The following is a 57,027-nucleotide window of genomic DNA, read 5'->3' as shown; positions in this document are numbered from 1 at the left end:
GCCCCCGGCCCCCGCCCCCGCCGCGTCCCCGGTCGGTCGGGCCGAGGGGCGGTGGCTGCGCGGTGGCCGGCGCTCCGGAGGTGGTGCCCGGTACGCCGGGGCGGCGGAACCCGCGCCGCCCGTCGACACCGCGCCGCCGGGCGGGCCGGACGGCGCGGCGGCCGTCGCCCCGCGCGGGGCCCGGTTCGGCCACCCGGAACCGAGGCGGCCCCGTCCCCCGGCCCCGGAGTCCGCGCCGCCCGGTCCGGAGCCGCGCGCGCCCGGCCCCGCCGGCCCCCGCCGCACCGCCGTGTTCGTCGCCGCACTGGCGGACCTCCGGGCACGGGGCCGCACCGGCGAGGCGCACGTCCTGCTGTGCGAGGCGGCGGCCTGGCCGGCCGAACTGCTGCCCGGGCTCGCCGCCGCGTTGACCCGCGCCGGGCTCACCGCCGACTGGGCCACCCTGCTCTGGGAGGCCGCCTCGCTTCCGCCCGAACGGCTCGCGGCCGCGGCGGCGGTCCTCGCGGTGGCCGGCCGGGACGCCGACTGCGACGCGCTGCTGCGCCAGGGCGTGGCCCGGCCCGCCGCCGAGATCGCGGAGGCCGCCCTCGCGCTCGGCGCGGCCGGTCGGGAACGGGAGGCGGACGCCCTACTCGGCGCCTTCGTGCGGCTGCGCACGGCCGAGGAGGCGGCCGCTCTGGCGCGACGGGATCCGTACTGGTTCGCCCCGAGGTTGCTCCGGGCCGCGGGAGCCCTCCCGGGGACCCGACACCGGGACCTGACACATGCCCTGCGCGTGGCCGGTATCGCTACTCCGTAACCACTTGAGTACCAATTCGCCCGCCCGATGACAGGAAATGACCGCCTATCGACGTAGTGCGATCGACTACTCCAACCGCGCAAGGCGCTCTTGCCCCACGCTGTGACGCGGCCTACGTTCTACTCCCTACGCACACCGTCTACGTGCGTAGAAGTCGGCGTTCCCGTCGCGAGGAGCAGCTCATGGCCCAAGTCGTCCGCGCCGCGCTCGTCCAGGCCACCTGGACCGGAGACACCGAGTCGATGATCGCCAAACACGAGGAGCACGCCCGCGCGGCGGCTGCTCAAGGCGCGCAGATCATCGGCTTCCAGGAGGTGTTCAACGCCCCGTACTTCTGCCAGGTGCAGGAGGCGGAGCACTACCGCTGGGCCGAGGCCGTCCCCGACGGCCCGACCATCCGCCGCATGCAGGACCTCGCCCGCGAGACCGGCATGGTGATCGTCGTACCGGTCTTCGAGTTGGAGTCCGAGGGGTTCTACTACAACACCGCCGCCGTCATCGACGCCGACGGAAGCTATCTCGGCAAATACCGCAAGCACCACATCCCGCAGGTCAAGGGCTTCTGGGAGAAGTTCTACTTCCGCCCCGGAAACCTCGGCTGGCCCGTCTTCGACACGGCCGTCGGCCGGGTCGGGGTGTACATCTGCTACGACCGCCACTTCCCCGAGGGATGGCGTGCGCTGGGCCTGGCCGGCGCCCAGCTCGTCTACAACCCGTCCGCCACCTCCCGAGGGCTGTCCGCCTACCTGTGGCAGCTGGAACAACCGGCCTCGGCCGTCGCCAACGAGTACTTCGTCGCCGCCATCAACCGGGTCGGCCAGGAGGAGTACGGGGACAACGAGTTCTACGGCACCAGCTACTTCGTGGACCCGCGCGGTCAGTTCGTCGGGGAGGTCGCCGGCGACAAGGAGGAGGAACTCCTCGTCCGCGACCTCGACTTCGGCCTCATCGAGGAGGTCCGCAACCAGTGGGCCTTCTACCGCGACCGCCGCCCCGACGCCTACGGAGGGCTCGTACAGCCGTGACCAACCCGATCCCCCTGCACAGTCGCCACCGCACCGTCATGCCCGACTGGCTCGCGCTCTACTACGACCGCCCCATCGAGCTTACGCACGGCGAGGGCCGCCACGTCTGGGACGCGGACGGCAACCGCTACCTCGACTTCTTCGGCGGCATCCTCACCACGATGACCGCCCACGCCCTGCCAGAGGTCACCAAGGCCGTCTCCGAACAGGCCGGGCGGATCATCCACTCCTCCACCCTGTACCTGAACCGGCCCATGGTCGAACTGGCCGAACGCGTCGCCGCCCTGTCCGGCATCCCGGACGCACGGGTCTTCTTCACGACCTCCGGAACCGAGGCCAACGACACCGCCCTACTGCTCGCCACGTCGTACCGCCGCTCCAACCAGATCCTGGCGATGCGCAACAGCTACCACGGCCGGTCCTTCTCCACCGTCTCGATCACCGGCAACCGGGGCTGGTCCCCGACCAGCCTCTCGCCGCTCCAGACGTACTACGTCCACGGCGCGGTGCGTACCCGGGGCCCCTTCGCGGCGCTGTCCGACGCCGAGTTCACCGCCGCCGCCGTCGCGGACCTCGAAGACGTGCTCGGCCAGGCGCGCGGCGGAGTCGCCGCGCTCATCGCGGAACCCATCCAGGGCGTCGGCGGCTTCACCTCCCCGCCCGACGGCCTGTACGGGGCCTTCCGGGAGGTCCTCGACCGACACGGCATCCTCTGGATCAGCGACGAGGTACAGACCGGCTGGGGCCGCACCGGCGAACACTTCTGGGGCTGGCAGGCGCACGCCCAGAACGGCCCGCCGGACATCCTCACCTTCGCCAAGGGCATCGGCAACGGCATGTCCATCGGCGGCGTCGTGGCCCGCGCCGAGGTCATGAACTGCGTCGACTCCAACTCCATCTCCACCTTCGGCGGCTCCCCGGTCACCATGGCGGCCGGCGTCGCCAACCTCTCGTACCTCCTGGAACACGACCTCCAGGGCAACGCCCGCCGCGTCGGCGGCCTCCTCCTGGAGCGACTGCGCGCCGTCACCGCCGGCGTGCCCGCCGTACGCGAGGTACGCGGCCGGGGCCTGATGGCCGGCCTGGAGCTGACGAAACCCGGCACCGACCGCGCCGACCCCGAAGCGGCCGCCGCCGTACTGGAAGCCGCCCGCGAACGCGGCCTGCTGCTCGGCAAGGGCGGCGGGCACGACACCAGCGTGCTGCGCATCGCGCCGCCGCTGTCCCTCACCGTCGCCGAGGCGGAAGAGGGCGCCGACATCCTCGAACAGGCCCTGCGCACCGCCCTCTAGCCCTCCGGGGGAGACGTACATGACCACCCGCACCCTGATCCGCGACGGCCTCGTCATCACGGCCGCCGACGAGCTCCACGCGGACGTCCTCATCGAGGACGGCCGGGTGGCGGCGCTCGCGGCCCACGGCTCGGCCACCGCCGAGGCCTGGGCCTCACCCGACCGCACGACGGTGGACCGCACCATCGACGCGAGCGGGAAGTACGTCATCCCCGGCGGGGTCGACGCGCACACCCACATGGAACTGCCCTTCGGCGGGACCGCCGCGTCCGACACCTTCGAGACGGGCACCCGGGCCGCCGCGTGGGGCGGCACCACCACCATCGTCGACTTCGCGGTGCAGACGATGGGCCAGTCCCTGCGCCAGGGCCTCGACACCTGGTACGACAAGGCCGACGGCAACTGCGCCGTCGACTACGGCTTCCACATGATCCTGTCGGACGTCAACGAGGGCACCCTCAAGGAGATGGACCTCCTGGTGGGGGAGGGGGTCACCTCCTTCAAGCTCTTCATGGCCTACCCCGGGGTGTTCTACAGCGACGACGGCCAGATCCTGCGCGCCATGCAGCGGGCCTCCGGCAACGGCGGACTGATCATGATGCACGCCGAGAACGGCATCGCCATCGACGTCCTCGTCGAACAGGCCCTCGCCCGCGGGGAGACCGACCCCCGCCACCACGGCGAGGTCCGCAAGGTCCTCCTCGAAGCCGAGGCGACCCACCGCGCCATCCAGCTCGCCCGGGTGGCCGGCTCCCCCCTGTACGTGGTCCACGTCTCGGCCGAGGAGGCGGTGGCGGAACTCGCCGTCGCCCGCGACAAGGGCCTGCCCGTCTTCGGCGAGACCTGCCCGCAGTACCTGTTCCTGTCCACCGACAACCTCGCGGAGCCCGACTTCCAGGGCGCCAAGTACGTCTGCTCCACGCCGCTGCGCCCCCGCGAACACCAGGCGGCCCTGTGGCGGGGCCTGCGGACCGACGACCTCCAGGTGGTCTCCACCGACCACTGTCCGTTCTGCTTCCGCGGCCAGAAGGAGCTCGGCCGCGGGGACTTCTCGAAGATCCCCAACGGGCTGCCCGGCGTGGAGAACCGCATGGACCTCCTCCACCAGGCCGTCCTCGACGGACACATCAGCCGCCGCCGCTGGATCGAGATCGCCTGCGCGAACCCGGCCCGGATGTTCGGCCTCTACCCCCGCAAGGGCACCATCGCGCCCGGCGCCGACGCCGACATCGTCCTCTACGATCCGCACGCCGAGCAGGTCATCTCCGCCGAGACGCACCACATGAACGTGGACTACTCGGCGTACGAGGGCAAGCGGATCACCGGACGCGTCGACACCGTGCTCTCGCGCGGCGAACTCGTCATCGACCGGCGCGAATACACGGGACGAGCCGGCCACGGGGCCTTCGTCCCCCGCTCCACCTGCCAGTACCTGTAAGGAGCCGACCCATGGACTTCGGCCTCGTCCTCCAGACCGACCCGCCCGCCTCCGGCGTCGTCAGCCTCATGCGCCGCGGCGAACGCAACGGCTTCCGTTACGGCTGGACCTTCGACTCCGCCGTGCTGTGGCAGGAGCCGTTCGTCATCTACAGCCAGATCCTGGAACACACCCGGCTGATGCACGTCGGACCGATGGTCACCAACCCCGGGACCCGCACGTGGGAGGTCACCGCCTCCACCTTCGCCACCCTCAACGACATGTACGGCAACCGCACCGTGTGCGGCATCGGCCGCGGGGACTCCGCCATGCGGGTCGCCGGGCGCAAACCCAACACCCTGGCCCGGCTCGGCGAGGCCATCGACGTCATCCGCGACCTAGCCGAGGGCCGCGAGGCCGAGGTCGACGGGCAGCGCCTGCGCATCCCGTGGATCCGGGACGGCGAACTGCCCGTGTGGATGGCCGCCTACGGACCCAAGGCGCTGGCCCTCGCCGGCCAGAAGGCCGACGGGTTCATCCTCCAGCTCGCCGACCCCTACCTCACCGAGTGGATGGTCAGGTCGGTCCGCGAGGCCGCCACGGCGGCTGGCCGCGACCCGAACGCGATCACCATCTGCGTGGCGGCCCCGGCCTACGTCGGGGACGACCTGGACCACGCGCGCGACCAGTGCCGCTGGTTCGGCGGCATGGTCGGCAACCACGTCGCCGACCTCGTCTCCCGCTACGGCGAGCACTCCGCGATGGTCCCGGACGCCCTCACCGAGTACGTCAAGGCCCGCCAGGGTTACGACTACAGCCACCACGGCCGCGCCGGGAACCCCTCCGCCGACTTCGTCCCCGACGAGATCGTGGACCGGTTCTGTCTCCTGGGCCCGCCCGAGGCCCACATCGAGAAGCTGCGCACCCTGCGCGACCTGGGCGTCGACCAGTTCGCCGTGTACGCCATGCACGACGCCCGCGAGGCGGTGATCGACGCCTACGGCGAGCACGTCATCCCGGTACTCGCCGGCTGAGCCGTACCGACCGACGGGCGGGGGCACCGCGTACGGGCCCGGGCAGACGGCGAGGTGCCCGGGTCGGACGGGGCGGTGCCCTACACGGCCGTCTTCCGTTCCTGCCGGAAGATGACGGCGAGCAGGCCCATCGAGAGGAGCATGAACCCGCAGAACAGGGGAGCGGCGACCTCCGGGGAGGGGTGCCACAGGCTGACCTTGTGCAGGAAGAGATAGGTCGTCACCATGCCGAGGGCCCAGAACTTGAAGAAGAAGACGCGGCTGATGACGGCGAGCAGGGTCTGGTGGGCCACCAGGAAGACCAGGAGGTATCCCCAGAGCGGATCGGACGTGAGGGTGAGCCAGAGGACTCCGCCGAAGAGGGGCACGGTGACGAGGACGAGCAACGCGGTGCGCCAGAACAGCTCCCCCCGCAACCGCCTGTGGAAGCGGGCCTTCGACTTCCCGGTACCCGGCTTCCATCTCAGGAGCGTGGGCCACGAGAAACGGACGAAGGACAGGGTGACGTCCTCGTCGACGGTCGGGTCGTAACGGGTGACCGTCACCTCCCCGGACCGACAGTGGAAGACGCTGCCCGCGGGGACATGTGCCAGCGAGCGACGCACGCGCAGGAGCAGGTGGAGCGTCTTGATGTGGCCGAAGCTCATCAGGTACAGCAGCAGCGTCGATCCGATCCATCCGGCACTGGTGATCAATAGGGCGATCAGGGCCTGCTTGAGGAACTCCATCAGGCTCACCGGGGCCACCTGCTCTCAGGAGAAGAGATCGTCGATGAAGTCGCCGACGGCGTCGTGACCGGGGCCGTGAGAGGGACCCGCGCCGTGAGCTGGGCCCGCGCCGTGCGTGACGCGTCCACCTCCGCGATGCTGGTCGAGATCCTCGTCGTCGCCCATGTCGGGGCCGCCTGAACCGTGATGAGTGCTCCCGCGCCCCGTGTCGTGGAGCCACTGCCACGCCCGATCCGCGAAATCCACGGCGGAGGCGGCGCCGGCGCCGCCGACCGCGCCCACCGCGCCCGCACCCAGCAGCCATCCCAGCAGCGCCTTGGCACCGGCCTTCTGCGGCGGTTGGGCGTACCGGCCGGCCAGGGAGAGGGCCGTGAGACTGGCACCGCCACCGCGCGGGTCGTCCAGATCGTCCAACAGGGCCAGGATTCCCGGGGCGAACGGCTTGCCGGCGAGTGCGCGGCCGAACGCCTCCGGGGAGATCGGTCGCCCGCGCCCGGCGGCGTCCCGGGCTCCGGCGACGAAGGCGGCCAGTCGCGGGGTGGTGAGTTCCGCCAAGTGGTCCTGCCAGCCGCCGGGAAGCCGCGGGGTCTGGACCACCGGCCACAGGGCGAAGACCACGAGGTCGACCATGACCGCTTCCGGAAGTGCGCCGTCCGGTACCGGTGTGGCCCGGTCGAGGTACTGGACGGCGCCTGCCGCCAGTAGACGGCGCAGTTGTTCCTTGCCGTCCCGGTTGCCGGCGGTTCCGGCCAACTCGCCGTACAAGTCGTCGAGTTGTCGGTGGTGGGCCGCCGCCTGGCGACGCCCCGGTTTCACGCTCCCGTCGGCGATGAGCGTGCGGTAGTCGGATGCGAGCCGTTTGATCCAGAGCCGCAGCTCCGGGAGGCCGAGCGGCGGGGCGGGATTGCTGCCGGAGTAGTGGTGGTGGTGGACGATCTTCTGGGTGCCCTGGACGACCTGGTACGCCTGCCCCTGCCCCTGCACCCGGGCTTCGACGTGGATCCCCTCGGAGGGTTCGGTGCCGTCTGCCGGGAAGCGTGCGCTCATGCCCGCCAGTCTGTGTGGTGAACATGATCGAGTGCAGCCGGATCCGTACAAGAGGCCGTTGCCTGTGCCATGTTGGTCGGATTACCGGTGTCGGTCGACCGCTCGCGGGAGGCTGTCGGAGAGGGTGGTGGGCGATGTCGGATCCCCTGCGGCGGACGGTGGCGGCGGTTTCGTCCGTGGCCGCTTTCGCCTGCGTGGTGTGGCTCGTCCGGGCATCCTCCTGGGGGTGGCTGCCCGGCGACAGCGGAGATCGCTGGGCCCTGGCCGCCGCGACCGGCACCGTTGTCGCCGCGGCGTTGCTGTTCGGCCTGACGCGGTGGGGTTCCCCGGCGACCTCGCCCGCGCCGACGCCGGGCGGGGGCCGGTCGGTGGAGCAGATCGCCGAGGCCGGCGACCAGGCGGTCGTCGAGCAGGTCGTCGGCAACCGTGCGCCTCGACGCCGCGGGGCCGGGTCGGTCGCGCCCGCGGATCGGTTCAGGCAACGGGCGAAGGGCACCGGCAGCTCCCGGATCCGGCAGACGGGAGGCGACGACACCCCCTGACCGGAGCCGGACTCCCGGAGGAAAGCCGGCCGGACCGGAGCGGGGTTCACCCGGGTGTCACCTCGTGTCCGGGCCGCCGTCGGGGACCGTCGGTGGGGATTGTCCGACGGGCGTGCTTTGCTGGACGCATGATCGATGAATTCCTGGCCCGTGACCTGTCCGCCGTCGAGGAGGCCGTCCGCGAGGCGGCCGCGGTCGAGATCATGCCGAGGTTCCGGCAGCTCGCGGACCACGAGGTGGACCAGAAGAGCGGCCCGCACGACCTCGTGACCGTCGCCGACCGCAGGGCCGAGGAGCACCTGACGGTCGCCCTGACGAAGCTGCTGCCCGGCTCGGCGGTGGTCGGCGAGGAAGCGGTGCACGCCGACCCCACCGTGTACGAGGCGCTGCGCGCCGACGCGCCCGTCTGGATCGTCGACCCCGTCGACGGCACCCGGCAGTTCGTCGCCGGCGACCCCAACTTCTGCACCCTGGTGGCGTTGGCCGTGCGCGGGGAGATCCTCGCCTCCTGGACCTTCGCCCCGGCCCTGGACGAGCTGGCCACCGCCGTGCGCGGACAGGGCGCGCACGTCAACGGCGCGCGCATCCACAGCGGTTCGCCGGAACCGGGCGCCGATCTGCGGATCGCCATCGCGCACCCGTTGTACACCTCGGAGGAGGACAAGCGGCGGCTCGCCCGGCTCGACGTCCCCGGGGTCGCGGCCCGGCCGTGCGGTTCGGCGGGCCTGGAGTACCTGAAGGTGGCCCGCGGCGAGATCGACGGTCTGGCCTTCACCTGGCCCTCGGCATGGGACCACGCGGCGGGCCTGCTGCTCGTCGCGGAGGCCGGTGGCGCCCAGACCACGGTCGACGGGGTCCCCTTCCGAGTGGACCGGGACAACGCGCTGCCGTTCGCCGTGGGCCGCGACGAGGCCACCGCCGCCCGGGTCCGCGACCTCCTGCGCGGAGCGTGACCGCGCCGCCGCACCCCGGATCCGTGCGGACGCGACCCATATCCTGGACGTGATACCGCATCCTGTGGGCGGAGCCGCCGCCGGACGAAGGAGCTGTCAGTGTCGTCGATTCTCGACGCAGTCGTGGTGGGGGCGGGGCCCAACGGCCTGACGGCCGCCGTCGAACTGGCCCGACGTGGTTTCTCGGTGGCCGTGTTCGAGGCGAAGGGGACCGTCGGCGGGGGAGCCCGGACGGAGGAACTCACCCTCCCCGGCTTCCGACACGACCCCTGCTCGGCCGTGCACCCGCTCGGCGCCGGCTCCCCGGTGTTCGCGACGATGCCGCTCAAGCGCCACGGCCTGGAGTGGCTGCACGCCCCGCTGCCGATGGCACACCCCTTCGACGACGGCACGGCCGCGGTGCTGTCCCGCTCCGTCGCGGAGACGGCCGCCTCCTTCGGGCCCCGCGACGCGGGCACCTACCGCCGGCTCGTCCAGCCGTACCTCGGCAAATGGGACACCCTGGCACGGGACTTCATGTCGCTGCCCTCCACCGCGCTGCCCCGCGACCCGCTCACCCTGGCCCGGTTCGGGCTGGACGGACTACCGCCCTCCACCTGGCTGCTGCGCCGCTTCCGGGACGACCGGGCCCGCGCCCTGTTCGCCGGGCTCGTGGCCCACGCCATCGCCCCGCTCGGCGGCATCGGAACCGGTGCGGTCGGCCTGGTCTTCGCCCTCGCCGCGCACGCGGGCGGCTGGCCGATGCCGCGCGGCGGTTCGCAGGCCATCTCGGACGCCCTCGCCGCGTACCTGCGCGACCTCGGGGGAAGCGTCCACACGGACTTCGAGGTCAAACGGCTCGACGACCTGCCGCCGGCCCGCGCGTACGTCTTCGACACCTCGCCGACCGCGCTGGCCCGCATCGCCCGCCTGGGGCGCGTCTACGACGGCTACCGGTACGGGGCCTCCGTGTTCAAGATCGACTACGCCCTGGACGGTCCGGTGCCCTGGACCGCCGAGGAGCCCCGCCGGGCCGGCACCGTGCAGATCGGCCCGCGCACCCGCGACATCGACGCCGCCCTGCAACTGGCCTCGGGCGGCCGGGCCCCCCGTACCCCGTTCCTGATCACGGCCCAGCCCAGCCTGGTCGATCCCGGCCGGGCCCCCGAGGGCAAGCACACCTTCTGGGCGTACGGGCACGTACCGGCGGGCTGGGAGGGCGACCTCACCGACGCCGTCGAGCGCCAACTGGAGCGCTTCGCTCCGGGGTTCCGCGACCTGGTGCTGGCCCGCGCCACCGCCGGCCCGCCCCGGATCGCCGCCCGCAACGCCAACTACGTCGGCGGGGACATCGCCTGCGGCGCCGCCTCGGGCCTGCAACTGCTCATCCGCCCCAAGATCAGCCTCTTCCCGTACACCACCGCCCACCCGGCGGTGTTCCTGTGCTCAGCCGCCACGCCGCCGGGGCCCGGGGTCCACGGAATGTCGGGGCACAACGCCGCCAAGGCCGTCTGGCGCCACCTGCGGAAGGAGCGCTGATGTCCACGCGCATCACCCTGGTCCGGGGGGACATCACCACCGAGGAGGTGGACGCGGTGGTCAACGCGGCCAATTCCTCGCTGCTCGGCGGCGGGGGAGTGGACGGCGCGATCCACCGGCGGGGCGGCCCGGAGATCCTCGCCGCCTGCGAGGACCTGCGGCGCTCCCACTACGGCAAGGGCCTCCCGACGGGCCGGGCCGTCGCCACGACGGCGGGTCGGCTCCCGGCCCGACACGTGATCCACACCGTCGGACCGGTCTGGTCCCCGAGCGACGACCGGTCGGAGCTGCTGGCGTCCTGCTACCGGGAGTCGCTGCGCGTAGCGGACGAGCTGGGCGCCCGTACGGTCGCCTTCCCGGCCATCTCCACCGGGATCTACGGCTGGCCGATGGACGACGGGGCGCGGATCGCGATCGAGACGGTGCGGGCGTCCGGGACCTCGGTGGAGGAGGTCCGCTTCGTGCTCTTCGGGACCGACGCGTACGAGACCTTCGCCGCGACCCTGTGATCCTCGTCCCGGCCCGTTCCGTCCCCTGCTGACGGACCGGGTCCGTCAGCAGGGGACGGAACGGGCCGGCCGATCATGGACCCCGGTGTCGGAGACGGTCGCTAGGCTTCCGGTATGACCCTTTCGGACGCGCCCACTGAGATCCCCGACGCCTTGCAGGTGCTCCACCGGGTCTTCGGTTACGACTCCTTCCGCGGCGAGCAGCAGCAGATCATCCAGCACGTCGTCGACGGTGGCGACGCCCTCGTGCTGATGCCCACCGGCGGCGGCAAATCGCTCTGCTACCAGATCCCGGCGCTGGTCAGAGAGGGCACGGGCGTGGTGATCTCGCCCCTGATCGCGCTCATGCAGGACCAGGTGGACGCCCTCACCGCCCTCGGCGTGCGGGCCGGGTTCCTCAACTCCACCCAGGACGCGGACGAGCGCCGCGGGGTCGAGCAGGCCTTCCTCGCCGACGAGCTGGACCTGCTGTACCTGGCACCCGAGCGGCTGCGCACCGAGGGGACGCAGCGGCTACTCGACCGGGGCAAGGTGTCGCTCTTCGCGATCGACGAGGCGCACTGCGTGGCCCAGTGGGGGCACGACTTCCGCCCCGACTACCTCGCCCTGTCGATGCTGCACGAGCGCTGGCCCAAGGTGCCGCGGATCGCGCTGACCGCGACGGCCACCGAGGCGACGCACGGCGAGATCGCGGGGCGGCTGGGGCTGGAGGAGGGCCGGCACTTCGTCGCGAGCTTCGACCGGCCGAACATCCAGTACCGGATCGTCCCCAAGAACAACCCGCTCCGGCAGCTGCTGGACCTGATCCGCACCGAGCACCCCGGGGACGCGGGGGTCGTCTACTGCCTGTCGCGTGCCTCCGTGGAGAAGACGGCGGCGGCCCTGGCGGAGAACGGCATCGACGCCGTGGCCTACCACGCGGGCATGGACGCCCGCACCCGTGCGGCGAACCAGTCCCGGTTCCTGCGGGAGGACGGGGTCGTGGTCGTCGCCACCATCGCCTTCGGCATGGGCATCGACAAGCCGGACGTACGGTTCGTGGCGCACCTGGACCTGCCGAAGTCCGTCGAGGGCTACTACCAGGAGACCGGCCGCGCCGGTCGCGACGGCGAGCCGGCCACGGCCTGGCTGGCGTACGGCCTCCAGGACGTGGTCCAGCAGCGGAAGCTGATCGAGGGCTCCGAGGGCGACGACACGCGGCGCCGTTCGCTGGCCGCCCATCTGGACGCGATGCTGGCGTTGTGCGAGACCGTCGACTGCCGGCGCATGCGGCTCCTGGCGTACTTCGGTCAGTCCGGCGAGCCCTGCGGCAACTGCGACACCTGTCTGACACCGGCCGAGTCCTGGGACGGGACCGTCGCCTCGCAGAAGCTGCTGTCCACGGTGTGGCGGCTGGCCAACGAGCGACGGCAGAAGTTCGGCGCCGGCCAGATCATCGACATCCTCCAGGGCAAGAAGACCGCGAAGGTCATCCAGTTCGACCACGACGGCCTCTCGGTGTTCGGGGTCGGCGCGGATCTCGGCACCGCCGAGTGGCGCGGGGTCGTACGGCAACTGCTCGCGCTGGGACTGCTGGCCGTGGAGGGCGAGTACGGCACGCTGGTCCTCACCGAGGCCAGCGGCGAGGTGCTGGGGGGCCGGCGCACCGTCCCGCTGCGCAAGGAGAAGGCCGCGCCGGCCGGCGCGGGCCGCAAGGAGTCCGGGTCCCGTTCCGGGAAGGGCGCGCGCGTGCCCGTCGACCTGCCCGCGGCCGCCGTACCGGTCTTCGAGGCGCTCCGCGCGTGGCGGGCCGAGACCGCGCGGGAGCAGGGCGTGCCGGCGTACGTCGTCTTCCACGACGCGACGCTGCGGGAGATCGCGACCCGGCTGCCCGGCACCGCCGGCGAGCTGGGGGAGATCAACGGCATCGGCGAGGCGAAGCTCACCAAGTACGCCGAGGGCATCCTGGCCACCCTGGCCGAATCGGGCGGTCATCCGTCGGCGGTGCGGGACGCCCCGACCCCCGGAGCCCCCGCCCCCGTGCCCGCCCCCGCGCCGGCTCGGGACGGGTCGGAGCCGCCGCGCGACGAGGACGAGCCGCCCTTCGACATGGACGAGGTCGACGCCCCCCGGGACGACTGGCAGTAGGACGCGGGGGAGCGGACGGGCTCCCCGCAACGGCCGCCCGGCCCGCCGTCGCCCCTCGACGGCGGGCCGCGCTCGCGCGTGGCCGGATGGAACCCACGCCACGCGGCGGTCAGTTGTGCGTGTGGCATCATGACCGCGTTGTCTGCCCGGGGATCACGAACCTCGGGCCGCGAGGGCGGCCGCCGAGTTTCGCCGGAGGACTGAGGATGAAGGTGCCTGGCTCTGCGTTACCGGCCTCGGAGGACAGGCGACTCAGGCGGCGACTCAAGAAGGTCCGCCGCGCCTGCGAGGAGATGCTCGCGGAGTGGGGCATGGAGCACGGCTGCGGAATCGAGGAACTCCACGGGTACCTCAGCGAACGGCGCGGGCGGCCCATCCACCTGGTTCCGACGACCTTCCCCGAACGCCATCTCCTCGGCATCTGGCTGAAGTTGGACGACTTCGACGTCGTCGCCTTCGAGAAGTCGGCCTCGCCCGCCCACAAGGAACACATCATCGCCCACGAGCTGGCCCACATCGCCTTCGCGCACCGGGGGTCCGTGCGGCTGGACGGTGTCGAATCCGGTCCGCTGTTCGCGGACGTCGACCCCGCGGCCGTACAGGGCGCGCTCATGCGCTCCCGCTACAGCGACGGCGAGGAGCAGGAGGCCGAGACCATGGCCTCCCTCATCCTGGCGCGGGCCACGAAACGGTGGGTCGAACAGGCCTGGGCCGTCCCGGAGGAGGCCGCCGACGTCCTCGCGCGCATCGAACGCGGCCTGGGGAAGCCGGACCAGCAGTGACCACCCTCTACACCGTCCTCGCCTGGGTCTGCGCCTTCGTCGGGCTCGCCGCGTTCGCCTACCGGCTCCCGGACCTGCTGCGCCGACGGCACGACGTCGCGCTGTGGGCGCTGTGCGTGTACTTCCTGTGCTCCGGCATCAGTTTCCTCGTCGACCTGGACCAACTCCGCCTGCACATCTCCGGCTTCTTCGGCCTGCCCAACATCACCTCGCTCATCACGCAGGTCGCGGTGGTCGTCCTCACCGCCGCGCAACAGGTGGTGCTCGTCCACTGGTCGGCGCCCCCCGACCAGGCCCGACGGATGGCCCGACAGCGGGTCCTGTTCTTCGGCGCGGCGCTCGCCGTGCTCGTCGTCGCCTCCTTCGCCGTCGGCCCCGTGGCACAGTCCGAGACGGCGACGTCGACGATCCTGCTGAGCATCCAGGACGGCCGATACGCCCTGTACATGTTCTTCTACCTGCTGATCTGCGCCGTGGGGCAGGCGGAGACCGTGCGGCTCTCGCTGCGGTTCACCAAGGTCGCCAACCGGCAGTGGCTCGCGGCCGGCATGCGCACCGTCACCCTCGGCGCGAGCCTCATCCTGGTCTACTGCGTCACCCGGAGCATCCAGATCGCCGGCACCCGACTGGACTTCGACGGAGCGGCGCTCGACCCCGTCCAGTGGACGTGCGGCAGCGTCGGGGCCCTGCTCCAGGTCACCGGATGGACCATCCCCTCCTGGGGGATCCACCTCACCCGCGTACGGGCCTGGGTCCGCAGCTATCGCGCGTACCTGTGCCTGCGCCCCCTGTGGGGCGCGCTCCACCAGGCCCTGCCCGACATCGCGTTGGCCCCGCCCAGGTCCTGGGCGCGCGACCTCCTCCCGCCCAGGGACCTGCACTACAGCCTCTACCGGCGCGTCATCGAGATACGCGACGGACAACTGATGCTGCGCACCTCGCTGTCCTACGACGAGTTCTCCCGGGTCGCCCGCTCCCTGGACCTCCCGGACGACCCGACCTCGCCCCTGGGCGAAGCCCTCCAGGTCCGGGCCGCCCTGAGCCGTTCCCCCGAGGAGAGGGCGGAACAGGACGACGCGTCCGGGATCCCCGCGCGCCCGCCGCACGAGGACTTCCGCGACGAGGTGCAGTGGCTGACCGAGGTCGCCTCGTCGTTCACCGCCCTGGGCCAGGACGGCCGGTGGCCCGCCGTCCGGACCGGCACGCCGTGACCCCGACCGCCGCCCGCACCGTGGAGCGCCTCGTGGCCCTGGACGCCGCGCACGGCGCGACGGCCGCGCTGCCCGCCGTACGCCGGGCCCTGCGGGACTTCCCCGAACTCTCGGGCGACCCCGCGCCCGACCGCCGCCCGGACGTCGACCGGGTCGCCGCCCTGGCCGAACTGAGCGAGGTCGTCGGCTGGATCCTCTTCGACGCGGGGCTCCACCGCCAGGCCCACCGCGCCAACACGCGGGCCCTCACCCTCGCGGGGCGCTGCGGCGACCGCTGGACCGAGCGGCTCACCCTGCTGAACCACAGCATGCTCCAGACGGCCGCCGGAGACCCCCGGGGCGCCCTGGAGACGGCGGCCCGGGTGACCGGTCCGCGCCCCCTGCCCGCCCGGGTGGACAGCCTCGTCCTGATCCGGCGCGCCCACGCGACCGCCCTGCTGGGCGGCCGGCGCGAGTCCCGCCGGCTGATCTCGCGGGCCCGCAGCCGGTTCCTCGACGGCCTGTCCCGGCACGACCCGCACTGGGCCTGGTGGATCGACGAGAACGAACTGCGCGGCCACGAGGGCTGGGTCCTGGCCCGGCTGGGTGACTGGGACCGCGCCCTGCCCCTGCTGCACCGGGCGGCCACCGCCCCCGGGCCGTCCTACCGGCACCTCTTCGGCGCGGAGCTCCTCGCGGCCCTGGCCCGCGCCGGGGCCTGGACCGAGGCGCGGGACCTCATCGCGGACCTGGCCCCGCGCGCCGCCGCCATCGGTTCCGTACGCACCACCCGGACCCTCGCCGACGCCGCGACCGGGCTGCGCCGAGGCCCGCGCGTCCCCGCGTCGCTCAAGGACGCGGCGGCCCACCTCCTGGAGTGCCTGCCCGCACCGGTGGCGCGGAGCGACCGCCCGGCCTGAGACCCCTCCTCCACCAGTACACCGGGACTCCCGGGCATCATCGCGACCCACACACAGACAGGGATCACATGCGCCACATCCGAATATCCATGCCCGCGGCGGCGGCCGTGCTCACGGCGGCCGTGCTCTTCTTCGCCGCCGGCAGCCCCGCGCTCGACACGGCCCCGCAGTCGCCGGTCGCCGCCTCGGTGGCGAACCAGGAACTCGCGCCGGGCAGCCGGGGCAGCGCCTACGTGTCCACCCACCTCTACTTCGGCACCGGGCGGCACAACGGCAACCCGCCGATCACCGAGGCGCAGTTCGACAAGTTCGTCACCGACGTGATCACCCCCCGCTTCCCGTCCGGCCTCACCCTCCAGGAGGCCCGCGGCCAGTGGAGGGACAAGGAGGGCGACATCAACCGGGAGAAGTCCTACGAGCTGACGGTCCTCTACCCGGTGGGCGAGGCCCGGGCGCGGGACGCCGACATCGAGTACATCCGCCGCCTCTACTGCAAGACCTGGGAGCTGGAGTCCGTCGGCCGCGCCGACGCCCTGGTCCGCGCCGACTTCTGACGGGGCCCGGCCGGCCGGCGACTCCCGACCATCGCCGCCGGGCCGGGGCGCCCGGTCGGGGCGCCCCGCCCCGGTGCGACCGCAGCGCCCCGGGGCGAGCCCTCGGCTAGGGTGATTCGGAAGGAAACAGGCCCACCAGCGACGAGGTCGGTGCGTTGGACACTTACCGGTCGGCGAGCGAGGTGCCGGACCCGCCGGTGGCGGCGGTCGGCTATGCGGGAGTGCTCCGCGAGCTGCTGCCGATCGCCCTGTGGCGGGAGGACGCCGACGGCCGCGTCGTGGAGTGGTCGCTGGCCGCGCAGGACCTGCTCGGCCACCGCCCCGAGGACATCCTGGGCCGGCCCGGCACCGCGGTCCTGGTCCCCGACGCCAACCGGGAGCTGGCCGACGACCTGACCCGGCGGGTGCAGGCGGGCGAGACCGTCGTCGGAACCCTTCCCGTGCGCCACCGGGACGGGCACCGCGTGACGATGGAGATGTGGATCGTGCCCGCCGCCGACCCGCAGGGCCGCACGGGTGCCCTGCTCATCGCCGTGGAGACCTCCGAGGTCCTGAACATGCGGGACTCCCTCGTCGCCCTCCAGAGCCTCTTCACCCAATCCCCGATAGGCCTCGCCACGCTCGGCCCCGACCTGCGGTTCCTGCGCGTCAACGACGCCCTGGCCCGCATGAACGGGGTCTCCGCGGCGGCGCACCTGGGCCGGCGTCTCACCGAGGTGGTCCCCGGGGTCAACGCGGTCGCCCTGGAGGCCACGATGCGGCAGGTCCTCGACGGGGGCACCGCCGTCGTCGACGTCCGGCGCACGGGCCGTACCGCCGCCGACCCCGACCACGACCGGACGTGGTCCTGCTCGTACGCCCCGCTGCTCGACGGGAGCGGTCGCAGGCTCGGCCTGATCGCCTCCCTCATCGACATCACCGAGGGCCAGCGGGCTCAACTGGAGGCCGAACGGGCCCGGACCCGCTTCGCCCTCCTCGCCGAGGCCGGCACCCGCATCGGCACCACCCTCGACCTCAACCAGACCGCCCGGGAGATCGTCGAGCTGCTCGTGCCCCAGCTCGCCGACTCGGCCGACGTACAGCTCCTGGAAGCCGTCCTCGACCCCGACGAGATGACCGGCGGGACCTCCACGCGCGGACTCCTGCGCAGACTGGCCGCCACCTTCCCCGACCCGACCGCGCCCACCGCGAAACTCGTCGCCGGGCAGACCTTCCAGATCCCGGTCGGGACGGTCTACGAGCGGGTCATCTCCGACGGCCGGCCCATGAACCTCTACCTCTCCGACATCCCGGCGCTGATCACCGACCCCCGGGCCGAGCCCCTGCGCGCCTACCTCGCCACCCTGGGATCGGCGCGGCTGGTCCCGCTGGTCGCGCGCGGCAAGGTGCTCGGCGCCGTGGCCGTGACCCGGGTGCGCGAGCGCGAGCCCTTCGACGAGCAGGACTGCGTGCTCGTGGACGAGCTGGTGGCCCGCGCCGCCCTCAACATCGACAATGCACGCATGTACACCACCCAGCGCCAGGCGGCCCTCACGCTCCAGCGCAGCCTCACCAACAGCGCCCTGCCCGAGGTCACCGGCCTCGAACTCACCGGCCGCTACCTGCCCGCCAGCGACCACGACGTGGGCGGCGACTGGTACGACGTCATCCAGCTGCCCAGCGGACGGACCGGCCTGGTCATCGGCGACGTGATGGGCCACGGGATCCACGCCGCGGCCGTCATGGGCCAGCTCCGCACCGCGGTGCGGACCCTCGCACGACACGACGTGCCGCCCGCCCTGATGCTCCGCTCCCTCGACGCGGTGGTCGCCGACCTGGGCGAGGACGAGATGGCCACCTGCGTCTACGCCGTCCACGACCCGGCCACCGGCGGCTGCGTGATCGCCCGCGCCGGCCACCCGCCGCCCGCCGTCGTCACCGCCGACGGGACGGCCACCTTCCTCGACGGACCGCCCGGAACCCCGCTGGGCACGGGCGGGCAGGACTTCCGCACCGAAGAGGTGTCGCTGCCCCCGGGGACCCTGCTGGCGCTGTACACCGACGGGCTGATCGAGTCCCGGGACCGCGACCTCGACCACGGCATGGAACGGCTGGCCCGCGCCCTGGGGCAGGTGGGACGGCCCCTGGAACAGCTCTGCGACGACATCCTCGACCTGCTGCCCGCCGCCCCGCAGGACGACGTGGCCGTCCTGCTGGCCCGTACGGTGCGCACCCCGCCGGCCTGACCCGGCGCGACACCGTCACCGGGCCGGGCCCGCGCGACACCGTCACCAGGCCAGGCCCTCCAGCTCGTCCAGGTCCAGCGTGAGGGCCGCCAGCGGCTCCGCCGGGTTCCCGCTCAGCGGGAGCTCCGCCCAGATCACCTTCCCCCGCTCGGTGTACCGCGTGCCCCACCGCTCGGCGTACTGCGCGACGAGGAACAGCCCCCGACCGCCCTCGTCGGTGGTGGCCGCGTACCGCAGGTGCGGGGACGTGCTGCTGCCGTCGGACACCTCGATGATCAGCGTCCGGTCGCGGAGCAGCCGCACCCCGACGGGCGCGCTCCCGTAGCGGATGGCGTTGGTGATCAGCTCGCTGAGGATCAGCTCCGCCGTGAAGGCGATCTCCTCCAGACCCCAGGCGGCGATCTGCGCCGAGCCCGCGTTGCGCACCCGTGAGACCGCCGCCGTGTCGTCGGGCACGTCCCATTCCGCGATCCGCCCGGCGTCCAGCCGCCTGGTGTCGGCGATCAGCAGGGCGATGTCGTCGTTCGGCGTCGGGAACAGCAGCGCCGCCAGCACGTCGGCGCACGCCTGGTCGGGGCTGCGTCCGGGCCGTGCCAGGGTCTCGCCGAGCAGCCCCAGACCGGTGTCGAAGTCCCGGTCGCGGTCCTCCAGCAGGCCGTCGGTGAAGAGCGCGAGCCGGCTTCCCTCGGGCAGCATCAGCTCGGTGGTCTCGAAGGGCATCCCGCCCACGCCCAGCGGCAGCCCGGTCGGCAGCTCCGGGAACTCCACCCGGCCGTCGGGGTGGACCAGGGCCGGCCCGGGATGCCCGGCGCTCGCCAGCGTGCAGCGGCCCGACACCGGGTCGTAGACCGCGTACAGGCAGGTGGCGCCCGTGACCCCGGCCGCCTCCTCGACGGGCTCGCCGTCCTCCGCGTCGGGGCCGTTCTCGTTGCGGTCGATGCGGTCGATCAGCTCGTCGAGGTGTCCGAGCAGCTCGTCGGGCGGCATGTCCAGGGTGGAGAAGTTGTGGACCGCGGTGCGCAGGCGCCCCATGGTCGCCGCCGCGTGCACCCCGTGCCCGACCACGTCGCCGACGACCAGGGCGACCCGCGTCCCCGGCAGCGGGATCACGTCGAACCAGTCCCCGCCCACCCCGGCCTTCGCGGGCAGGTACCGGAACGCGACGTCCACGGCGGTCAGGTCGGGCAGCACCCGGGGGAGGAGGCTGCGCTGGAGCGTCACGGCGGTGGCGTGCTCGCGGGTGTAGCGGCGCGCGTTGTCGATGGACACCGCGGCCCGCGCGCCGAGTTCCTCGGCGAACGAGAGGTCCTCCTCGTCGAAGGCCTCGGGGGTGTCCGCCCGCCAGAAATTGGCCATTCCGAGGACCACCCCGCGGGCCTGGAGCGGTACGGAGATCAGCGAGTGCAGCCCGTACTCCAGCGCGATCCGGGTCCCGTCGGCGTCCTGGGCCCGCCAGCCGAAGGCGGTGCGCAGATCGGGGGCGAGCACCGCGCTCCCCGCCGCCAGGGCCGCCGCCATCGGCGCCGTCGGCACGACGAACCGGATGACCTCCCCGACCGGCTGGAGCGGCTGGTCCGTGCGGACCCCCGACATGGCCGCCCGGCGCATTTCCGTGTACGTCCCGGTGGGGACCGAGGGCTCCTCGCCGTGCAGCACCGGTTCCAACAGCTCGACGGTCACGAAGTCCGCGAACCGCGGGACGGCCACCTCCGACAGTTCCTCCGCGGTCCGGGTCACGTCCAGGGTGGTACCGATCCGCACCCCGGCGTCGTACAGCATCTGCAGCCGGTCCCGGGCCACCTCGGCCCGGCCGGAGAGCGCGGCGAGTTCGGTGGAGTCCCGCAGGGTCACCACGCTGCCGGAGGGGCGCCCCGCGTACGGCTTGGTGCGCCGGACGTTCACCGCGAGCAGGCGGTCACCCGCCGGGTGGACCTCGTCCGTCACCACCCGCCCCGACGTCAGCAGGGCCGCCGTACGGGGGTCCAGCCCGAGGTCTTCCACATGCTGTTGCTCGGCGTCGGCGGGCAGGCCCAACAGTCGGCGGGCCTCGTCGTTGGCGAGCTGCAGCCGGTGGTCGGCCCCGATGATCAGCACGCCCTCGCGCACGGCGTGCAGTACCGCCTCGTGGTGCTCGTTCATCCGCGCCATGTCGGCGGGGCCCAGGCCGCTGGTCTGGCGCCGCAGCCGGCGGCTGACGAGAGCGGCTCCACCGGTGCCGAGCAGCAGGGCGCCCGCGGCGGCGCCGATCAGCAGCGGGAGCTGGTTCTCGACCGCGTCACCGACGTTCTGGATCTCGATGCCGGTGGCGACGAGGCCGACGACCGCGCCGCTCGCGTCCCGCACCGGGACCACGGCGCGGACCGCGTCGCTCGGGGCGCCCTTGAAGGTCTCGGTGAAGGACTCGCCGCGGACGGCACGATCGAGGTCGCCGGTGGCCTTCCGGCCGATCAGCTCGGGCCTGGAGTCGGTGTAGCGCACGCCGTCGGTCTTCAGGACGGAGATGAAGTCCAGCCCGGAGGCCTTGCGGGCGCCCTCCGCGAGAGGCTGGAGCACGGCCGTCGGATCGGGACTCTTGAGGGCGGCGGGCAGGCCGGGCGCGCGCGCGAAGGCCTCGGCGGCCGCCAGCGAACGGTTGCCGGCGTCCTGCCGGCTGTCGTACCGGGCCTGGAACACCAGCGCCAGTGCCGCCGCGGCGATCACCATCAGAACGATCACGGCCTGCAACGCGAACACCTGACCGGCGACGCTGCCCGGGGCCAGGGAGAGACGCGCGAGCAGGCTCGGTGGGTGGCCCGCCGGCGGTGATCCCCGGGATCGACCCGAACGTCCGGTCATGAGCCATTTCTAACACTGTCGCCGCGGTTTGGGGGTGGCGGCGGCTTCCGCGCGGTACGCACGCGGACTCATGCCGACGTGCGCCGTGAACCGTTGGCGGAAGTTCACCTCACCGGAGAACCCGGCCCGCCGGGCCACCTCCGACACCGGGTGGTCGGTGCGTTCCAGCAGTTTGCGGGCCTCGTCCAGGCGGTGATGGAGGAGCCACTTGTGCGGGGTGGTGCCCGTGCCGGCCGCGAAGTGCCGGGCGAAGGAGCGGGGCGACATGCCGGCCCAGCGCGCCAGCGTGGCGACGTCCAGGGGCTCGTGCAGATGGCGCAGGGCCCGTTCGCGCACGGCGGCCAGCGCCTCGGCGGTACGGTCCGCCGCGGGGGTGGGCCGGTCCAGGTACTGGGCGTGGTCCCCGGTGCGGAAGGGCCCCGTCACCATGGACCGGGCGATGGCCGCGGCGACCTCCGAGCCGTGCGCCTCCCGGACCAGGTGCAGGCACAGGTCGATGCCGGAGGCCACCCCGGCGGACGTCCAGATGCCCGAGTCCTCCACGAAGAGGGGGGCGTCCTCGACCAGCACCCCTGGATGGCGCTCGGCCAACCGGGGGGCGAGCCACCAGTGGGTCACGGCCCTGCGCCCCTCCAACAACCCGGCCTCGGCGAGGATGAAGGCACCGGCACAGAGCGAGGCCACCGGCACACCCCGCGCGTGGGCCTCCCGCAGCGCCGCCAACACGGGCTCGGGGGTCGGGTCGCAGGGCTCGGACAGCGCCGGTACGACGACCAGGTCGGCGCGGGCCAGCCAGTCCAGGCCCCGGTCGGGCGCCAGCGTCAGCCCGCCGGGCAGGGAGATCGGCCCGGTGTCCAGGGCGCAGCGCCGCAGCTCGAAGCGCGGGACGCCGGCGCGGCTGCGGTCGGGCCCCCAGACCTCGGTGATGACGGCCAGGTCGAAGGCGCGGATGCCGGGCTGACAGACGATCGCGATCCGGTGCATGACTGCCATTGTGGCAGGATCCCATCGGTTCGGGTCCGCGGTGCTCCTGTCGGGTCCGGCGCCCGCCGCACAGGATGGGGCCATGACGACGAACGAGAACCCGAACCCGAACGACCCCGCGATCGAGATCGCCGACAACACCGCGCTGGTGGTCGTCGACGTCCAGCGCGGCTTCGACGACGCGTCCTTCTGGGGCCCGCGGAACAACCCGGAGGCCGAGGCCAACATCGCCGCCCTGATGGACGCCTGGCAGGAGACGGGCCGCCCCCTGGTCCTGGTCCGGCACACATCGGTGCTCCCCGGTTCCGTCCTGGCCGAGGACCAGCCCGGCCACGCGTTCAAGGACTTCGTCCGGGACCGCCGGGACACGGCCGCCCTGCTGGTCACCAAGACGGTGAACTCCTCGTTCCACGGCACCCCGGACCTGGCGCGCTGGCTCGAAGCCCAGGGCATCGGCGGGATCGTCGTCGTCGGGATCCAGACCAACATGTGCGTCGAGACCACCGCCCGGGTGGGCGGCAACCTCGGCTACGAGGTACTCGTCCCCCTCGACGCCACGCACACCTTCGATCTCGAAGGCCCGGACGGCCTGAGCCTGACCGCCGACGCGTTGGCCACCGCCACGGCCGTCAACCTCCACGGCGGCGGGTTCGCCCGCGTGACCACCACCGCCCGGCTCCTCTCCGCGGTCCGGGGCGCGGTCACCGCGTAGCCGGGGCGCGGGTGGGTCCCGGGCCGGTGGGGTCAGCGATCGGCCCAGGTCACCGCGTAGTGACGCAGCCGGCCGTCGTCCCGTAGGAACCGCATCCCGGCGGCGGCCAGCACCCGCCCGGAGGCCGCGTTCTCCCGGTCGGTGTCCCCGTCCACCCCGCGGGCGCCGTGCGAACGGGCATGGTCCAGCAGGGCGCGCAGCGCCTCGGCGGCATGACCGCGGCCCCGGGCCGCGGGGATCAGCCCGAAACCGACGGTGACCCGTCCGGCCGCGTTCGGCGGCCCGTGGAACCCGGCCCCGCCGATCGCCACGCCGTCGTCGCGGCCCCGTATCTCGTACGCGCCGAACGGCCCCGGATCGCCGCGTTCGGAGAGCAGTCGCAGGAACCGCTCCGCCCCCGCCCGATCCGCCTCCTCCGGATACCCGGGCCCCCACCGGTCGTCCGGCCGGGGGCTCCCGGACGCGAGGTGTTCGGCCGAGGCCCGGTCCAGGGGCGCGAGCAGCAGCCGCGCGGTCAGCAGTGTGGTCACGGGCCCTGCCTACCAGCCGGGCCGACCGGCCGGTACCGCACGGTGCGCGACGGTGCCCGCGAACGCCGCGGCCCCGGCCCCGCGAACGCCGCAGGCCCGGCCCCCGGACGTCGGTCGGGGGCCGGGCCTGTCGTGTGTCCGTCGGAGGTGTCAGAGCACGTCGGCGGCGATGTTGGCCGCGACCCGCTCCAGCAGGGGACCGGCGTTCGCGATGCACTTCGCGGGGTCGGGCTCGATCTCCGTCAGCGGGTACGCCCGCCGGATGCCGGCGGCCCGGAGGGCCTCCTGCTCCAGCAGCAGCCGCCCGCACACCGCGACGACCTCCTTGCCCGCCGCGCGCGCCGCCGCCGCCACCCCGGCCGGGGCCTTGCCGTGCAGGGTCTGCTCGTCCAGCGAACCCTCGCCGGTGATGACCAGCGTGGCCCGCTCCAGGGCCGGCGCGAAGCCGAGCACCTCCAGCATCAGCTCGATGCCGGGACGGAACGTCGCACCGAGGAGCAGCGCCCCGTAGCCGATGCCGCCCGCGCCGCCCGCGCCCGGCAGCACCGCGCACTCGGCGGCCTTCGGGCCGATCGACTTCTCCAGCACGACCGCGAAGTGCGCCAGCGCCGCGTCGAGCGTCGCCACGTCCTCGGGCGAGGCGCCCTTCTGCGGGCCGTAGACCGCGGGCGCGCCCTTCGGGCCCGTCAGCGGGTTGTCCACGTCGCTGGCGAGGACGAAGTCCACGTCCGCGAAGCGCGGGTCGACGCCGGACAGGTCCGCCGAGGCGAGCGAAGCCAGCGCGCCGCCGCCCGGACCGACGGGTTCGCCGTTCGCATCCAGGAACACCGCGCCCAGCGCCGCGAGCATGCCGGCGCCGCCGTCGGTGGTGGCGCTGCCGCCCACGCCGAACACGATCGAGCGGGCGCCCGCGTCCAGCGCGGCCTTCAGCAGCTCACCCGATCCGTAGGTGGTCGCCGTCAGCGCGGCGAACACGCCCGGGGGCAGCAGTTGGAGCCCGGAGGCCTCCGCCATCTCGACCACCGCGGTGCCGTCGCGCAGCGCGAATGCCGCCGTGACCTGGTCACCGAGGGGTCCGGTGACCCGTACCTCCCGGCGTTCGAAACCGGCCGCCACGGCGGCCGCGACCGTACCGTCGCCGCCGTCCGCGACGGGGAGGGTCTCGATCTCCACGCCCGGGACGGCGGCGCGAAGGCCCGCCGTCACCCGCTCAGCGACCTGAACGGCCGTGAGCGAGCCCTTGAATTTGTCCGCGGCGATGAGCACGCGCGCGGTCTCAGTTACTGCTCCGTCCGTCACCTTGCTAATCCCTTGCTATCGAACAGTGCAGTCGCGCCCCCATGAGCGTATCCGGAGGATCCTCCTATGCCCATGGGTGGCCTGGGCCACACCCGGCGCGCCATGACCTTAAATCGGTATATACGCCTGCATAGTGTGGCCGCATGAGCGCCGATTCGCTGGAACAGCCACGTCCGGATCCCTCGGGCGCGGGTCCGGACGACCCGGGAGGCGGTACTCCCGACCTCCAGGTGGTCGCGATCGGAGTGCTCGCCGTGCTCGCCGTCGTGGCGTGGGCGGTGCTCGGGGAGGACTCCTTCGACACCGCGTCGAGCACGGCGCTCGCCTGGGTCCTGGGCAACTTCGCCTGGCTGTTCGTGATCGCCGCCGACGTCTTCCTCGTCATGTGCGTCGTCCTCGCCCTCGGCCGGTTCGGCCGGATCAGGCTCGGCGGCGACGACTCCGAGCCCGAGTTCACGAACCTGTCCTGGATCGCGATGATGTTCAGCGCCGGCATGGGCATCGGCCTGATGTTCTACGGCGTGGGGGAGCCGCTCACCCACTTCCTGCACCCGCCACCCGCCTCCGGGGCGGCCCCCGGCACCGGCGCCGCCGCCCGCGCGGCCCTCGACTACTCCTTCTTCCACTGGACCCTCACCCCCTGGGCCATCTACGGCATCGCCGGCCTCGCCCTCGCCTACGCGACGTTCCGAAAGGGCCGCGGCAACCGGCTCAGCTCCGCCTTCGTCCCGCTGATCGGCGAGCGGCGGGCCGACGGACCGCTCGGCAGGACCATCGACCTGCTCGCCGTCTTCGCCACGGTCTTCGGCACCGCGACCAGCCTCGGCCTCGGCGCGCTCCAGGTGGCCAAGGGGCTCGACCTCACCGCCGGCGTCGAGGACACGATCACCGTCCAGCTGATCATCATCGGCTCGCTGTCGGCCGCCTTCGTGCTCTCCGCCTTCTCCGGCCTGCACAAGGGCGTGAAGTGGCTGAGCACCATCAACCTCGTGCTCGCCGGCGTCCTCATGCTCTTCGTCTTCGTCCTCGGTCCGACCGTCTACATCCTCGACGTGATCCCGGCGAGCGTCGGAAGCTACCTGCACGAACTGCTGCCCCTGGCGACCGGGACCGGCGCCTTCACCGACAGCTCCTGGCTCGGCGCGTGGACCATCTTCTACTGGGCGTGGTGGCTCTCCTGGGCGCCGTTCGTCGGCACTTTCATCGCCCGCATCTCGCGCGGCCGCACCATCCGCGAATTCCTCATCGGCGTCCTGCTGGTGCCCAGCGGCGCCACCGTCGTCTGGTTCTGCGTGATGGGCGGCACCGCCATCCGGCTCGAATCCACCGGCGCCGCCGACCTCGCGGGCAAGGTCCGGGAGGGCGTGGAGGCATCGCTCTTCGCGATGCTCGACGCGCTGCCGCTGGGCACCGTCACCTCCTGGGTGGCCATGGTCCTGGTCATGACCTACTTCGTCACCAGCGCCGACTCCGCCTCCCTGGTCATGGGGTCGCTCACCAGCCGAGGCTCCCTGAACCCGCCCACCTGGCTGGTCGTCACCTGGGGCATCCTGATGGCCGGTGTGGCCGCCGCGCTGCTCCTCGCGGGCGGTCTGAAGTCCCTTCAGACCGCGACCATCCTGGTCGCGCTGCCCTTCGTCGTCGTCATGTTGCTGCTCTGCTGGGCCCTGGTGAGGGAACTGCGCGAGGACCCCGGCGCGGGCCCCGCCCGCACGCACCCGCTCCACGGGATGCGCGACGCCGTCAAGGCGATGGTCGGCGACGCCGTCACCGAACAGGGCCGGGCGGGCCACCGGCGGCTCAAGCGGGTCGCCGAGTCCAAGGGGCGGGACGGTACGGACGGCGAAGACGGCACCTCCGGGGCGTGATCCGCGCATCGGGCGGCGGCTGGGTAGGGTTGCGGGCGTGACCACCACCGATGCCTACGCCACCTACGTCGCGAGCCTGCCCCGGGTGCTGGCCGCCGCCGCCGCGCTCTATCGGGACGCCGAGGGACGGGTGCTGATCGTGGAGCCGAACTACCGCGCGGGCTGGGTCCTGCCGGGCGGCACCATCGAGTCGGACACCGGCGAGACCCCGCGCACGGCGGCCCGCCGCGAGAGCGCCGAGGAGATCGGACTCGACCTCCCGCTCGGCAGACTGCTCGCCGTCGACTGGAGCGTGAGCCCCGACCGCCCGCCGATCGTCGCCTACGTCTACGACGGGGGCGTGCTGGACGCCGGACAGTTGGCCTCGATCAGGCTCCAGGAGGAGGAACTGATCTCCTGGAAGCTGGTCGAGCCCGCCGAACTCACCTCCCACCTGCTCGGATCGCTCGGCCTGCGCACCCAAGAGGCGTACCGCGTACAGCAGTCGGGCGAGAGCACCGCCGAACTGGAGAACGGCCGCCGCCCGGCGACCGCGTAGCCACCGTTACCTCAGGCCTACTTCGACCAGGACAGAATTCAGCGAATGATCACGATGTACGCCTGGCCCAGCACGGCCGACGGTCCCGATGCCCTTCCCATGGTCCACTTCACCACCGACGACCAGTCCAGCGGCGAGTTCACCCCCGAGGGGACCCCGGTCTGGATGTTCGACGGCGCGATACGCGACGGCGGGTGGGCCGAGTTCAGCGACTTCGAGGGCTGGTCGACGCCCGCCGAGGGCTGGCAGGCCTTCTACCGCCGCGAGGACGACCTCCTCGCCGTCACCGGCCCCGGCGCCTGCGAAGGCTGGTACCAGGGCAAACTCGGCGCCGACACCGCCTGGGTGGCCGCGGCAGGGGAGCAGCAGAGCGTGGTGCTGCTCGCCGCCCCCGTCCAGCACCCCTCGCTGTACGCCTACGCGGTGGAGGCCGGCGCGGGCTTCGCCCTGCTGGTACCCCTGGTCGTCATCTAGAGCCCGCCATCGGGATCAGACCGGATCAGGCCAGTTCCTCCTGGGTGGGGGCGCCGGACTCGAAGGCCAGCAGCTTCACCTTGCGCTCCACCCCGCCGCCGTAGCCCGTCATGCCGCCCGAGGCCCCGATGACGCGGTGGCAGGGGACGATGATGCCGATCGGGTTCCTGCCGTTCGCCAGGCCCACCGCGCGCGAGGCGCCCGGCTTGCCCAGCTTGTCCGCGAGCTGCCCGTACGACCAGGTCTCGCCGTACGGGATGCGCACCAGCTGCTCCCACACGCTGCGCTGGAAGTCGGTCCCCTCCATGCGCAGCGGCAGGGTGAACTCGTTCAGCTCCCCGGCGAAGTACGCGGTCAACTGCCGCACCACTTCGGGGAACGGCGCCTCGGTCGGCGCGACCCGCCCGCCGAAGGACTCCTCGGCCGGTCGGTGGCGCTGCCCGACCATGTAAAGGCCGCTCAGGACGCCGTCGGTGGCGACGAGCGTCAGCGGGCCGTAGGGGCTCGCGACGACGGTGTGCTGCTTGTTGGTCATGACGGTCGGGCTCCTTCAGACGGGCAGGTGGTTGATGGCGTGGTCCTCGGTGGCCCACAGGTACTGCACGGCGTACGCACGCCAGGGCCGCCAGCCGGCCGCCCGGGTGGTCAGCGCCGCGGGCGTCGACGGGAGTCCGAGCCCCCGCGCCGCCCGCCGGACCCCCAGGTCCGACGGCAGGAACGCGTCCGGGTCGCCGAGTGCCCGCATCGCGATGACCTCGGTGGTCCACGGACCGAACCCGGGCAGCTCGCCGAGCCGCGCCCGGGCGAGCTCCCAGTCGCTGTCGATGCCGAGCGGCAGCGAACCGTCCGCCAGCGCCGCCACGAGCGTGGTCAGCGTCGTACGGCGGCTGCGGGGCAGGGCCAGGGACTCCGGGTCCAGCCCGGCCAGCGCCTGAGGCGAGGGGAACAGGTGCGTCAGGCCGCCCGCCGGGTCGGGATCGGCCACCGGCTCGCCGTGCGCGACGACCAGCCGGGCCGCGTGCGTACGGGCCGCCGCGGTGGACACCTGCTGTCCGAGGACCGCCCGTACGGCGAACTCGGCCGCGTCGACGGTGCGGGGCACCCGACGCCCGGGAGCCTTGTCCACGAGGGGGGCCAGGAGCGGGTCGGCCCGCAGCTGCTCGTCGATGGCCTCGGGGTCGGCGTCCAGGTCGAGCAGTCGGCGGCAGCGGCTGATCGCGAGGGTGAGGTCGCGCAGGTCGGTCAGGGCCAGCTGGCAGCCGATGTGGTCGGGCCGCGGGGTGAGGGCGACCACGCCGGTGCCGTAGGGCAGGCGCAGGGTTCGGCGGTAGGCGCCGGCCCGCCATTCCTCGACCCCGGGCACGGCGGTCGCGGCGAGGTGGCCGAAGAGGTTGTCGGGGTTGAGCGGGGACCGGTACGGCAGCCGCAGGCTTATGGTCCCCGGGATCCGGGGCGTGTCGCGGTGGGCCTTTCCGCCGCGGGCCCGCAGCTCGCTGGGGGAGAGGGCGAAGACCTCGCGGACGGTGTCGTTGAAGGTCCGGATCGAGGAGAACCCGGCGGCGAAGGCGACGTCGGCCATGGGCAGCTCGGAGGTCTCGATCAGCAGCCGCGCGGTCTGCGCCCGCTGGGCCCGGGCCAGGGCCAGCGGCCCCGCTCCGAGCTCGGCGTTGAGCTGTCGCTCCACCTGCCGCGTCGAGTAGCCGAGGCGGGTGGCGAGCCCCGGCACGCCCTCGCGGTCGACGACCCCGTCCTGGATGAGCCGCATGGCCCGGGCGACGGCGTCGGCGCGTGCGTTCCACTCGGGGGACCCGGGGGAGGTGTCGGGGCGGCACCGCTTGCAGGCTCGGAAGCCGGCCTGCTGGCAGGCGGCCGCGCTGGGCAGGAACGACATGTTCCCGACCTTGGGCGGCACGGCCGGGCAGCTGGGGCGGCAGTAGATCCGGGTGGTGAGGACGGCGGTGAAGAACCAGCCGTCGAAGCGGGCGTCCTTCGACTGCACGGCCCTGACACAGCGGTCGGTGTCGGTGTACATGGCTCCAGGATCCCGAGGCGAACGGGGCGGGGCTGGCGGTTTTCCGACATCAAGGCTACGCCCGCCCCCGTCCGGGAGGCCCCCGCGCGGGGAAGCCGGCGGTGTCGGGCTCGGACTCGGGGCCCGACCGGCGAGCACGGCGCCCCGAGCACGGCGGTGCCTTCCGGGGGCGGCCCCGGGAAGGCCCCCCGCGGCCCCGTCAGGGCGCTGGGGACACGGAAAGGGCCCCCGGCGCCTCGGCGGCATCGGGGGCCCTCTCGGACAGCTTCACGGCGTGGAGCCTACGGAGCCTGGGTGGCCCTGGCCTCGCGCCGGTTGTGGCGGAACGTGTTCGCGCGACGGGTCGTCGCGAACAGCGGGATCGTCGCCGCCATGGCGATCTGCAGCGCGCAGCCGGTCTGGAGCAGCAGCTGACCACCGGGGGCGTCGAAGGCCCAGGCGGCCAACAGGCCCATCGCCGCGACGATCCAACTCAGCATCGCCACCGCGAGGACACCCCGCGGCTTGGGGTACTCGACCCGGCTCACCATCAGCCACGCCACGCCGACGATCGCCAGCAGCGTCGGGACGAACGGCAGCTCCAGCAGCACGATCGAGACGACCGTCAGCGCGCCGAAGGGGCTCGGCATGCCCTGGAACATGCCGTCCTTCATCGTCACGCAGCTGAATCTCGCGAGACGCAGCACCACGGCCAGCAGCACCACGATCGCCGCCAGCGCCGACATCTTCTGGACCGCGTCGTCGGCGACCATGCCGTAGACGAGGACGAAGTACGCCGGTGCCAGCCCGAAGCTGATCAGGTCGGAGAGGTTGTCCAGCTCCGCGCCCATCGGCGAGCTCCGCAGCTTGCGGGCCACGATCCCGTCGAAGAGGTCGAAGACCGCGGCGAGCAGCATCAGTATCACCGCCGTGGCGGCGCTGCTGCGGGCCATGCCCGACTCGCCGCTGCCGGTGAGGTGCGGGATCAGGATGCCGGTGGTGGTGAAGTACACCGCCATGAAGCCGCAGGTCGCGTTGCCGAGGGTGAGGGTGTCCGCTATCGACAGCCGCAGGGAGAGCGGCATGTCCTCGGCGTCGTCCTCGTCCTTGGCCTCCGGCACCCAGCCTGTGGCAGGAGTCTCAGGGTCAGTCACGGTCAATTCGGGTCACCCCCGCGGTGGTGGCCTGTCCGACCTCGACCGCGACCTCGACACCCTCGGGGAGGTAGATGTCGACGCGGGATCCGAAGCGGATCAGACCGATGCGTTCGCCCTGCTCCACCTTGGTGCCGGCCGGCAGGTACGGGACGATCCGACGCGCGACCGCGCCGGCGATCTGCACCATCTCGATGTCGCCGAGCTCGGTGTCGAAGTGCCAGACGACGCGCTCGTTGTTCTCGCTCTCCTTGTTGAACGCCGGGACGAACCCGCCGGGGATGTGCTCCACGGACGTCACCGTGCCCGCCAGGGGCGCACGGTTGACGTGGACGTTCAGCGGGCTCATGAAGATCGCGACGCGGGTCCGTCCGTCCTTCCACGGCATGATGCTCTGCACCACACCGTCGGCGGGGGAGATGACCCGACCCTGCGTGATCTCACGCTCGGGGTCGCGGAAGAACCACAGCATGCCCGCGGCGAGCGCGGTGGCGGGCACGGCCGCCGCGGCCCAGCGCCCGGACTTGCGCGCCCGGGTGAGGCTGAGCGCCGCGGTGGCGACGGTCGGCAGAAGCCACGGCGATGCTCCGCGTGCGAGACGTCCACCGAGGAGGCCGACGCGAGGTGCAGAGGTTTGGCTGTGGGGCATGGATGACCTTCGTAGCGGGTGATTGCCGCGCCGCAAACGGGGGGACGGGACGGCGGCTTTACTGGAATGCTATCGGTTGCGCGCAACAACTGGGCAAGCCAGAAGCCGAGTCGATGGCCGTAAGTCGGTCACTGGTAGTGACTCTTGCGTGGGGAACCTTTGCGCGATTCCCCACGAAAGGGACTTTCAGCCCTGGAGTCGGTACTCCTCCAGCAGGCGCCGACCGATGATCATTTTCTGGATCTCGGCCGTACCTTCGCCGATGAGGAGCATCGGCGCTTCGCGGTAGAGGCGCTCGATCTCGTACTCCTTCGAGAAGCCGTACCCACCGTGGATACGGAAGGCGTCCTCCACCACCTCCTTGCAGTACTCGGAGGCGAGGTACTTCGCCATCCCTGCTTCGAGGTCGTTTCGTTCCCCGGAGTCCTTTTTGCGTGCTGCATTGACCATCATCGCATGGGCGGCTTCGACCTTGGTAGCCATCTCGGCGAGCTTGAACTGGATGGCCTGGTGTTCGGCGATGGCCTTGCCGAAAGTGTGACGTTGCTGGGCATAGGAGACACCCAGTTCGAACGCACGCTGGGCGACGCCGCAACCACGCGCCGCCACGTTGACGCGGCCGACCTCGACCCCGTCCATCATTTGGTAAAACCCTCGGCCGGTCTGGCCGCCAAGCACCCGATTGGCCGGAATGCGCAGTCCGTCCATGATGAGCTCGGTCGTGTCGACGCCCTTGTAGCCCATCTTGTCGATCTTGCCCGGGATGGTCAGGCCCGGACGGACCTCGCCGAAGCCCGGCTCCTTCTCGACCAGGAAGGTCGTCATGGACTTGTGCGGGGCGGTGCCTTCGGGGTGTCCTTCGTCACTTCGGACCAGAACGGCCACCAGCGTCGAGGTGCCGCCGTTCGTCAGCCACATCTTCTGGCCGTTCAGGACGTACTCGTCGCCGTCCTTCACCGCCTTCGAGGTGATGGCCGACACGTCCGAGCCGAGCCCGGGCTCGGACATCGAGAACGCGCCGCGCACCTCGCCCAGCGCCATGCGGGGAAGGAAGTGGTCCTTCTGCTCCTGCGTGCCGTGCTGCTTGAGCATGTACGCCACGATGAAGTGGGTGTTGATGATGCCCGAGACGGACATCCAGCCACGCGCTATCTCCTCGACGCACAGCGCGTAGGTGAGCAGCGACTCACCCAGGCCGCCGTACTCCTCGGGGATCATCAGGCCGAAGAGGCCGAGTTCCTTGAGTCCGTCGACGATCGCCTGCGGGTACTCGTCGCGGTGCTCCAGCTCGGTCGCGACCGGGATGATCTCCTTGTCGACGAACTCCCGGACGGTCTTGAGGATGTCCCTCTGGTCGTCCGTCAGGCCGGCGGTCTGGGCAAGTCGGCTCATGGTTCTACTTCCCCTGTTCCTTCAGCGTGGGCCGGCCGGGCTGCTCGCCGCCGCGCTCCTTGATGTAGGTCTCCGTCGGAACCATCACCTTGCGCCGGAAGACGCAGACGAGGGTGCCGTCCTGCTTGTAACCCTTGGTCTCCACGTAGACGATCCCGCGGTCGTTCTTCGACTTCGACGGGGTCTTGTCGAGGACCGTGGTCTCGCCGTAGATGGTGTCGCCGTGGAAGGTCGGCGCCACGTGGCGCAGGGACTCGATCTCCAGGTTGGCGATGGCCTTGCCCGAGACGTCGGGGACCGACATGCCCAGCAGCAGGGAGTAGATGTAGTTGCCCACGACGACGTTCTTGCCGAAGTCGGTCGTGTTCTCGGCGTAGTTGCTGTCCATGTGGAGCGGGTGGTGGTTCATGGTCAGCAGACAGAAGAGGTGGTCGTCGTATTCGGTGACGGTTTTCCCGGGCCAGTGCTTGTAGACAGCACCGATCTCGAACTCTTCGTACGTGCGTCCGAACTGCATGGGGATCAGGCCTCCGGGATCTCGAACTTGGTGGTGCGACGCATCCCGGCGGCGCGGCCCTTGCCCGAGATGACCAGGGCCATCTTGCGGCTGGCCTCGTCGATCATCTCGTCGCCCAGCATCGCCGACCCCTTCTTGCCGCCGGCCTCGGAGGTGCACCAGTCGTAGGCGTCGAGGATCAGCTCGGCGTGGTCGTAGTCCTCCTGCGAGGGGGAGAAGACCTCGTTGGCGGCGTCGACCTGGCCGGGGTGCAGCACCCACTTGCCGTCGAAGCCGAGGGCGGCCGCGCGGCCGGCGACCTCCCGGTACCCGTCCACGTTCTTGATCTGGAGGAAGGGGCCGTCGATGGCCTGGAGGTCGTGCATGCGGGCCGCCATCAGGATCCGCATCAGGATGTAGTGGTAGGCGTCCGCCCCGTACCCGGGCGGCTGCATGCCCACGACCAGGGACTTCATGTTGATCGAGGCCATGAAGTCGGCCGGGCCGAAGATGATGGTCTCCAGCCGGGGGGAGGCGCCGGCGATCTCGTCGACGTTCACCAGGCCCTTGGCGTTCTCGATCTGCGCCTCGATGCCGATCTTGCCGACCTCGAAGCCCATGGTCTTCTCGATCTGGGTCAGCAGCAGGTCCAGCGCCACGACCTGCTGCGCGTCCTGGACCTTCGGGAGCATGATGCAGTCGAGGTTCTGGCCCGCGCCCTCGACGACCGTGATGACGTCGCGGTACGTCCAGTGCGTGGTCCAGTCGTTGACACGCACGACCCGGGTCTTGCCCGTCCAGTCGCCCTGGTTCAGCGCGTCCACGATGGTGTGGCGGGCGCCTTCCTTGGCGAGGGGGGCGCAGGCGTCCTCCAGGTCGAGGAAGACCTGGTCGGCCGGCAGGCCCTGGGCCTTCTCCAGGAACCGGGGGTTGGAACCCGGCACCGCGAGGCAGGAGCGGCGCGGCCGGAGCCGGTTGACCGGGGAAGTGGGCGTGGTCATGCGGGGACCTCCGTGCTTTCGGCGATGTCAGCTGTGTCGACGATGTCGGCGTCGTCAAGGGGGTGGAGCTTGTTGGCCTTGCGGATCTCGTCGACGATACGTCCGATGATCTCCGTGATGCCGAAGTCCTTGGGGGTGAACACGGCGGCCACGCCGGCCGCCTTCAGTGTCACCGCGTCGGCATTCGGAATGATGCCGCCCACGATGACGGGGATGTCGCCCGCCCCCGCCAGACGCAGGCGTTCCAGCACGTCGGGGACGAGGGCGCTGTGCGAACCGGACAGGATGGACAGTCCCACGCAGTGCACGTCCTCGGCCAGCGCCGCCGAGGAGATCTCCTCGGGTGTCAGCCGGATGCCCTGGTAGACCACCTCGAAGCCGGCGTCGCGGGCCCGGACGGCGATCTGCTCGGCGCCGTTGGAGTGACCGTCCAGGCCGGGCTTGCCGACCAGCAGCCGCAGCCGGCCGGAGCCCAGCTCGTCGGCCGTACGGGAGACCTTCGCGCGGACCAGGGCCATCGGGGAGCCCGCCTCGGCGGCGACCGCCACCGGGGCCGAGGAGACCCCGGTCGGGGCGCGGAACTCGCCGAACACCTCGCGCAGCGCGCCGGCCCACTCGCCGGTGGTCACGCCCGCCCGGGCGCACTCCAGCGTGGCCTCCATCAGGTTCTCGGTCCCGGCGGCGGCGTCCTTCAGTCGGTCCAGGGACTGGCGCACCGTCGGGAAGACGAACGGGTCGCCGCCGCCCTGCCGGTCGGAGGACTCCTGACGCTCGGCCTTCCAGCGGCCGATGCGCTCGACGGTCTGCGCCTCCAGCGCCCCGTCCACCGTCATGATGGCGCCGTCCAGGTCGGCGGTGAGCGGGTTCTCCTCGGTCTGCTGGAAGCAGTTGACTCCGACGATCTTGTCCTCGCCGTCCTCGATCCGGGCCCGCCGCTCGGCGTGCGAGGAGACCAGCTGGGACTTGAGGTAGCCCGACTCGACGGCCGCCATGGCGCCGCCCATCTCCTCGATCCGGTCGATCTCGGCCAGGCACTCCGTCACCAGCGAGTCCACCTTGGCCTCGATGACGGTCGAGCCCGCGAAGATGTCCTCGTACTCCAGCAGGTCGCTCTCGTGCGCGAGGACCTGCTGGATGCGCAGCGACCACTGCTGGTCCCAGGGCCGGGGCAGGCCCAGCGCCTCGTTCCAGGCGGGCAGCTGCACGGCGCGGGCGCGGGCGTCCTTGGAGAGGGTGACCGCCAGCATCTCCAACACGATGCGCTGGACGTTGTTCTCCGGCTGGGCCTCGGTCAGCCCCAGGGAGTTGACCTGGACGCCGTACCGGAAGCGGCGCTGCTTCGCGTTGTCGATGCCGTAGCGCTCCAGGGTGACCTTGTCCCAGATGCGGCCGAAGGCGCGCATCTTGCACATCTCCTCGATGAAGCGGACGCCCGCGTTCACGAAGAAGGAGATGCGGGCGACCACCTCGCCGAAGCGTTCCTCGGGCACCTGGCCCGAGTCGCGCACCGAGTCCAGCACGGCGATGGCGGTCGACATCGCGTACGAGATCTCCTGGACCGGGGTGGCCCCGGCCTCCTGGAGGTGGTACGAGCAGATGTTGATCGGGTTCCACTTCGGGATGTGGTTGACCGTGTACGCGATCATGTCCGTCGTCAGGCGGAGGGACGGCCCCGGCGGGAAGACGTGCGTCCCGCGCGAGAGGTACTCCTTGACGATGTCGTTCTGGGTGGTGCCCTGGAGCAGGGCGATGTCCGCGCCCTGCTCCTCGGCGGCCACCTGGTAGAGCGCCAGCAGCCACATGGCGGTGGCGTTGATCGTCATCGAGGTGTTCATCTGTTCCAGGGGGATGTCCTGGAACAGCCTCCGCATGTCGCCCAGGTGGGAGACCGGGACCCCGACCCGGCCCACCTCGCCGCGGGCGAGGATGTGGTCGGGGTCGTAGCCGGTCTGCGTCGGCAGGTCGAACGCGACCGACAGGCCGGTCTGTCCCTTGGCGAGGTTGCGGCGGTACAGCTCGTTGGACGCCTCGGCCGTGGAGTGGCCGGCGTACGTCCGCATGAGCCACGGACGGTCCTTCTGGCGCTCTGTCATCTCAGGCTGTCCCTTTGGCCCTTGAACGATCTCAGACGTTACGGAAGCGGTTGATCGCGTCGAGGTGCGTCGCGCGCAACTCGTGGTCGCGGACGCCCAGGCCCTCCTCCGGGGCGAGCGCGAGGACGCCGACCTTGCCCTGGTGGAGGTTGCGGTGGACGTCGTAGGCGGCCTGGCCGGTCTCCTCCAGGGAGTAGACCTTCGAGAGGGTGGGGTGGATCTTGCCCTTCGAGATCAGGCGGTTGGCCTCCCACGCCTCGCGGTAGTTCGCGAAGTGCGAGCCGATGATGCGCTTGAGCGACATCCACAGGTAGCGGTTGTCGTACTCGTGCATGTAGCCCGAGGTCGAGGCGCAGGTGGTGATGGTGCCGCCCTTGCGGGTGACGTAGACGCTCGCGCCGAAGGTCTCGCGGCCGGGGTGCTCGAAGACGATGTCGATGTCCTCGCCGCCGGTCAGCTCGCGGATGCGCTTGCCGAAGCGCTTCCACTCCTTGGGGTCCTGGGTGTGCTCGTCCTTCCAGAACTTGTAGCCCTCGGCGTTGCGGTCGATGATCGCGGTCGCGCCCATCGACCGACAGATGTCCGCCTTCTGGTCGCTGGAGACGACGCAGATCGGGTTGGCTCCGCCGGCCAGCGCGAACTGGGTGGCGTAGGAGCCGAGGCCGCCGCTGGCGCCCCAGATCAGGACGTTGTCGCCCTGCTTCATGCCGGCGCCGTTGCGAGAGACCAGCTGGCGGTAGGCGGTGGAGTTGACCAGGCCGGGGGAGGCGGCCTCCTCCCAGCTGAGGTGGTCGGGCTTGGGCATCAGCTGGTTGGACTTGACGAGGGCGATCTCCGCCAGGCCGCCGAAGTTGGTCTCGAAGCCCCAGATGCGCTGCTCGGGGTCGAGCATCGTGTCGTTGTGGCCGTCGGAGGACTCCAGCTCCACCGAGAGGCAGTGCGCGACGACCTCGTCGCCCGGCTGCCAGGAGTTCACGCCGGGACCGGTGCGCAGGACGACGCCCGCGAGGTCGGAGCCGATGACGTGGTACGGCAGGTCGTGGCGCTTGCTGAGGTCCGAGAGGCGCCCGTAGCGCTCCAGGAAGCTGAAGGTGGACACCGGCTCGAAGATCGAGGTCCACACGGAGTTGTAGTTGACCGAGGAGGCCATGACGGCGACCAGGGCCTCGCCCGGGCCGAGCTCCGGCACCGGGACGTTGTCCAGGTGCAGGGACTTGCGGGGGTCCTTCTCACGGGTCGTGAGCCCCTCGAACATCCCCGCCTCGTCCTTGTGCACGGTGATCGCGCGGTACGAGTCGGGGAGCGGCAGGGCCGCGAAGTCGGCGGGCGTGGCGGCCTGCGACTGGATCGCTTCCAGGATGTCCTTCACGGTGTTGCCTCCGGCGAGCGCTGATGAGGGTGCGCTGAGGGATACGCGGGTGCGCGGAACGGGTGTGGTGTGTGTGCCGTCGGTTCGGCGATGCGGTGGTGCTGCGACGCCCGTGGTGAGGCGTGCTGGTGCCTGGTGACGCAGGCATCCGGGGCGCGGTTCGTGCCGAGTGGGCGAGGACCGCGGGGACATCCGGACGAGATTCAACGTATGGCACCCCGTGTCACTCAGCAAGGCACCGCGTGCCAAAACTTTCTCTCATTTGCTATTTGACCTGCGCAGATGAGCGATGATCGATCAGTGTTACCCGCGAGTAGGGACAAGCCGGACAAACGCAAATGGCCGCCCCCGGAATGGGAGCGGCCACTGTGACGCGGGTAATCGGCGTGATGACTGCGACTGGTGCGACTGCGACTACGGCGTGCTGTCCCGCTTGTTCCTGAGCGCCTCTTCGATGGTCCGCATGACCTCGTCGAGGGGGGCGTCCGTACGGGCCACCGCCACCAGCACCTCACCCTGCGCGCGAACGGCCGCCGCCGGCGCGGCGGGCGGGCCCGCCGCGGTGCGGCCGGCGCCGATCCCCGACCCGAAGGTCTTGCGCACGATCGAGAAGGCGTGGTCCAGCTGCGCCTCCACGTCCCCCTGCCCGCCCGCCCGCAGCCAGCGCCGCAGCACGTGGTTGTGGGCCGTGACCACCGCCGAGGCGGCCACCTCCGCCAGCAGCGGATCGTCATTGCCGTCGTGGTGGTCCTGCTCGTCGAAGTGGGCGAGCAGGTAGCGCGTGAACAACCGCTCGTACCGGGCCACCGAGGCGATCTCCCGCTCCCGCAGCGCCGGCACCTCGCGGGTGAGCCGGTAGCGCTCCACCGACACCGCCGGCGACGCGGCGTACATCTTCATGACTTCCTTGATCCCGCGGCACACCGTGTCGAGCGGGTGCTCGTGCGCCGGGGCCACGTCCAGCACGGCCTCGGCGCGGGTCAGGGTGTCGTCGTGGTCCGGGAAGATCGCCTCTTCCTTGGAACGGAAGTGCCGGAAGAAGGTCCGGCGCGCCACCCCGGCGGTCGCGGCGATCTCGTCGACCGTCGTGGCCTCGTACCCCTTGGTGGCGAACAGCTCCATGGCGGCCGCGGCCAGCTCGCGGCGCATCTTGAGCCGCTGCGCGGCCGCCTTGGTGCCGGCCGTGCTCTCCGGGGCGTCGGAGGTCGCGGCGGCACGGGGCGAGGTCTTGGCGGGCTGGGACATAGAGCGAAAGTACTTCATTCGCGCAGGAGAGCGCGCCTGAGGGGGGTGGGGCGGGGAGGGATGCGGGGGAGAGCCCGCACTGCGCACACAGTGCTCGTCGGGAGGGCTCGCCTGCCGTGAGGGTCCGGCAGGCCCGAGCAGCCCTCCCCACGCATCCGGCTCGGGTGTCCGCCGGTCCCGGCTCGGCTTACCGGCGGGCGTACTCACGGAAACCGCGGCCGGTCTTCCGGCCCAGGCAGCCGGCCGCCACCAGGTGCTCCAGCAGCGGGGACGGGGCCAGGCCCGGGTCGCGGAACTCCTTGTGCAGGACCTTCTCGATGGCCAGCGACACGTCCAGGCCGACCACGTCGAGGAGTTCGAAGGGCCCCATCGGGTAGCCGCCGCCCAGCTTCATCGCGGCGTCGATGTCGTCCAGGCTCGCGTAGTGCTGCTCGACCATCTTGATCGCGTTGTTCAGGTACGGGAACAGCAGCGCGTTCACGATGAACCCGGCCCGGTCCCCGCAGTCCACCGGGTGCTTGCGCACCTTCGCGCAGACCTCCCGGACCGTGGCGTGCACGTCGTCGGCGGTCAGGACGGTCCGGACCACCTCGACCAGCTTCATCGCGGGAGCCGGGTTGAAGAAGTGCATGCCGATCACGTCCTGCGGACGCGAGGTCGCCCGCGCCACCGCGATCACCGGGAGCGAGGAGGTGGTGGTCGCCAGGACCGCGCCCGGCTTGCAGACCTTGTCCAGACCGGCGAACAGCTCCTGCTTGACGGCCAGGTCCTCCGCGACGGCCTCCACCGCCAGGTCCACCTCGGCGAAGGCGTCCAGGGAGCCGGCCGGCGTGATCCGCTCCATGGTCTCGGCGGCGGCCGCCTCGGTCAGCCTGCCCTTGGACACCGCACGGCCCAGGGACTTGCCGATCGCGGCCTTGGCGGCCACCGCCTTCTCCTGGCTGCGGGCCGCCAGCACGACCGCGTACCCGGCCTGCGCGAAGACCTGCGCGATACCGCTCGCCATCGTCCCCGAACCGGCCACGCCGACCGAGGAGACCGGTCGACCCGAGCCGAGCAGGGAACCGTCCAGCGGCGTCTGGAGGTCACGGACGACGACCTGGCTGCCCGGGGCCTCGTACGTGTAGAACCCGCGCCCGGACTTCTGCCCGGTCAGGCCGGCCTCGGCCAGCTGGCCGAGGATCGGGGCCGGGGCGTGCAGCCGGTCGCCGGAGGAGGCGTACATGGCCTCCAGGACGGTCCGGGCCGTGTCCACGCCGATCAGGTCGAGGAGGGCCAGCGGACCCATGGGCAGGCCGCAGCCGAGCCGCATCGCCGCGTCGATGTCCTCGCGGGAGGCGTACTTCGACTCGTACATCGCGGCGGCCTGGTTGAGGTAGCCGAAGAGCAGGCCGTCGGCCACGAATCCGGGCCGGTCGCCGACCGCGACGGGCTGCTTGCCGAGCTCGCGGGCCAGCTCGGTGACGGCCTCGACGGCGGTCGGGGAGGTGAGCACGCAGGAGACGACCTCGACGAGCTTCATCGCCGGCGCCGGGTTGAAGAAGTGCAGGCCCAGGACCCGCTCGGGGCGCTGGGACTCGGCCGCCATCCGGGTCACCGACAGGGCGTTGGTGCCGGTGGCCAGGATCGTGTCCGGGCGGACGATCGCGTCGAGTTCGCGGAACAGCCGCTGCTTGAGCGCGTAGTCCTCCGGGATCACCTCGATCACCAGGTCGGCGTCGGCGGCCGCGCTCAACTCGGTGAAGGTGCGGAAGCGGGCGAGCACGCCGTCGCGCTCGGCCTCGGTCAGCCGCTCCTTGGCGACGGAGCGGGCCGTGGCCGCCGCGAGGGCGGCGCCGGCCCGACGGGTGGCGGCGTCGCTGATGTCGATGCCGATGACCTCGCGGCCGGCCCGGGCGAGGATCTCGGCGATGCCGGTGCCCATGGTGCCGAGGCCGACGACGGCGACGGTCTGCAGGGTGGACTGACTGGACGTGGACGGAAGGTCCATCGCGGGACTCCAGTGGAAGAGGGTGACGACTGAGGGAAGGCGCGCGGCCGCACGGCACGCGGACCGGAATTTCCGCACGAGATGCCCGAAGAGGGGGCGTGGAGCGGCGGATCCTGTCCCGGGGATCACGCCGAACACGAACATGCGGTACCTGGGGTACCTGGGGTATTGAACCGACTGGTACGAGGCGGCTGCGTCACCAGGCCGGCCCCGTACGTGTTGAAGCGAGAGTAACTCGCCGGTAACTGGCGCGCCATAGCGCGGAGATGTGACCTGTAACGCCCAAATGTACCGATCATCGATCATCGATCATCAGGGGTGCGCACATCTCGGGGAACCCGGCGTGGCGGCGGCCCCGTCCCCCTAGGGTTGGCCGGGTGAACGACGTGCTGGAGCGCCTGCGGACCGAGTCGGGGCAGTCGGCGGAGTACGAGGAGCTGCTCGCGGCGGACCCCGACGCGCTGGCGGCCTCCCTGACCCGCGCCGGCCTGCCGTTGTGGGCCCGCGAGCTGGCCGCCTACCGGCTGGGGCTGGCCGGGGACCGGCGGGCCTTCGAGTCGCTGGTGCTGCTCCTCAACCACCGCGACCCACCGCGCTGCGAGGCCGCCGCGCGGGCGCTGGCCGTCCTCGGGGACCCGCGCACGGCCCGGGCGGCGGCCGCCCTGGCGACGAACGACCTCCGCACCGCCTACGCCCTCCACCCGGTCCGGCTGTTGGCGGCGCTGCGCGCCCCCGAGTCGGCGCCGGCGCTGATCCGCACGCTGTCCCGGCTCCTCTCGCCCCACGACCCGTACTGGAGGGTCGCCCTGGCGTGCGTGGAGGGCCTGGGAGCCCTCGCCGACCCCCGCGCCCGGGAGGTCCTCGCCCGCGCCCAGTCCCACCCCCGCCTGGCGGTGGCCGCGACGGAGGCACTGCGCCGACTGGCCCCGGCCGACCGGGACCCGAAGGAGCCGGCCGGCCCGGAGCGGGTCGACCGGGACCCGAGGGAGCCGGCCTAGACCGGGACCACCGCGAAGGCCTCGATCTCCAGGAGGAGTTCCGGGTGGACCAGGGCGGTGACCTGGACCGCCGAGGAGGCCGGGAGGCGGTCCGCCGGGATGACGGCGGCCCGGGCGTCCCGTACCGCCGGCAGGTGCGCGACGTCCGTCACGAAGTACGTCAGCTTCACCACGTCCGCGAAGCTCGCGCCGGCGGCCGCCAGACAGCGCCGCAGGTTCTCGAACACCTGACGGGCCTGCGCCGCGGCGTCGCCGACGCCGACCACCCCGCCCTCCTTGTCGAAGGCGCACTGCCCCGAGATCGCGACGAACCGGCCGGTGCCCCAGACGACATGGCTGTACTGGGGGCTCGGGCCGACGCCCTCGGGTGCGGCGACGCGGGTGAGGTGGTCGGTGCGGGGTGTGGTCATGCGCCGATCCTGCCCTCCCGGGCTCAGCCGCGGAAGCCCAGCAGGCCGTGCAGGGCCGCCCCGCCGGCCGAGGGCGGGACCGCGCGCGTCGCGGCGGCCGGCGTCGGGGCGGGCTGCGCGGGGCAGGTGGCGTCGGCGGCCTTGCCGGTACGCAGGTACGCGGACAGCTTCTCGTCCAGGCACTTGTTGCCGCTCAGGACGATCCCGTGGTTGCCGCCGCCCTGCTCGACCACCAGGGCCGCGCCCTTGAGCTTGCCCTTCATGCTGACCGCGCCCTCGTACGGGGTCGCCGCGTCCTCCGTCGCCTGGAACAGCAGGGCCTGGGGAAGCTCGGTGTTGGTCACGTCCGGGGCCTGCAGGGGCTCCGTCGGCCAGAACGCGCAGGGGGCGTTGTACCAGGCGTTGTTCCAGGTCATGAAGGGTGCCTTGGCGTGCGTGCGCCACATGTCGGCGCGCCACTGGTTCCAGTTCCGGGGCCAGGCCGAGTCCCGGCACTGCACCGCGGTGTAGACGCTGTAGCTGTTGCCCGCCGAGGGCTCCACCGCGCCGAACCGTTCGTAGGCCGACACCAGCGGCTTGGGGTTCTTGTCCACCGCGTACGCGGAGAAGGCCTCGGCGAGGTGGGGCCAGTAGCCGTTGTAGTAGCCGCCCGGCATGAAGGTGTCCTCCAGTTCGGAGGGGCCCACCTTGCCGCCCGCCGGCGCCGCGCGCAGCGCGTCTCGCATCTCGTACCAGCGCGCCTCGATCCGGGCCGGGTCGGTGCCGAGCCGGTACTTCTCGTCGTACCGGGCCACCCAGGCGAGGAAGGCCTTGTGGCGGGCGTCGAAGGCCTGGTCCTGGGCGAGGTTGTCCTCGTACCAGACGCCGGCCGGGTCCACGACGGAGTCCAGCACCAGCCGGTCGACCCGGTCCGGGTGTAGCCGGGCGTACACGGCGCCCAGATAGGTCCCGTAGGAGTACCCCAGGTAGCTGAGCTTCGGTGCGCCGAGCGCCGTGCGCAGCACCTCCAGGTCGCGGGCGGCCGACACGGTGCCGATGTACGGGAGCACGTCCGCGTGCTTGGTCTGGCAGGACTCGGCGAAGGTCTTGACCCGCTCCAGGTTGGCCTGCTCGGTCGCCCGGTCCAGGGGCACGGAGTCGGGGCGCACGGGGGTGAAGTGCCCGGCGCCGCAGTCCAGGGCGGGCTCGCTCTTGCCCACGCCGCGCGGGTCGAAGCCGATCACGTCGAACGAGCCGGCCACGTCCTTGGGCAGCGCGGAGGCGATGTACCCGGCGAGGGTGCGCCCGCTGCCGCCGGGGCCACCGGGGTTGACCAACAGGGGTCCCCGGGACGTCGCGGAGGTGTGCGGGACGCGGGTCAGCGCGAGGGCGATCTGCCGGCCGGCGGGCCGGTCGTGGTCGAGCGGGACCTTGAGGGAGGCGCATTGGAGCGTGGGGTGGCGGGGCGTCTTGCAATCGGTCCAGCGCAGGGCCGGGGCCGTCGGGGCCGTGGCGGCCGCCGGGGCGGCGGTGACCGGGCTCGCGAGGGCGGCGGCCACGGTGGAGATCGACAGCAGGACGGCGGCGCGCTTCTTCAGCGGTCCGCGCTTGGTCACGGGGTGCAGCATGGGGCCTCCCAGCCGAGGGTTCTGGGCGGAATCGTCCAGGAAACCAAGGCCGGAATGCGGGATTGGGCTGCCGATTGGTCCGATGTGATGAGCCTTCAGGGGCCGTCCGGGATCACAGGAGGGTGAGCCGGGTCGGACCGGCGTGCGTCGCCTCGGCGGGTCGTTCGGGCATCGGGATCCGGCGGGACCCTCCCCGGCGGGAGGGGCCGATGCCGTACTCCGCCGCGGGTTCGTGGACGTGTCGGGTGATCCGGTGCGAGGTTCCCGTGAGCGCGTGGGACGGAAATCGGCCGGCCGGCGGGAACTCTTCGCCCACCGCGGTCCAGCTCGCCTCCGCCCCCGGATTTGGGCCCCCGCCCCGGAGGTGGTTGTCTAGCCGCGACGAGCGGACACAACTGCTGGAGGAACAGCTATGGCGCAGGTCGAGGCCACCACGGAGCGGATCATCGCGGCTGACGCGGAGACCGTGTTCGACGCGCTGGCGGACTACTCGGGGACCCGGGGCAAGCTGCTCCCCGAGCACTACAGCGAGTACGAGGTGCGCGAGGGCGGCGACGGCGCGGGCACCCTGGTCCACTGGAAGCTCCAGGCGACCAGCAAGCGGGTGCGCGACTGCCTGCTGGAGGTCACCGAGCCCATCGACGGCCGGCTCGTGGAGAAGGACCGCAACTCCTCCATGGTCACCACCTGGACGGTGACCCCGGCCGGCGAGGGCAGGTCGAAGGTGGTCGTCAGCACCGTCTGGAACGGCGCGGGCGGCATCGGCGGCTTCTTCGAGCGCACCTTCGCCCCGAAGGGCCTCGCCCGCATCCACGACACCCTGCTCGCCAACCTGGCCGGCGAAGTCGAGGGCTGAGCAAGGCCGTTGCCCGCCGGCGGCGCCGGGCGGCTCACCGGTTCGGGTGGTCTTCAGTCCGGGGGTGAGCCGCCGGAACCCGGGCGTGGCCCCCGGGGCGGGAGAGGCCCGGGCGGTTAGGGTGAGGAGTCCGCGGCCCGGTCCACCGGGGACGCGACCCGACCCACCGGGGGACCCGATGAAGATCCTCGTCTCCGCCGACATGGAAGGCGCCACCGGCGTCACCTGGCCCGCCGACGTGCTGCCCGGCACCCCCCAGTGGGAGCGCTGCCGGTCCATGTTCACCTCCGACGTGAACGCCGCCGTGCTCGGTTTCTACGACGGCGGCGCCGACCGGGTCCTCGTCAACGAGGCCCACTGGACCATGCGGAACCTGCTCCTGGAGAAGCTGGACGCCCGCGCCGAGATGCTCACCGGCCGGCACAAGTCGCTCTCCATGGTCGAGGGCGTCCAGTACGGCGACGTGGACGGCGTCGCCTTCGTCGGCTACCACACGGGGGCCGGCACGGAAGGCGTCCTCGCCCACACCTACCTCGCGAACTCGATCACCGGTGTCTGGGTCAACGGTGTGCGCGCCGGCGAGGGGCTGCTCAACGCCCACGTCGTCGCCGAGTACGGAGTCCCGGTCATCCTCGTCACCGGCGACGACCTGACCTGTGTCGACGCCGCCGGTTACGCCCCGGACGCGGTGACCGTCGCGGTCAAGGACCACGTCTCGCGGTACGCGGCCGTCTGCCGCACGCCCGCCCGCACCGCCGCCGACATCCGGGCCGCGGCGACGGAGGCCGTCGCCCTCGCGGTCCGCCACGAGCCCGTGGTGGGAGGACCGTTCACGGTGGAACTGGAGTTCGACGCCGAGCATCTGGGTCTGGCCGCCACCGTGGTTCCCGGCGTCGAACGCTCGGGCGAACGCAGGGTCGCGTACACCAACGAGACGATGTACGAGGGGATCCGGACCTTCAAGGCGGTCACGACGGTCGTCTCGGCGGCTGTGGAGGAGCAGTATGGCTGACATGCACGCAACGGAGACCCGCCCCTGCGAAGCCGTGGACCCGACGGCACTCGACGAGGTGGTCGATTACACCTCCGGCCTCATCCGCATCGACACCACCAACCGCGGCGGCGGCGACTGCCGCGAGCGACCGGCCGCCGAGTACGTCGCCGAACGGCTCGCCGGCGCCGGCCTGGACCCGATCCTGCTGGAACGCACCCCGGGCCGCACCAACGTGGTGGCCCGGATCGAGGGCAGCGACCCCGGAGCCGACGCCCTCCTGGTCCACGGCCACCTCGACGTGGTGCCCGCCGAAGCCGCCGACTGGAGCGTGCACCCCTTCTCCGGCGAGATCCGCGACGGCGTCGTCTGGGGCCGCGGCGCCGTCGACATGAAGAACATGGACGCCATGGTGCTGGCCGTCGTACGGGCCTGGGCGCGGGCGGGCGTGAAGCCGCGCCGCGACATCGTGATCGCTTACACCGCCGACGAGGAGGACAGCGCGATCGACGGGGCGGGCTTCCTCGCCGACCACCACCCGGAGCTCTTCGAGGGCTGTACGGAGGGGCTCGGCGAGTCCGGCGCCTTCACCGTCCACCCCGCCCCGGGCCGCTCCCTCTACCCGATCGCCGCCGGCGAGCGGGGCACCGCGTGGCTGAAACTGACCGCGCACGGCACCGCCGGGCACGGATCCAAGCCCAACCGGGCCAACGCCGTCAGTCGCCTCGCCGCCGCCGTCACCAGGATCGGCTCGTACGAGTGGCCGGTGCGCCTCACCGACACCGTGATCGCCTGCATCACCGAACTCGCCGCCCTGGAAGGCCTGTCGGTGGACCCGCGCGGCGAGGACCTCGACCTGACGGAGCTGCTCGCCGCGCTCGGCCCGGCCGCCGCCCTCGTGCAGGCCACCGTGCGACAGAGCGCCAACCCGACCATGCTCAGCGCCGGTTACAAACTGAACGTGATCCCGGGCCAGGCCACCGCCTACGTGGACGGCCGCACGCTCCCCGGCGGGGAGGCGGAGTTCATCGCCACCCTCGACGCGCTCACCGGCCCCGACGTGCACTGGGAGTTCCACCACCGCGAGGTGGCGCTCGAAGCCCCCGTGGACGGACGGACCTTCGGGATCCTGCGCGAGGCCGTCGAGCACTTCGACCCCGAAGGACACGTGGTCCCGTTCTGCATGGCGGGCGGCACCGACGCCAAGCAGTTCTCCCGGCTCGGCATCACCGGCTACGGCTACTCCCCGCTCAGGCTGCCGCCCGGCTTCGACTACTGGTCCCTCTTCCACGGCGTGGACGAGCGGGTCCCGGTCGACGCCCTGCACTTCGGCGTCCGCGTCCTCGACCGCGCCCTGCGCGCGCTGTGACGGGGACCCGGTGATGGCGCCGCTCACCCCGTCCCGGCCCTACGGCGGCTGGCCCTCGCCCATCGACGCCGCGCTCGCCGCCGCACTCGACGGGCGGCCCGAGTACGTGGGCACGATCGGCCCCGAGGTGTGGTGGACCGAGCCCCGGCCGGAGGAGGAGGGTCGCCGGACCCTCGTGCGGCGCCCCGCCGACGGCCGGCCCGAACGGCCCGTGCTGCCCGCGCCCTGGAACGTCCGCAGCAGGGTCACCGAGTACGGCGGGCGCCCCTGGGCCGGCGTCGAACGGCACTGCGGCGGACCGCTGTTGGTCTTCGTCCACTTCGCCGACCAGAGGCTGTACGCGTACGAACCGGACGCGCCCGGCGCCCCGGCCCCCCGACCGCTCACCCCCGTCGGCACGGTCGGCGGAGGACTGCGCTGGGCCGACCCGGTGCTGCGCGGCGACGAGGTCTGGTGCGTGCTGGAGGAGTTCACCGGACCCGCGCCGACCGACGTGCGGCGCGTCCTGGCCGCTGTCCCCCTGGACGGATCGGCCGCCGAAGACCGCCACGCCGTACGCGAGTTGACCGACGACCGGCACCGGTTCACCACCGGGCCCCGACTGTCCCCCGACGGGCGCACCGTGGCCCGACTGGTCTGGGACCACCCCCGGATGCCCTGGGACGGCACCGAGTTGCTGCTCGCCGAGGTCACCGCGACCGGCACGATCGGCGCCCCCCGCACCGTGCTCGGCGGACCCGACGAGGCCGTGGCCCAGGTGGAGTGGGCGCCCGACGGGACCCTTCTCGCGGTGAGCGACCGGGGCGGCTGGTGGAACCCGTACCGCGTGGACCCGCACAGCGGCGAGGCCGTCAACCTGTGCCCCCGCGAGGAGGAGTTCGGCGGACCGCTGTGGAAGCCCGGACTGAGCTGGCTCGCCCCGCTGCCGGACGGACTCGTCGCCGTCCTGCACGGCCAGGGCTCCTCGGTGCTCGGCGTACTCGACCCCGAGAGCGGGGACCTCGTGGACGCCGCCGGGCCCTGGACGTCCTGGCAACCCACCCTGGCCGTCAGCGACTCCCGGGTCTTCGGGGTCGCCGCCAGCCCGCGCAGCGGATACGAGGTGGTGGAACTCGACACCGCCACCGGCCACGCCCGGGTGATCGGCGCCCGGGCGGCCGACCCCGTGGACCCGTCCTACTACCCCGAGCCGCAGAGCCGGACCTTCACCGGCCCGGACGACCGCGAGATCCACGCCCACGTCTACCCGCCGCACCACCCGGACCGACCGGCCCCCGCCGACGAACTGCCCCCGTACGTGGTGTGGGTGCACGGCGGCCCCACCGACCACGTGCCACCCGTACTGGACCTGCACATCGCCTACTTCACCTCGCGCGGCATCGGCGTCGTCGAGGTCAATTACGGCGGCTCCTCCGGCTACGGCCGCGCCTACCGGGAGCGGCTGCGCGAGCAGTGGGGCGTGGTGGACGTGGAGGACTGCGCGGCCGTGGCCCGCGCCCTGGCCGCCGAGGGCACCGCCGACCCGGACCGGCTCGCGATCCGCGGCGGCAGCGCCGGCGGCTGGACCGCCGCGGCCTCCCTGGCCGCCACCGACCTGTACGCCTGCGCGGCGATCATCTACCCCGTGCTGGACCTGCGCGGCTTCGCGGCCGAGACGCACGACCTGGAATCCCGCTACATCGACGGCCTCGCCGGGCCGCCGCAGACCCTCGACCTGATCAGCCGCGAACGCTCCCCGGTGGCCCGCGCCGACCGGATCACCGCACCCTTCGTCCTGCTCCAGGGCCTGGACGACCCGATCTGCCCGCCGGCCCAGGCCGAACGGCTGCTCGCCGCCCTGCGAGGTCGGGCGGTGCCGCACGCGTACGTGACCTTCGAGGGCGAGGGGCATGGCTTCCGCCGCGCGGACACCATGGTCCGCGCCCTGGAAGCGGAGCTCTCGCTCTACGCGCAGGTGTTCGGGATCGAGCGGACGGACGTGCCGAGGCTGCCGCTGGAGCCCTGACGGACCCGCCGCGGTCGGTCCTCTAGCCTGGGCCGATGTCTCATGTCACCTACCTCGACGAGGGAGCCAGGGTCGGGATCAGGCCCTTTCGGCCGGCCGACGGACCCGAGTTCGTCACCCGCGTCCACGAGAGCCGCGCCCTGCACCGCCCCTGGATGTTCCCGCCCGACACCGTCGAAGCGTACGAGCCCTGGGCGGCCCGGCTCGGCGACGGCGACAGCCGGGTCGGATTCCTCGTCTGCGAGCGCGCCGGCGGGGCCATCGCCGGATTCGTCAACGTCAACAACATCGTCCGCGGGGGCTTCCAGTGCGGAGCCCTCGGCTACGCCGCCTTTGCCCACGCCGCCGGCCGGGGGCTCCTCGGCGAGGCCCTCGACCTGGTGATCGGGTACGCCTTCGCACCCGCCGGCCAGGGCCTCGGGCTGCACCGACTGGAGGCGAACGTCCAGCCCGGCAACGCCGCCTCCCTCGCCCTCGTCCGAGGCCGCGGCTTCCGACTGGAGGGCCTCTCCCCGGACTTCCTGCACATCGACGGGGCCTGGCGCGACCACGAGCGCTGGGCCCTGACCGCCGAAATGCCCGGTCCCGGGGGCACGCGTCGCCCAGGATGAGGGCATGCGAACCATCGTGTTGCTCGACGCCCCCTCCAACCTGGGCCTGCGCCCGCCCGCACCCGGCACCGTACCCGGGGTCTACAAGCTGGCGGGAGCCCTGCGGGAACAGGGGCTCCTCGCCCGACTCGGCGCGCGCGAGGGCGGGGTCGTGGTGCCGCCGCGCTACGACCGGGGCGACTGGAAGGAGGGCGACGGGGTCTTCCACGCCGCCGCCCTCGCCCGCTACACCGTCACCCTCGCCGACCGCATCGAGGCGCACCTGCGGGACGGGGAGTTCCCCGTCGTGCTCGGCGGGGACTGCTCGATCCAGCTCGGCGCCGCACTGGCCATGCGGCGCCTCGGCCGGTACGGACTGGCCGCCATCGACGGCTCCGCGGACTTCCGCCACCCCGGGAACACCGCGGTCAACGGACCCGTCGGCGCCGCCGGCGGCGAGGAGCTGGCCCTGTCCACCGGACGCGGCCAGGCCGACCTCGCCGACCTCGAAGGGCTCGGCCCGTACCTGCGGGACGAGGACGTGCGTCTGTTCGGCGTCCGCGACGGGGACGAGGACCTCCCGGAGCTGCGCGCCGCCGGGATCCGGGTGGCCACCGTCGGGGAGATCCGCGAACGCGGCGCCGGTCCCGTCGCCCGGGACGCCCTGGAAGGACTCCACCCGCCGGACACCGCCGGTTTCTGGGTGCACCTCGACGCCGACGTCCTGGACCCGAGCGTGATGCCGGCCGTCGACAGCCCCGACGCGGACGGACTGGTTCCCGACGAACTCGCCGAACTGCTGGGCGTGTTGGCCCGCTCCCCGCGCTGTGTCGGGCTCAACGTCACGATCTACGACCCGGACCTCGACCCCGACGGGCGCGCGGGGGCCCTGCTCGCCGACCTGGTGGCGGGAGCGTTCGCCTGACACCGATCGCGTCACCCGCAGGCCAGGGCTTTGCGTAATCCTGACCGGTGGTGATCCGCGGAACCCCTGTGCACCGACCCCCGTGGCGTGTTCCATTCCCTCATGGCCACCACCGTCCGACGCGCCGTACTGACCCTCCCCGGAGCCCCGTTGGGCCCCGAGAACCCCCTGCCCGCCCTGCGCGCGCCCGACGGGGTGCACGAACCGGACGAGCGGTCGCGCCGGGGCCTGCCCCGCGACATGGCGCGGCAGATCGGCTACGAGCCGCTGCGCTCGCTGCTGCCCGTCCGGATCCGCGACGGTTACGGACGGGAGCGGGCGCGGCGCGAGTACGAGGCGATCCTCATCGAGAACGCGCACCTGCGCGTCACCGTGCTGCCCGGACTCGGCGGCCGGATCCACTCCCTCGTCCACCTGGCGACCGGACGCGAACTCCTCTACCGCAACCCGGTGTTCCAACCCGCCAACTTCGCCCTCAACGGAGCCTGGTTCTCCGGCGGCGTCGAATGGAACATCGGAGCCACCGGGCACGGCGCCCTCGCCTGCGCCCCCCTGCACGCCGCGCTCGTCCCCGGGCCCGACGGCGCCACGATGCTGCGGATGTGGGAATGGGAGCGGCTGCGCGAGACCCCCTTCCAGGTGGACCTGTGGCTGCCCGAGGACTCGGAGTTCCTGTACGTCGGCGTCCGCGTGCGCAACCCGCACGAGCGACCCGCACCCGTCTACTGGTGGTCCAACATCGCGGTCCCCGAGGACGCCGGCACCCGTGTCCTCGCCCCGGCGGACGAGGCCTGGCACTTCGGATACGAACGCGAGCTGCGCCGTGTCCCCGTACCGGAGTGGGAGGGCGTCGACCGCACGTACCCGCTGCGCGGCACGTATCCGGCCGACTACTTCTACGAGGTCCGGGAATCGGACCGGCCCTGGATCGCCTCGCTCGACGCCGACGGGCGGGGGCTCGTCCAGAGTTCGACCGGGCGGTTGCGCGGCCGCAAGCTCTTCACGTGGGGCGCGGGCACCGGCGGACGGCGCTGGCAGGAGTGGCTGACGGAGCCGGGCACGGTCGGCTACGCCGAGATCCAGGCCGGCCTGGCCCGCACCCAACTCGAACATGTACGCCTCGACGGCGGGGCGGAGTTCAGCTGGCTGGAGGCGTACGGAGCCCTGTCGGCGGACGCCTCGGCGGTGCACGGGAGCGACTGGGACGCCGCCCGCGCCGCTGCCGGGGAGGCCCTGGAGGCGGCACTGCCCCGGGAACGGCTGGACGCGGCGTACGAGTCCTGGCGGGGCAGCGCCGACACCGAACCGGGCGAGCGGCTCGCGACGGGCTCCGGCTGGGGCGCGCTGGAGGTGCTGCGCGCGGGCTTCAAGCTGCCCGGCACCCCCTTCGACGAATCGACCCTGGGGGAGGAGCAGGCCCCCTGGCTGGAGTTGTGGCGCTCCGGGACGTTCCCCCGGCCCGGGCGCGCCGCCCCGCCCGGCCCCAGCCTGGTCGCCCCGCACTGGCGGGACATGCTGGAGACCGCGCCCGCCGACCCGCTGACCGAGTACCACCTGGGCGTGGCCCAGTGGCACGCCGGGGACATCGCCCAGGCCGTGCGCAGTTGGGAGCGCGGGCTCGCGCCGGCGGCGTCGCGGTGGCCGCTGCTGAGGTGCCTGGCGGAGGCCGACGCGTTGGCCGGCGACCTCGACCGGGCGGCCGACCGCTACACGGAGGCCTTCGCGAACCTGGCCGACGAGAGCGGGGCGGACGCCGGTTGGCCGGCCGCCGAGTCCGCGCTCGGGCGGGAGGCCATGACCGCCCTGCTGGCGGCCGGCCGGCCGGACCGGGCCCGCGCGGTGTGGGACCGACTGCGGCCGGCGCGCCGCGAGGAGGGCCGCTTCCGGCTCCTCGCGGCGCGGCTCCTCGCGGCTGAGGGCCATGTGGCCGCGGCCCGCCGCGTCTTCGAGGAGGGCCTCGAACTCGCCGACCTCCGGGAAGGCGAGGAGACCCTGGCCGAGGTGTGGGCCACGCTCACCGACCGCCCGCTGCCGCCCGCGTACGACTTCCGCATGCGCCCGCCGAAGCCGTCCCCCTGAGGCGGCGGCCGGCCCCGGCGGCGGTACGAGGGGGCGAGGGGGCCGCTACGGAGCGGGGTACGCGGGCGGGGCCGGCCGGCAGAGCGCGGTGGCCAGGACGCGGCCGATGGCCTCGTCCGCGCCCTTGGTCTTGGTGAGGTCGACGTTCACCGCGAGGGTGATCCGCCGCCGTCCGTCGGCCGAGGCGAAGCTGTAGGTGTTGTAGCCGGGCACGCTGCCGCTGTGTCCCAGGACCGGCCCCTGGCCCGTGCCGCAGACGGTGGTGTTCGCCTCCACACCGAGTCCGTACGAGCGTCCCGCGCGATCGGTGTCCCGCATCTCCCGCATCTCCCCGAGCAGTCGGGGCGGAAGCAGCCGGCCGTCGGACAGGGCCTGTTGGAAGCGGTTGAGGTCGGCCGTGGTGGAGATCATGTTGCCCGGCCCCCAGAAGGCGCCGGCGCTGAATTCGGTGAGGTCCGTGGGGGTGGCGCCGGGGCCGTCGAGCCACTCGTAGCCGTTCAGGTGCCGTCCGGGCAGGTTCGGGCCGGCCGGGACCAGGGTGTCGGTCAGACGCAGCGGGTGGATGACGCGCCGCTCGATCTCCCGGCCGAGGGAGTGGCCGCCGGCCCGCTCGATGAGCAGGCCCAGGACGACGTAGTTGGTGTTGGAGTACTGCCAGTGGCCCGGGGCACCCGGATCGAACGCCCGCGGCTCCCGCAGGGCCATCGCGACCAGCTCCCGGGGCGTGTACGCGCTGTGCTGGAGGGTTCTGATCGGGTCGGGCTGTCGGCGCAGCACGTCCGTGTAGTTCGGTATGCCGCTGGTGTGGCCCAACAGTTGGCGCACCGTGACCTCGGCGCCGTCGGCTCCGGCGGGTATCAGTCCGGGAAGGTGGCGGCCGATGGGGTCGTCCAGTGCGATCCGGCCCTCCGCGACCAGTTGCAGGACCACCGTGGCCACGAAGGTCTTGGTGACACTGCCCGCCCGGAACCGGTCGTCCGCCCGCGCCGGCCGGCCCGACAGGTCGGCGACACCGCTCGCCCCGCGCCACACCCGCCCGTCCTCGCGCACCTCGGCCACCGCACCGGGTACGCCCTGGGCGATCACCGCGTCCAGAGCGCGGTGTAAGGCGGCACCGTCGGGTTGGCCGGCGGCCGGGGCGGTCGGCCCCCGCCCGGGACCGGTGGGCGCGGCCACGGCCGGCGCGGTGACGGAGCCGGCCAGGCCGAGGACGAGGAGCAGGGTGGCGGTGGTGGTGAGGCGGCGCATGAGCGGGGACTGCCCTTCGTCGGCTGCGGGTGAGGTGCCGCCTCAACGTAGGCCGGAAGTGCGGGAGTCGACCTCGTGATCAGGGAGGAGGCCGCCGCACCCCACCCCTACGGGTCGCCCCCGACCGGCGGGTCAGGCGCGGGCCAGGATCTCGCCGTTCAGGACGGAGAACCAGGCGTCCGGCGCGGCGCCCCACGCGTGCCAGGCCTTCGAGATCGTCGTCAGTTCGGCCGGTGTCGCGTGGCCGCCGCTCGTGGCGATCGACGCGTACGTCGACGCCGTCGTACGGTCCGCCCACAGCGAGGACCACCACGCGACCTCCTCCGGGGTGGCATAACACCAGGCGCCGGCCGAGGCGGCCACCTCGGTGAAGCCCGCCTCCCGCGCCCACGACAGCAGTCGCCGCCCGGCGTCCGGCTCGCCGCCGTTCGCGCGCGCGACCGCGCGGTACAGGCTCAGCCACTCCTCCAGGCCGGGCGTCCCGGGGAACCAGGTCATCGCCGCGTAGTCGGCGTCCCGGGCCGCGACGATCCCGCCCGGCCGGCACACCCGCCGCATCTCGCGCAGGGCGCGCACCGGGTCCCCGACGTGCTGGAGCACCTGGTGGGCGTGGACCACGTCGAAGGAGTCGTCGGGGAAGTCCAGCGCGTGGACGTCCGCCGTGGCGAACTCGACCACCCCGGCCAGTCCGCGCTCCGCGACGTGGGCCCGGGCCCGGCCCAGTACGTCCGGCGCCGCGTCGACGGCCGTCACCCGCCCGCCGGGGGCCACCAGCGCCGCCAGGTCCGCCGTGATGGTGCCCGGACCGCACCCCACGTCCAGGACCGCCATGCCCGGTCGCAGCTCGCCGATCAGGTAGGCCGCCGAGTTCTCGGCGGTGCGCCAACGGTGCGACCGCAGCACCGACTCGTGGTGGCCGTGCGTGTAGACGGCGGTCTCCTTCATGGCGTTCATGGCGGTGACTCCTCCTCGTCGAGTTCGTCTCTGGGGTGCGCTGTGATCACCGTAATCGCTTGCCCGTCATATGAGATGTGCGTTTCGGCATGTGGACGTCAGGCTTGTGGCTCAAGGGGCCTGGCGGCGAGGCGGCCCATTCGGTCGCGCCGCCGCGTCTGCGGGCGAGGCTCGGCCGCCGGTGCGGCTCGGGTGCCGGGGTTGACGGGCGAAACCGGTCTAATAACCGTATAAAGGTCATGGTCGGTCGGTGGTGTGCACGGGAAGGACTGCGGGGATGGCGGGGACGGCGGGGTGGCAGCGAACGACGGCGGAGGGGCGCGGCCCCGTCCGGTACGTGCCGCCCGCACCCCCGCCCGGCCTGCCTGTCCTGCCCGAGCTGACCGCCGTGCTCGCCGGGGCCGCGGACCGCTCCGCGCCGGAACCGCCGGGCGGCGGCGCGTCCGTACGCGAGGCCGCATGCCGGCACTGGGCCCGGCGCGGCCTGCCCACCGAGCCCGAGAACGTGGCCGCCGGACCCGGCGCCGCGGCGCTGCTGCTCGCGCTGCTCGGCGCCTACGGCGGCGACGTGATGCTGCCCCGACCCTGTCCCGCCTGGTGGACCCCCCAGGTCCGCCTGCTGGGACGGCGGGCCTTCCACGTGCCGACCCCGGCCGAGTGCGGTGGCGTACCCGACCCCTACGCCCTGCTGGAGACGGTACGGAGGGTCCGCGCCGAGGGCGGCGACCCGCGCGTCCTGCTGCTCTCCGTCGCCGACGACCCGACCGCGACCGTGCCGCCGCCCGAGATGCTGCGCGAGGCCTGCGAGGCGGCCGAGGAGGCGGGACTGTTCGTCGTCAGCGACGAGAGCTGGCGCGACACCGTCCACCGGCCGCACCACACGCTCGTCCTCAGCCCCGCCGAGATGCTCCCCGCCCAGGCCGCCGTCCTCGTCGACCTGTCGGGGGCGCTGTTGCCCGCCGGCTGGCCCGCCGCCGTGATCCGCTTCCCCGCCACCGCCCGCGGCACCTGGCTGCGGGCCCGCACCCTCGACGTGCTGACCGCCACCGGCGCCCTGATCGCCGGTCCGGTCGCCGGAGCCGCCGCGCACGCCCTCGACGAGCCCGACGCCGTCGCCGCCCGCGCCTTCGCGGCGGCGGCCCTGCACGGCGCCGTGGCCGCCGCCGCGCACCGGGAGATCCTCGCCGTCGGGGCGCTCGCCCGCCCTCCGCAGGCCGGCCGGCACCTGTACGCCGACCTGACGCCGCTGCGGGCCGGGCTGGCCCGACAGGGCGTGGGCGACGCGATGGAACTGGAGGACTGGTTGGGCGGCCGGTTGGGTTCGCCGACGCCCGGCGGGCAGCGGTTCGCGGACGAACCCGTCGGGCTGCGCGTCCGGTTGTCGACGGGCCCGCTGCTCGGGGCCAACCCGCGGGAACGGCTGGCCGCCCTCACGGCCCCCGATCCCCTGGAGCTGCCGCACGTACGGGACGCGTTGGGCCGGCTGCGGTCCGTGCTGGGCGGGTTGGCCGAGTGAACCCCCGCCGGCGAACGGAGACTCCCCGATGGCGGACGGAGACTCCCCGATGACGGACCGCACGGATGCCGGTGCGGCCGGTGCGGCCGGGGGAGCCGCGAGATCGGGCGCGACCCGGCGGACACCGCTGCGGCCCGACCACCTCGACCGCCCCGCCCCCGTCGGCCCCGCCGCCCC

General features: G+C 72.7%; 48 protein-coding genes and 1 pseudogene. 28 read left to right on the top strand and 21 right to left on the bottom strand.

Going from position 1 to position 57,027, the window contains the following annotated elements:
* The 5 genes and pseudogenes from ADK55_RS23320 to ADK55_RS23300 form a co-directional block, all read left to right on the top strand.
* Nucleotides 1–799: pseudogene (locus ADK55_RS23320) on the top strand (hypothetical protein); the annotation flags it as partial.
* Nucleotides 800–981: 182 nt separating this feature from the next.
* A complete protein-coding gene (locus ADK55_RS23315) occupies nucleotides 982–1,824 on the top strand; it encodes a nitrilase-related carbon-nitrogen hydrolase (RefSeq protein WP_053681745.1) in 843 nt (280 codons plus the stop codon).
* A 38-nt stretch (nucleotides 1,825–1,862) separates the two neighbouring features.
* Nucleotides 1,863–3,116, top strand: a complete 1,254-nt coding sequence (locus ADK55_RS23310) for an aspartate aminotransferase family protein (protein ID WP_053681749.1) — start codon at nucleotides 1,863–1,865, stop codon at nucleotides 3,114–3,116.
* A 19-nt stretch (nucleotides 3,117–3,135) separates the two neighbouring features.
* The gene (gene hydA / locus ADK55_RS23305) at nucleotides 3,136–4,554 is read left to right on the top strand and encodes a dihydropyrimidinase (protein ID WP_053681744.1); all 1,419 of its coding nucleotides are present in this window, start codon (nucleotides 3,136–3,138) and stop codon (nucleotides 4,552–4,554) included.
* 11 nt (nucleotides 4,555–4,565) lie between these two features.
* Nucleotides 4,566–5,567, top strand: a complete 1,002-nt coding sequence (locus tag ADK55_RS23300) for a TIGR03842 family LLM class F420-dependent oxidoreductase (RefSeq protein WP_053681743.1) — start codon at nucleotides 4,566–4,568, stop codon at nucleotides 5,565–5,567.
* 80 nt (nucleotides 5,568–5,647) lie between these two features.
* On the opposite strand, the gene ADK55_RS23295 is transcribed toward ADK55_RS23300, so the two are convergent.
* A complete protein-coding gene (locus tag ADK55_RS23295) occupies nucleotides 5,648–6,304 on the bottom strand; it encodes a hypothetical protein (RefSeq protein WP_159041524.1) in 657 nt (218 codons plus the stop codon).
* Nucleotides 6,305–6,319: 15 nt separating this feature from the next.
* Nucleotides 6,320–7,342: a hypothetical protein gene (locus ADK55_RS23290; protein WP_053681741.1), complete on the bottom strand. Its 1,023-nt coding sequence runs from the start codon at nucleotides 7,340–7,342 to the stop codon at nucleotides 6,320–6,322.
* A gap of 134 nt (nucleotides 7,343–7,476) precedes the next feature.
* On the opposite strand from ADK55_RS23290, the gene ADK55_RS23285 reads away from it, so the two are divergent.
* The 10 genes from ADK55_RS23285 to ADK55_RS23240 all read left to right on the top strand — a co-directional run bounded on the left by ADK55_RS23285 (nucleotide 7,477) and on the right by ADK55_RS23240 (nucleotide 18,662).
* Nucleotides 7,477–7,884: a hypothetical protein gene (locus tag ADK55_RS23285; RefSeq protein WP_053681740.1), complete on the top strand. Its 408-nt coding sequence runs from the start codon at nucleotides 7,477–7,479 to the stop codon at nucleotides 7,882–7,884.
* 128 nt (nucleotides 7,885–8,012) lie between these two features.
* Entirely contained in the window at nucleotides 8,013–8,837 is an 825-nt protein-coding gene (locus tag ADK55_RS23280; RefSeq protein WP_053681739.1) for an inositol monophosphatase family protein, read from the top strand.
* A 93-nt stretch (nucleotides 8,838–8,930) separates the two neighbouring features.
* The gene (locus tag ADK55_RS23275) at nucleotides 8,931–10,355 is read left to right on the top strand and encodes a phytoene desaturase family protein (protein WP_266950747.1); all 1,425 of its coding nucleotides are present in this window, start codon (nucleotides 8,931–8,933) and stop codon (nucleotides 10,353–10,355) included.
* Nucleotides 10,355–10,864, top strand: a complete 510-nt coding sequence (locus tag ADK55_RS23270) for an O-acetyl-ADP-ribose deacetylase (RefSeq protein ID WP_053681737.1) — start codon at nucleotides 10,355–10,357, stop codon at nucleotides 10,862–10,864. Before ADK55_RS23275 ends, ADK55_RS23270 begins: the two co-directional genes overlap by 1 nt.
* Nucleotides 10,865–10,978: 114 nt before the next feature.
* Nucleotides 10,979–12,991 carry a DNA helicase RecQ gene (gene recQ, locus ADK55_RS23265; RefSeq protein WP_053681736.1) on the top strand — a complete coding sequence of 671 codons (2,013 nt, stop codon included), beginning with the start codon at nucleotides 10,979–10,981 and terminating at the stop codon, nucleotides 12,989–12,991.
* Between the two features lie 212 nt (nucleotides 12,992–13,203).
* Nucleotides 13,204–13,773, top strand: a complete 570-nt coding sequence (locus tag ADK55_RS23260) for a hypothetical protein (protein ID WP_159041523.1) — start codon at nucleotides 13,204–13,206, stop codon at nucleotides 13,771–13,773.
* On the top strand, nucleotides 13,770–14,984 hold the full coding sequence (locus ADK55_RS23255; RefSeq protein WP_053681734.1) for an MAB_1171c family putative transporter: 1,215 nt from the start codon (nucleotides 13,770–13,772) through the stop codon (nucleotides 14,982–14,984). The genes ADK55_RS23260 and ADK55_RS23255 overlap by 4 nt, the downstream gene beginning before the upstream one ends.
* Complete coding sequence (locus tag ADK55_RS23250) at nucleotides 14,954–15,883, top strand: hypothetical protein (RefSeq protein WP_053681733.1); 930 nt, start codon at nucleotides 14,954–14,956, stop codon at nucleotides 15,881–15,883. The genes ADK55_RS23255 and ADK55_RS23250 overlap by 31 nt, the downstream gene beginning before the upstream one ends.
* A gap of 68 nt (nucleotides 15,884–15,951) precedes the next feature.
* Nucleotides 15,952–16,437: a DUF3574 domain-containing protein gene (locus ADK55_RS23245; protein ID WP_063839593.1), complete on the top strand. Its 486-nt coding sequence runs from the start codon at nucleotides 15,952–15,954 to the stop codon at nucleotides 16,435–16,437.
* Between the two features lie 155 nt (nucleotides 16,438–16,592).
* On the top strand, nucleotides 16,593–18,662 hold the full coding sequence (locus tag ADK55_RS23240; protein WP_053681731.1) for a SpoIIE family protein phosphatase: 2,070 nt from the start codon (nucleotides 16,593–16,595) through the stop codon (nucleotides 18,660–18,662).
* A 42-nt stretch (nucleotides 18,663–18,704) separates the two neighbouring features.
* Here ADK55_RS23240 and ADK55_RS23235 read toward each other — a convergent pair whose 3' ends face one another.
* Nucleotides 18,705–21,497, bottom strand: coding sequence for a SpoIIE family protein phosphatase (locus ADK55_RS23235; RefSeq protein ID WP_078999307.1), 2,793 nt, complete (start codon nucleotides 21,495–21,497; stop codon nucleotides 18,705–18,707).
* 9 nt (nucleotides 21,498–21,506) lie between these two features.
* Nucleotides 21,507–22,490 (bottom strand): GlxA family transcriptional regulator, encoded by a 984-nt coding sequence (locus ADK55_RS23230; RefSeq protein WP_053681730.1) that lies wholly within the window; start codon nucleotides 22,488–22,490, stop codon nucleotides 21,507–21,509.
* 73 nt (nucleotides 22,491–22,563) lie between these two features.
* Between ADK55_RS23230 and ADK55_RS23225 the strand changes: the two genes are divergently transcribed.
* Nucleotides 22,564–23,193 (top strand): isochorismatase family protein, encoded by a 630-nt coding sequence (locus tag ADK55_RS23225; RefSeq protein WP_078999305.1) that lies wholly within the window; start codon nucleotides 22,564–22,566, stop codon nucleotides 23,191–23,193.
* 32 nt (nucleotides 23,194–23,225) lie between these two features.
* Here the strand turns inward: ADK55_RS23225 and ADK55_RS23220 are convergent, their stop codons facing one another.
* Both ADK55_RS23220 and ADK55_RS23215 read right to left on the bottom strand, forming a co-directional pair.
* The gene (locus ADK55_RS23220; RefSeq protein WP_053681729.1) at nucleotides 23,226–23,723 is read right to left on the bottom strand and encodes a GNAT family N-acetyltransferase; all 498 of its coding nucleotides are present in this window, start codon (nucleotides 23,721–23,723) and stop codon (nucleotides 23,226–23,228) included.
* A gap of 150 nt (nucleotides 23,724–23,873) precedes the next feature.
* A complete protein-coding gene (locus ADK55_RS23215) occupies nucleotides 23,874–25,022 on the bottom strand; it encodes a glycerate kinase (RefSeq protein ID WP_053681728.1) in 1,149 nt (382 codons plus the stop codon).
* Between the two features lie 143 nt (nucleotides 25,023–25,165).
* Between ADK55_RS23215 and ADK55_RS23210 the strand changes: the two genes are divergently transcribed.
* Genes ADK55_RS23210 through ADK55_RS23200 form a run of 3 tightly spaced genes read left to right on the top strand, consistent with a single transcriptional unit; the run spans nucleotide 25,166 to nucleotide 27,902 of the window.
* A complete protein-coding gene (locus tag ADK55_RS23210) occupies nucleotides 25,166–26,890 on the top strand; it encodes a BCCT family transporter (RefSeq protein ID WP_053681727.1) in 1,725 nt (574 codons plus the stop codon).
* 37 nt (nucleotides 26,891–26,927) lie between these two features.
* A complete protein-coding gene (locus ADK55_RS23205) occupies nucleotides 26,928–27,428 on the top strand; it encodes an NUDIX domain-containing protein (RefSeq protein ID WP_053681726.1) in 501 nt (166 codons plus the stop codon).
* Nucleotides 27,429–27,473: 45 nt separating this feature from the next.
* Nucleotides 27,474–27,902 (top strand): hypothetical protein, encoded by a 429-nt coding sequence (locus ADK55_RS23200; protein WP_053681725.1) that lies wholly within the window; start codon nucleotides 27,474–27,476, stop codon nucleotides 27,900–27,902.
* A gap of 25 nt (nucleotides 27,903–27,927) precedes the next feature.
* Here the strand turns inward: ADK55_RS23200 and ADK55_RS23195 are convergent, their stop codons facing one another.
* The 11 genes from ADK55_RS23195 to ADK55_RS23145 all read right to left on the bottom strand — a co-directional run bounded on the left by ADK55_RS23195 (nucleotide 27,928) and on the right by ADK55_RS23145 (nucleotide 41,302).
* On the bottom strand, nucleotides 27,928–28,437 hold the full coding sequence (locus tag ADK55_RS23195) for a methylated-DNA--[protein]-cysteine S-methyltransferase (protein ID WP_053681724.1): 510 nt from the start codon (nucleotides 28,435–28,437) through the stop codon (nucleotides 27,928–27,930).
* Between the two features lie 15 nt (nucleotides 28,438–28,452).
* The gene (locus ADK55_RS23190) at nucleotides 28,453–29,934 is read right to left on the bottom strand and encodes an AlkA N-terminal domain-containing protein (RefSeq protein ID WP_053681723.1); all 1,482 of its coding nucleotides are present in this window, start codon (nucleotides 29,932–29,934) and stop codon (nucleotides 28,453–28,455) included.
* A 281-nt stretch (nucleotides 29,935–30,215) separates the two neighbouring features.
* Nucleotides 30,216–30,998: a CDP-diacylglycerol--serine O-phosphatidyltransferase gene (gene pssA, locus ADK55_RS23185; RefSeq protein WP_371591609.1), complete on the bottom strand. Its 783-nt coding sequence runs from the start codon at nucleotides 30,996–30,998 to the stop codon at nucleotides 30,216–30,218.
* A 61-nt stretch (nucleotides 30,999–31,059) separates the two neighbouring features.
* On the bottom strand, nucleotides 31,060–31,716 hold the full coding sequence (locus tag ADK55_RS23180; protein ID WP_053681721.1) for a phosphatidylserine decarboxylase: 657 nt from the start codon (nucleotides 31,714–31,716) through the stop codon (nucleotides 31,060–31,062).
* A 186-nt stretch (nucleotides 31,717–31,902) separates the two neighbouring features.
* Nucleotides 31,903–33,108, bottom strand: a complete 1,206-nt coding sequence (locus ADK55_RS23175) for an acyl-CoA dehydrogenase family protein (RefSeq protein WP_053681720.1) — start codon at nucleotides 33,106–33,108, stop codon at nucleotides 31,903–31,905.
* A gap of 4 nt (nucleotides 33,109–33,112) precedes the next feature.
* On the bottom strand, nucleotides 33,113–33,625 hold the full coding sequence (locus tag ADK55_RS23170) for a MaoC family dehydratase (protein WP_053681718.1): 513 nt from the start codon (nucleotides 33,623–33,625) through the stop codon (nucleotides 33,113–33,115).
* A gap of 5 nt (nucleotides 33,626–33,630) precedes the next feature.
* Nucleotides 33,631–34,605: an HpcH/HpaI aldolase/citrate lyase family protein gene (locus ADK55_RS23165; RefSeq protein ID WP_053681715.1), complete on the bottom strand. Its 975-nt coding sequence runs from the start codon at nucleotides 34,603–34,605 to the stop codon at nucleotides 33,631–33,633.
* Nucleotides 34,602–36,698: a protein meaA gene (locus ADK55_RS23160; RefSeq protein WP_053681714.1), complete on the bottom strand. Its 2,097-nt coding sequence runs from the start codon at nucleotides 36,696–36,698 to the stop codon at nucleotides 34,602–34,604. The genes ADK55_RS23165 and ADK55_RS23160 overlap by 4 nt, the downstream gene beginning before the upstream one ends.
* 31 nt (nucleotides 36,699–36,729) lie before the next feature.
* Nucleotides 36,730–38,067, bottom strand: a complete 1,338-nt coding sequence (ccrA, locus tag ADK55_RS23155; protein WP_053681712.1) for a crotonyl-CoA carboxylase/reductase — start codon at nucleotides 38,065–38,067, stop codon at nucleotides 36,730–36,732.
* Between the two features lie 414 nt (nucleotides 38,068–38,481).
* Nucleotides 38,482–39,312 carry a TetR family transcriptional regulator gene (locus tag ADK55_RS23150; protein WP_053681710.1) on the bottom strand — a complete coding sequence of 277 codons (831 nt, stop codon included), beginning with the start codon at nucleotides 39,310–39,312 and terminating at the stop codon, nucleotides 38,482–38,484.
* A gap of 187 nt (nucleotides 39,313–39,499) precedes the next feature.
* Nucleotides 39,500–41,302 carry a 3-hydroxyacyl-CoA dehydrogenase family protein gene (locus tag ADK55_RS23145; protein WP_053681708.1) on the bottom strand — a complete coding sequence of 601 codons (1,803 nt, stop codon included), beginning with the start codon at nucleotides 41,300–41,302 and terminating at the stop codon, nucleotides 39,500–39,502.
* A 377-nt stretch (nucleotides 41,303–41,679) separates the two neighbouring features.
* On the opposite strand from ADK55_RS23145, the gene ADK55_RS23140 reads away from it, so the two are divergent.
* Complete coding sequence (locus tag ADK55_RS23140; RefSeq protein WP_053681706.1) at nucleotides 41,680–42,300, top strand: HEAT repeat domain-containing protein; 621 nt, start codon at nucleotides 41,680–41,682, stop codon at nucleotides 42,298–42,300.
* On the opposite strand, the gene ADK55_RS23135 is transcribed toward ADK55_RS23140, so the two are convergent.
* Complete coding sequence (locus ADK55_RS23135) at nucleotides 42,297–42,710, bottom strand: RidA family protein (RefSeq protein ID WP_053681705.1); 414 nt, start codon at nucleotides 42,708–42,710, stop codon at nucleotides 42,297–42,299. The genes ADK55_RS23140 and ADK55_RS23135 overlap by 4 nt on opposite strands.
* Before the next feature lie 23 nt (nucleotides 42,711–42,733).
* Complete coding sequence (locus tag ADK55_RS23130) at nucleotides 42,734–44,317, bottom strand: alpha/beta hydrolase (RefSeq protein ID WP_053681703.1); 1,584 nt, start codon at nucleotides 44,315–44,317, stop codon at nucleotides 42,734–42,736.
* Between the two features lie 412 nt (nucleotides 44,318–44,729).
* Between ADK55_RS23130 and ADK55_RS23120 the strand changes: the two genes are divergently transcribed.
* The 7 genes from ADK55_RS23120 (at nucleotide 44,730) to ADK55_RS23090 (ending at nucleotide 53,132) form a co-directional block, all read left to right on the top strand.
* Nucleotides 44,730–45,173, top strand: coding sequence for an SRPBCC family protein (locus ADK55_RS23120; protein ID WP_053681699.1), 444 nt, complete (start codon nucleotides 44,730–44,732; stop codon nucleotides 45,171–45,173).
* A gap of 178 nt (nucleotides 45,174–45,351) precedes the next feature.
* Nucleotides 45,352–46,185, top strand: a complete 834-nt coding sequence (locus ADK55_RS23115) for a M55 family metallopeptidase (protein WP_053681697.1) — start codon at nucleotides 45,352–45,354, stop codon at nucleotides 46,183–46,185.
* Nucleotides 46,178–47,533 carry a M20/M25/M40 family metallo-hydrolase gene (locus ADK55_RS23110; RefSeq protein ID WP_053681695.1) on the top strand — a complete coding sequence of 452 codons (1,356 nt, stop codon included), beginning with the start codon at nucleotides 46,178–46,180 and terminating at the stop codon, nucleotides 47,531–47,533. Before ADK55_RS23115 ends, ADK55_RS23110 begins: the two co-directional genes overlap by 8 nt.
* A 13-nt stretch (nucleotides 47,534–47,546) precedes the next feature.
* Nucleotides 47,547–49,538: a prolyl oligopeptidase family serine peptidase gene (locus tag ADK55_RS23105; RefSeq protein ID WP_053681693.1), complete on the top strand. Its 1,992-nt coding sequence runs from the start codon at nucleotides 47,547–47,549 to the stop codon at nucleotides 49,536–49,538.
* Between the two features lie 35 nt (nucleotides 49,539–49,573).
* A complete protein-coding gene (locus tag ADK55_RS23100; RefSeq protein WP_053681691.1) occupies nucleotides 49,574–50,149 on the top strand; it encodes a GNAT family N-acetyltransferase in 576 nt (191 codons plus the stop codon).
* Between the two features lie 4 nt (nucleotides 50,150–50,153).
* The gene (locus tag ADK55_RS23095; RefSeq protein WP_053681689.1) at nucleotides 50,154–51,053 is read left to right on the top strand and encodes an arginase family protein; all 900 of its coding nucleotides are present in this window, start codon (nucleotides 50,154–50,156) and stop codon (nucleotides 51,051–51,053) included.
* A 102-nt stretch (nucleotides 51,054–51,155) separates the two neighbouring features.
* On the top strand, nucleotides 51,156–53,132 hold the full coding sequence (locus ADK55_RS23090; RefSeq protein WP_053681746.1) for a DUF5107 domain-containing protein: 1,977 nt from the start codon (nucleotides 51,156–51,158) through the stop codon (nucleotides 53,130–53,132).
* Between the two features lie 45 nt (nucleotides 53,133–53,177).
* Here ADK55_RS23090 and ADK55_RS23085 read toward each other — a convergent pair whose 3' ends face one another.
* Together ADK55_RS23085 and ADK55_RS23080 are read right to left on the bottom strand one after the other, a co-directional pair.
* A complete protein-coding gene (locus ADK55_RS23085; protein WP_053681687.1) occupies nucleotides 53,178–54,380 on the bottom strand; it encodes a serine hydrolase domain-containing protein in 1,203 nt (400 codons plus the stop codon).
* Nucleotides 54,381–54,512: 132 nt separating this feature from the next.
* On the bottom strand, nucleotides 54,513–55,334 hold the full coding sequence (locus tag ADK55_RS23080) for a methyltransferase domain-containing protein (protein ID WP_053681685.1): 822 nt from the start codon (nucleotides 55,332–55,334) through the stop codon (nucleotides 54,513–54,515).
* A 277-nt stretch (nucleotides 55,335–55,611) separates the two neighbouring features.
* Here ADK55_RS23080 and ADK55_RS23075 point away from each other — a divergent pair, with 277 nt between their 5' ends.
* Nucleotides 55,612–56,850, top strand: coding sequence for an aminotransferase class I/II-fold pyridoxal phosphate-dependent enzyme (locus ADK55_RS23075; protein WP_053681683.1), 1,239 nt, complete (start codon nucleotides 55,612–55,614; stop codon nucleotides 56,848–56,850).
* Nucleotides 56,851–57,027 lie beyond the last annotated feature (177 nt).

The organism is Streptomyces sp. WM4235 (genome assembly GCF_001279725.1).
Classification (GTDB): Bacteria; Actinomycetota; Actinomycetes; order Streptomycetales; family Streptomycetaceae; genus Streptomyces.
This window is presented reverse-complemented; position numbering and strand designations above follow the sequence as displayed.

Excerpts from the sequence above, each read along its gene's own strand:
- ADK55_RS23315 (WP_053681745.1), top strand. The coding sequence starts at position 982 with ATGGCCCAAGTCGTCCGCGCCGCGCTCGTCCAGGCCACCTGGACCGGA.
- ADK55_RS23310 (WP_053681749.1), top strand. The coding sequence starts at position 1,863 with ATGCCCGACTGGCTCGCGCTCTACTACGACCGCCCCATCGAGCTTACG.
- hydA (WP_053681744.1), top strand. The coding sequence starts at position 3,136 with ATGACCACCCGCACCCTGATCCGCGACGGCCTCGTCATCACGGCCGCC.
- ADK55_RS23300 (WP_053681743.1), top strand. The coding sequence starts at position 4,566 with ATGGACTTCGGCCTCGTCCTCCAGACCGACCCGCCCGCCTCCGGCGTC.
- ADK55_RS23290 (WP_053681741.1), bottom strand. The coding sequence starts at position 7,342 with ATGAGCGCACGCTTCCCGGCAGACGGCACCGAACCCTCCGAGGGGATC.
- ADK55_RS23285 (WP_053681740.1), top strand. The coding sequence starts at position 7,477 with ATGTCGGATCCCCTGCGGCGGACGGTGGCGGCGGTTTCGTCCGTGGCC.
- ADK55_RS23280 (WP_053681739.1), top strand. The coding sequence starts at position 8,013 with ATGATCGATGAATTCCTGGCCCGTGACCTGTCCGCCGTCGAGGAGGCC.
- ADK55_RS23270 (WP_053681737.1), top strand. The coding sequence starts at position 10,355 with ATGTCCACGCGCATCACCCTGGTCCGGGGGGACATCACCACCGAGGAG.
- recQ (WP_053681736.1), top strand. The coding sequence starts at position 10,979 with ATGACCCTTTCGGACGCGCCCACTGAGATCCCCGACGCCTTGCAGGTG.
- ADK55_RS23245 (WP_063839593.1), top strand. The coding sequence starts at position 15,952 with ATGCGCCACATCCGAATATCCATGCCCGCGGCGGCGGCCGTGCTCACG.
- ADK55_RS23235 (WP_078999307.1), bottom strand. The coding sequence starts at position 21,497 with ATGACCGGACGTTCGGGTCGATCCCGGGGATCACCGCCGGCGGGCCAC.
- ADK55_RS23230 (WP_053681730.1), bottom strand. The coding sequence starts at position 22,490 with ATGGCAGTCATGCACCGGATCGCGATCGTCTGTCAGCCCGGCATCCGC.
- ADK55_RS23225 (WP_078999305.1), top strand. The coding sequence starts at position 22,564 with ATGACGACGAACGAGAACCCGAACCCGAACGACCCCGCGATCGAGATC.
- ADK55_RS23210 (WP_053681727.1), top strand. The coding sequence starts at position 25,166 with ATGAGCGCCGATTCGCTGGAACAGCCACGTCCGGATCCCTCGGGCGCG.
- ADK55_RS23200 (WP_053681725.1), top strand. The coding sequence starts at position 27,474 with ATGATCACGATGTACGCCTGGCCCAGCACGGCCGACGGTCCCGATGCC.
- ADK55_RS23195 (WP_053681724.1), bottom strand. The coding sequence starts at position 28,437 with ATGACCAACAAGCAGCACACCGTCGTCGCGAGCCCCTACGGCCCGCTG.
- ADK55_RS23190 (WP_053681723.1), bottom strand. The coding sequence starts at position 29,934 with ATGTACACCGACACCGACCGCTGTGTCAGGGCCGTGCAGTCGAAGGAC.
- pssA (WP_371591609.1), bottom strand. The coding sequence starts at position 30,998 with ATGCCGCTCTCCCTGCGGCTGTCGATAGCGGACACCCTCACCCTCGGC.
- ADK55_RS23180 (WP_053681721.1), bottom strand. The coding sequence starts at position 31,716 with ATGCCCCACAGCCAAACCTCTGCACCTCGCGTCGGCCTCCTCGGTGGA.
- ADK55_RS23175 (WP_053681720.1), bottom strand. The coding sequence starts at position 33,108 with ATGAGCCGACTTGCCCAGACCGCCGGCCTGACGGACGACCAGAGGGAC.
- ADK55_RS23170 (WP_053681718.1), bottom strand. The coding sequence starts at position 33,625 with ATGCAGTTCGGACGCACGTACGAAGAGTTCGAGATCGGTGCTGTCTAC.
- ADK55_RS23165 (WP_053681715.1), bottom strand. The coding sequence starts at position 34,605 with ATGACCACGCCCACTTCCCCGGTCAACCGGCTCCGGCCGCGCCGCTCC.
- ADK55_RS23160 (WP_053681714.1), bottom strand. The coding sequence starts at position 36,698 with ATGACAGAGCGCCAGAAGGACCGTCCGTGGCTCATGCGGACGTACGCC.
- ADK55_RS23150 (WP_053681710.1), bottom strand. The coding sequence starts at position 39,312 with ATGTCCCAGCCCGCCAAGACCTCGCCCCGTGCCGCCGCGACCTCCGAC.
- ADK55_RS23145 (WP_053681708.1), bottom strand. The coding sequence starts at position 41,302 with ATGGACCTTCCGTCCACGTCCAGTCAGTCCACCCTGCAGACCGTCGCC.
- ADK55_RS23135 (WP_053681705.1), bottom strand. The coding sequence starts at position 42,710 with ATGACCACACCCCGCACCGACCACCTCACCCGCGTCGCCGCACCCGAG.
- ADK55_RS23130 (WP_053681703.1), bottom strand. The coding sequence starts at position 44,317 with ATGCTGCACCCCGTGACCAAGCGCGGACCGCTGAAGAAGCGCGCCGCC.
- ADK55_RS23120 (WP_053681699.1), top strand. The coding sequence starts at position 44,730 with ATGGCGCAGGTCGAGGCCACCACGGAGCGGATCATCGCGGCTGACGCG.
- ADK55_RS23115 (WP_053681697.1), top strand. The coding sequence starts at position 45,352 with ATGAAGATCCTCGTCTCCGCCGACATGGAAGGCGCCACCGGCGTCACC.
- ADK55_RS23110 (WP_053681695.1), top strand. The coding sequence starts at position 46,178 with ATGGCTGACATGCACGCAACGGAGACCCGCCCCTGCGAAGCCGTGGAC.
- ADK55_RS23105 (WP_053681693.1), top strand. The coding sequence starts at position 47,547 with ATGGCGCCGCTCACCCCGTCCCGGCCCTACGGCGGCTGGCCCTCGCCC.
- ADK55_RS23100 (WP_053681691.1), top strand. The coding sequence starts at position 49,574 with ATGTCTCATGTCACCTACCTCGACGAGGGAGCCAGGGTCGGGATCAGG.
- ADK55_RS23095 (WP_053681689.1), top strand. The coding sequence starts at position 50,154 with ATGCGAACCATCGTGTTGCTCGACGCCCCCTCCAACCTGGGCCTGCGC.
- ADK55_RS23090 (WP_053681746.1), top strand. The coding sequence starts at position 51,156 with ATGGCCACCACCGTCCGACGCGCCGTACTGACCCTCCCCGGAGCCCCG.
- ADK55_RS23085 (WP_053681687.1), bottom strand. The coding sequence starts at position 54,380 with ATGCGCCGCCTCACCACCACCGCCACCCTGCTCCTCGTCCTCGGCCTG.
- ADK55_RS23080 (WP_053681685.1), bottom strand. The coding sequence starts at position 55,334 with ATGAACGCCATGAAGGAGACCGCCGTCTACACGCACGGCCACCACGAG.
- ADK55_RS23075 (WP_053681683.1), top strand. The coding sequence starts at position 55,612 with ATGGCGGGGACGGCGGGGTGGCAGCGAACGACGGCGGAGGGGCGCGGC.